General features: G+C 71.1%; 50 protein-coding genes (2 of these 50 cut by a window edge). 38 read left to right on the forward strand and 12 right to left on the reverse strand.

All coding sequences use genetic code 11. The features are described from left to right. The 5 genes from ACFYWS_RS32910 to ACFYWS_RS32930 all read left to right on the forward strand — a co-directional run. Positions 1–29, forward strand: the 3' end of a protein-coding gene (locus ACFYWS_RS32910) for an ABC transporter ATP-binding protein (protein ID WP_389282533.1). 1,069 nt of this gene lie to the left of the window's left edge; only the last 29 of its 1,098 coding nucleotides appear in the window; its start codon lies beyond the left edge, outside the window; it ends in the stop codon at positions 27–29. Positions 30–55: 26 nt separating this feature from the next. After that, positions 56–1,183: an ABC transporter ATP-binding protein gene (locus tag ACFYWS_RS32915; RefSeq protein WP_389282534.1), complete on the forward strand. Its 1,128-nt coding sequence runs from the start codon at positions 56–58 to the stop codon at positions 1,181–1,183. 258 nt (positions 1,184–1,441) lie between these two features. Then, the gene (locus tag ACFYWS_RS32920; protein ID WP_389282535.1) at positions 1,442–2,839 is read left to right on the forward strand and encodes a M1 family metallopeptidase; all 1,398 of its coding nucleotides are present in this window, start codon (positions 1,442–1,444) and stop codon (positions 2,837–2,839) included. A 33-nt stretch (positions 2,840–2,872) separates the two neighbouring features. Next, complete coding sequence (locus tag ACFYWS_RS32925; RefSeq protein WP_389282537.1) at positions 2,873–3,544, forward strand: trimeric intracellular cation channel family protein; 672 nt, start codon at positions 2,873–2,875, stop codon at positions 3,542–3,544. A 61-nt stretch (positions 3,545–3,605) separates the two neighbouring features. Continuing rightward, positions 3,606–4,481, forward strand: coding sequence for a thioesterase family protein (locus ACFYWS_RS32930; protein WP_389282539.1), 876 nt, complete (start codon positions 3,606–3,608; stop codon positions 4,479–4,481). 12 nt (positions 4,482–4,493) lie between these two features. On the opposite strand, the gene ACFYWS_RS32935 is transcribed toward ACFYWS_RS32930, so the two are convergent. Both ACFYWS_RS32935 and ACFYWS_RS32940 read right to left on the reverse strand, forming a co-directional pair. After that, positions 4,494–5,348 carry an alpha/beta fold hydrolase gene (locus ACFYWS_RS32935; RefSeq protein WP_389282541.1) on the reverse strand — a complete coding sequence of 285 codons (855 nt, stop codon included), beginning with the start codon at positions 5,346–5,348 and terminating at the stop codon, positions 4,494–4,496. 18 nt (positions 5,349–5,366) lie between these two features. After that, positions 5,367–5,990 (reverse strand): TetR family transcriptional regulator, encoded by a 624-nt coding sequence (locus tag ACFYWS_RS32940; RefSeq protein ID WP_389282542.1) that lies wholly within the window; start codon positions 5,988–5,990, stop codon positions 5,367–5,369. A 101-nt stretch (positions 5,991–6,091) separates the two neighbouring features. On the opposite strand from ACFYWS_RS32940, the gene ACFYWS_RS32945 reads away from it, so the two are divergent. The 3 genes from ACFYWS_RS32945 to ACFYWS_RS32955 are packed head-to-tail and all read left to right on the forward strand — an operon-like array spanning position 6,092 to position 7,843. Further along, positions 6,092–6,247 (forward strand): hypothetical protein, encoded by a 156-nt coding sequence (locus ACFYWS_RS32945; protein WP_389282543.1) that lies wholly within the window; start codon positions 6,092–6,094, stop codon positions 6,245–6,247. A gap of 28 nt (positions 6,248–6,275) precedes the next feature. Next, entirely contained in the window at positions 6,276–6,617 is a 342-nt protein-coding gene (locus ACFYWS_RS32950) for a hypothetical protein (protein WP_389282545.1), read from the forward strand. A 56-nt stretch (positions 6,618–6,673) separates the two neighbouring features. Continuing rightward, complete coding sequence (locus ACFYWS_RS32955) at positions 6,674–7,843, forward strand: cysteine desulfurase family protein (protein ID WP_389282547.1); 1,170 nt, start codon at positions 6,674–6,676, stop codon at positions 7,841–7,843. A 7-nt stretch (positions 7,844–7,850) separates the two neighbouring features. Here ACFYWS_RS32955 and ACFYWS_RS32960 read toward each other — a convergent pair whose 3' ends face one another. Further along, positions 7,851–8,546 carry an N-acetylmuramoyl-L-alanine amidase gene (locus tag ACFYWS_RS32960; RefSeq protein WP_389282549.1) on the reverse strand — a complete coding sequence of 232 codons (696 nt, stop codon included), beginning with the start codon at positions 8,544–8,546 and terminating at the stop codon, positions 7,851–7,853. Between the two features lie 84 nt (positions 8,547–8,630). On the opposite strand from ACFYWS_RS32960, the gene mnmA reads away from it, so the two are divergent. Further along, positions 8,631–9,773 (forward strand): tRNA 2-thiouridine(34) synthase MnmA, encoded by a 1,143-nt coding sequence (gene mnmA, locus ACFYWS_RS32965; RefSeq protein ID WP_389282550.1) that lies wholly within the window; start codon positions 8,631–8,633, stop codon positions 9,771–9,773. Positions 9,774–9,931: 158 nt separating this feature from the next. Here mnmA and ACFYWS_RS32970 read toward each other — a convergent pair whose 3' ends face one another. Beyond that, positions 9,932–10,360 carry a hypothetical protein gene (locus ACFYWS_RS32970; protein WP_389282551.1) on the reverse strand — a complete coding sequence of 143 codons (429 nt, stop codon included), beginning with the start codon at positions 10,358–10,360 and terminating at the stop codon, positions 9,932–9,934. 59 nt (positions 10,361–10,419) lie between these two features. Beyond that, positions 10,420–10,749, reverse strand: a complete 330-nt coding sequence (locus ACFYWS_RS32975) for a DUF427 domain-containing protein (protein ID WP_389282788.1) — start codon at positions 10,747–10,749, stop codon at positions 10,420–10,422. Positions 10,750–10,832: 83 nt separating this feature from the next. Here ACFYWS_RS32975 and ACFYWS_RS32980 point away from each other — a divergent pair, with 83 nt between their 5' ends. From ACFYWS_RS32980 to ACFYWS_RS33060, 17 genes are all read left to right on the forward strand, one after another. Next, positions 10,833–11,093 (forward strand): hypothetical protein, encoded by a 261-nt coding sequence (locus tag ACFYWS_RS32980; protein WP_389282552.1) that lies wholly within the window; start codon positions 10,833–10,835, stop codon positions 11,091–11,093. Positions 11,094–11,136: 43 nt separating this feature from the next. Further along, entirely contained in the window at positions 11,137–11,682 is a 546-nt protein-coding gene (locus tag ACFYWS_RS32985; protein ID WP_389282554.1) for a TIGR00730 family Rossman fold protein, read from the forward strand. A gap of 7 nt (positions 11,683–11,689) precedes the next feature. Next, positions 11,690–12,388, forward strand: coding sequence for an SDR family oxidoreductase (locus ACFYWS_RS32990; RefSeq protein ID WP_389282556.1), 699 nt, complete (start codon positions 11,690–11,692; stop codon positions 12,386–12,388). A 42-nt stretch (positions 12,389–12,430) separates the two neighbouring features. Then, entirely contained in the window at positions 12,431–13,450 is a 1,020-nt protein-coding gene (locus ACFYWS_RS32995) for a methionine synthase (protein WP_389282558.1), read from the forward strand. Positions 13,451–13,482: 32 nt separating this feature from the next. Beyond that, complete coding sequence (gene ligA, locus ACFYWS_RS33000) at positions 13,483–15,684, forward strand: NAD-dependent DNA ligase LigA (protein ID WP_389282790.1); 2,202 nt, start codon at positions 13,483–13,485, stop codon at positions 15,682–15,684. Positions 15,685–15,912: 228 nt separating this feature from the next. Continuing rightward, positions 15,913–18,465 (forward strand): EAL domain-containing protein, encoded by a 2,553-nt coding sequence (locus ACFYWS_RS33005; RefSeq protein WP_389282560.1) that lies wholly within the window; start codon positions 15,913–15,915, stop codon positions 18,463–18,465. 264 nt (positions 18,466–18,729) lie between these two features. After that, entirely contained in the window at positions 18,730–19,026 is a 297-nt protein-coding gene (gene gatC / locus ACFYWS_RS33010) for an Asp-tRNA(Asn)/Glu-tRNA(Gln) amidotransferase subunit GatC (protein WP_016432511.1), read from the forward strand. A gap of 6 nt (positions 19,027–19,032) precedes the next feature. Next, positions 19,033–20,538: an Asp-tRNA(Asn)/Glu-tRNA(Gln) amidotransferase subunit GatA gene (gene gatA, locus ACFYWS_RS33015; RefSeq protein ID WP_389282562.1), complete on the forward strand. Its 1,506-nt coding sequence runs from the start codon at positions 19,033–19,035 to the stop codon at positions 20,536–20,538. 5 nt (positions 20,539–20,543) lie between these two features. Further along, entirely contained in the window at positions 20,544–20,777 is a 234-nt protein-coding gene (locus tag ACFYWS_RS33020) for a hypothetical protein (RefSeq protein WP_389282792.1), read from the forward strand. A gap of 16 nt (positions 20,778–20,793) precedes the next feature. Beyond that, a complete protein-coding gene (gatB, locus tag ACFYWS_RS33025; protein ID WP_389282563.1) occupies positions 20,794–22,308 on the forward strand; it encodes an Asp-tRNA(Asn)/Glu-tRNA(Gln) amidotransferase subunit GatB in 1,515 nt (504 codons plus the stop codon). A 182-nt stretch (positions 22,309–22,490) separates the two neighbouring features. Next, positions 22,491–23,720 carry an arsenic transporter gene (locus ACFYWS_RS33030; protein WP_389282565.1) on the forward strand — a complete coding sequence of 410 codons (1,230 nt, stop codon included), beginning with the start codon at positions 22,491–22,493 and terminating at the stop codon, positions 23,718–23,720. 159 nt (positions 23,721–23,879) lie between these two features. Beyond that, complete coding sequence (locus ACFYWS_RS33035; RefSeq protein ID WP_389282566.1) at positions 23,880–26,126, forward strand: MMPL family transporter; 2,247 nt, start codon at positions 23,880–23,882, stop codon at positions 26,124–26,126. Then, positions 26,104–26,673: a GNAT family N-acetyltransferase gene (locus ACFYWS_RS33040; RefSeq protein WP_389282568.1), complete on the forward strand. Its 570-nt coding sequence runs from the start codon at positions 26,104–26,106 to the stop codon at positions 26,671–26,673. The genes ACFYWS_RS33035 and ACFYWS_RS33040 overlap by 23 nt, the downstream gene beginning before the upstream one ends. A 35-nt stretch (positions 26,674–26,708) precedes the next feature. Next, a complete protein-coding gene (locus ACFYWS_RS33045; RefSeq protein WP_389282570.1) occupies positions 26,709–27,314 on the forward strand; it encodes a hypothetical protein in 606 nt (201 codons plus the stop codon). Between the two features lie 178 nt (positions 27,315–27,492). After that, entirely contained in the window at positions 27,493–27,693 is a 201-nt protein-coding gene (locus ACFYWS_RS33050) for a hypothetical protein (protein WP_389282571.1), read from the forward strand. A 59-nt stretch (positions 27,694–27,752) separates the two neighbouring features. After that, complete coding sequence (locus ACFYWS_RS33055; protein ID WP_389282793.1) at positions 27,753–30,821, forward strand: AAA family ATPase; 3,069 nt, start codon at positions 27,753–27,755, stop codon at positions 30,819–30,821. Positions 30,822–30,860: 39 nt separating this feature from the next. Then, complete coding sequence (locus ACFYWS_RS33060; RefSeq protein ID WP_389282573.1) at positions 30,861–31,064, forward strand: DUF6191 domain-containing protein; 204 nt, start codon at positions 30,861–30,863, stop codon at positions 31,062–31,064. Here ACFYWS_RS33060 and ACFYWS_RS33065 read toward each other — a convergent pair. Then, positions 31,057–32,211 carry a PQQ-dependent sugar dehydrogenase gene (locus tag ACFYWS_RS33065; RefSeq protein ID WP_389282574.1) on the reverse strand — a complete coding sequence of 385 codons (1,155 nt, stop codon included), beginning with the start codon at positions 32,209–32,211 and terminating at the stop codon, positions 31,057–31,059. The two genes, ACFYWS_RS33060 and ACFYWS_RS33065, sit on opposite strands and share 8 nt — an antisense overlap. A gap of 123 nt (positions 32,212–32,334) precedes the next feature. Next, positions 32,335–33,348 carry an aldo/keto reductase gene (locus tag ACFYWS_RS33070; protein WP_389282576.1) on the reverse strand — a complete coding sequence of 338 codons (1,014 nt, stop codon included), beginning with the start codon at positions 33,346–33,348 and terminating at the stop codon, positions 32,335–32,337. Positions 33,349–33,460: 112 nt separating this feature from the next. On the opposite strand from ACFYWS_RS33070, the gene ACFYWS_RS33075 reads away from it, so the two are divergent. From ACFYWS_RS33075 to serA, 6 genes are all read left to right on the forward strand, one after another. Continuing rightward, entirely contained in the window at positions 33,461–34,411 is a 951-nt protein-coding gene (locus ACFYWS_RS33075; RefSeq protein ID WP_389282578.1) for a 2-hydroxyacid dehydrogenase, read from the forward strand. A 533-nt stretch (positions 34,412–34,944) separates the two neighbouring features. Beyond that, positions 34,945–37,758, forward strand: a complete 2,814-nt coding sequence (locus ACFYWS_RS33080; protein ID WP_389282794.1) for a putative bifunctional diguanylate cyclase/phosphodiesterase — start codon at positions 34,945–34,947, stop codon at positions 37,756–37,758. A gap of 265 nt (positions 37,759–38,023) precedes the next feature. Beyond that, a complete protein-coding gene (locus ACFYWS_RS33085; protein WP_389282579.1) occupies positions 38,024–39,874 on the forward strand; it encodes an acetolactate synthase large subunit in 1,851 nt (616 codons plus the stop codon). A gap of 31 nt (positions 39,875–39,905) precedes the next feature. Next, positions 39,906–40,430, forward strand: a complete 525-nt coding sequence (ilvN, locus tag ACFYWS_RS33090) for an acetolactate synthase small subunit (protein ID WP_389282581.1) — start codon at positions 39,906–39,908, stop codon at positions 40,428–40,430. Positions 40,431–40,534: 104 nt separating this feature from the next. Then, positions 40,535–41,536 (forward strand): ketol-acid reductoisomerase, encoded by a 1,002-nt coding sequence (gene ilvC, locus ACFYWS_RS33095; RefSeq protein ID WP_389282582.1) that lies wholly within the window; start codon positions 40,535–40,537, stop codon positions 41,534–41,536. 224 nt (positions 41,537–41,760) lie between these two features. Continuing rightward, positions 41,761–43,362 (forward strand): phosphoglycerate dehydrogenase, encoded by a 1,602-nt coding sequence (serA, locus tag ACFYWS_RS33100; RefSeq protein ID WP_389282584.1) that lies wholly within the window; start codon positions 41,761–41,763, stop codon positions 43,360–43,362. A 67-nt stretch (positions 43,363–43,429) separates the two neighbouring features. Here the strand turns inward: serA and ACFYWS_RS33105 are convergent, their stop codons facing one another. Further along, complete coding sequence (locus ACFYWS_RS33105; protein WP_389282585.1) at positions 43,430–46,417, reverse strand: ATP-binding protein; 2,988 nt, start codon at positions 46,415–46,417, stop codon at positions 43,430–43,432. 55 nt (positions 46,418–46,472) lie between these two features. Beyond that, a complete protein-coding gene (locus ACFYWS_RS33110) occupies positions 46,473–48,044 on the reverse strand; it encodes an MFS transporter (protein ID WP_389282586.1) in 1,572 nt (523 codons plus the stop codon). 109 nt (positions 48,045–48,153) lie between these two features. Here ACFYWS_RS33110 and ACFYWS_RS33115 point away from each other — a divergent pair, with 109 nt between their 5' ends. Continuing rightward, a complete protein-coding gene (locus ACFYWS_RS33115) occupies positions 48,154–48,726 on the forward strand; it encodes a TetR/AcrR family transcriptional regulator (RefSeq protein WP_389282588.1) in 573 nt (190 codons plus the stop codon). On the opposite strand, the gene ACFYWS_RS33120 is transcribed toward ACFYWS_RS33115, so the two are convergent. Next, the gene (locus tag ACFYWS_RS33120) at positions 48,715–49,878 is read right to left on the reverse strand and encodes a PucR family transcriptional regulator (protein ID WP_389282590.1); all 1,164 of its coding nucleotides are present in this window, start codon (positions 49,876–49,878) and stop codon (positions 48,715–48,717) included. The two genes, ACFYWS_RS33115 and ACFYWS_RS33120, sit on opposite strands and share 12 nt — an antisense overlap. A gap of 186 nt (positions 49,879–50,064) precedes the next feature. On the opposite strand from ACFYWS_RS33120, the gene ACFYWS_RS33125 reads away from it, so the two are divergent. Further along, a complete protein-coding gene (locus tag ACFYWS_RS33125; protein ID WP_389282591.1) occupies positions 50,065–50,991 on the forward strand; it encodes a proline dehydrogenase family protein in 927 nt (308 codons plus the stop codon). A gap of 56 nt (positions 50,992–51,047) precedes the next feature. After that, positions 51,048–52,685 (forward strand): L-glutamate gamma-semialdehyde dehydrogenase, encoded by a 1,638-nt coding sequence (gene pruA / locus ACFYWS_RS33130; protein WP_389282592.1) that lies wholly within the window; start codon positions 51,048–51,050, stop codon positions 52,683–52,685. 282 nt (positions 52,686–52,967) lie between these two features. Here pruA and ACFYWS_RS33135 read toward each other — a convergent pair whose 3' ends face one another. Then, positions 52,968–53,891: an NADP-dependent oxidoreductase gene (locus ACFYWS_RS33135; protein WP_389282593.1), complete on the reverse strand. Its 924-nt coding sequence runs from the start codon at positions 53,889–53,891 to the stop codon at positions 52,968–52,970. A gap of 399 nt (positions 53,892–54,290) precedes the next feature. Here ACFYWS_RS33135 and ACFYWS_RS33140 point away from each other — a divergent pair, with 399 nt between their 5' ends. After that, on the forward strand, positions 54,291–54,434 hold the full coding sequence (locus tag ACFYWS_RS33140; protein WP_389282594.1) for a hypothetical protein: 144 nt from the start codon (positions 54,291–54,293) through the stop codon (positions 54,432–54,434). 3 nt (positions 54,435–54,437) lie between these two features. Here ACFYWS_RS33140 and ACFYWS_RS33145 read toward each other — a convergent pair whose 3' ends face one another. Continuing rightward, positions 54,438–56,015: a purple acid phosphatase family protein gene (locus ACFYWS_RS33145; RefSeq protein WP_389282595.1), complete on the reverse strand. Its 1,578-nt coding sequence runs from the start codon at positions 56,013–56,015 to the stop codon at positions 54,438–54,440. 128 nt (positions 56,016–56,143) lie between these two features. Here ACFYWS_RS33145 and ACFYWS_RS33150 point away from each other — a divergent pair, with 128 nt between their 5' ends. Together ACFYWS_RS33150 and ACFYWS_RS33155 are read left to right on the forward strand one after the other, a co-directional pair. Beyond that, on the forward strand, positions 56,144–57,187 hold the full coding sequence (locus ACFYWS_RS33150; RefSeq protein WP_389282597.1) for a 3-isopropylmalate dehydrogenase: 1,044 nt from the start codon (positions 56,144–56,146) through the stop codon (positions 57,185–57,187). 263 nt (positions 57,188–57,450) lie between these two features. Further along, a protein-coding gene (locus ACFYWS_RS33155) for a branched-chain amino acid aminotransferase (protein ID WP_389282598.1) crosses the window boundary here: on the forward strand, positions 57,451–57,671 show its start. 868 nt of this gene lie beyond the right edge of the window; only the first 221 of its 1,089 coding nucleotides appear in the window; it begins with the start codon at positions 57,451–57,453; its stop codon lies off the right edge, out of view.

A 57,671-nucleotide genomic window follows, 5' to 3' on the forward strand; every position in this document is an offset into this window, starting at 1 on the left:
GGAACGAAGAGATTGCGCCGAAGCTGTGACGGACGCCAAAGGACCTGAAGCCGAGATGACGCCCCCTACGATCCCCCAGCAGGCGACGACCTCTCCGGACGCGGCGGCCGGTGAGCCGCTGCTCAAGGTCGACGGCCTGGTCAAGCACTTCCCCATCCGCAAGGGACTGCTCAAGCGGCAGGTCGCCGCGGTGCAGGCGGTCGACGGGCTCTCCTTCGACGTCCGCGCCGGTGAGACGCTCGGCGTCGTGGGCGAGTCCGGCTGCGGCAAGTCGACGATGGGCCGGCTGATCACGCGACTCCTCGAACCGACCGCCGGGCGCGTCGAGTTCGAGGGCACGGACATCACGCATCTGAGTACGAGCGGCATGCGGCCGCTGCGCCGCGACGTCCAGATGATCTTCCAGGACCCGTACTCCTCGCTGAACCCGCGCCACAACATCGGCGCGATCGTCGGCGCCCCGTTCCGGCTTCAGGGCGTCAAGCCCGAGGGCGGCGTGCGCAGATCGGTGCAGGAGCTCCTGGAGAAGGTCGGCCTCAACCCCGAGCACTACAACCGCTACCCGCACGAGTTCTCCGGCGGTCAGCGGCAACGCATCGGCATCGCACGAGCGTTGGCCCTGAATCCGAAGCTCGTGGTCGCGGACGAGCCGGTGTCGGCGCTCGACGTCTCGATCCAGGCCCAGGTGGTGAACCTCCTGGACGACCTCCAGGACGAGCTCGGCCTCACGTACGTGATCATCGCGCACGACCTCTCGGTCATCCGGCACGTCTCGGACCGGATCGCGGTCATGTACCTCGGCAAGATCGTCGAGTTGGCGGACCGCGACGACCTGTACGCGACGCCGATGCACCCGTACACCAAGGCGCTCCTGTCGGCCGTCCCGGTGCCCGACCCGAAGCGCCGCGGGGTCAAGAGCGAGCGCATCCTGCTGCGCGGCGACGTCCCCTCGCCGATCGACCCGCCCACCGGCTGCCGCTTCCACACGCGCTGCTGGAAGGCGACGGAGCTCTGCAAGACGACGGAGCCCCCGCTGATCCCGCTCGCCACGGCCCACCAGGTCGCCTGCCACCACCCGGAGAACGCCCCGGACCAGGCCCCGGAGGACACCAAGCTCCTCCAGGTGGCGAAGGAGGCAATCGACGTGATCACGGTCCCGAAGACGGTTCAGCCGGACAATTAAGCCCGCTCTGGGACGAGAGCCGACGGGGCATTTCAAGCCCCTGGGGCGCGAGCCGGCGGGGCATTTCAAGCCCCTGCGGCGATTGAGCAGCGGGGTCCGGGGCGGAGCCCCGTGGCGTGGGTGCGGCGCGCCCATGGTCTCGGGGGCCCGCCCCGCTCCGTAGGCATGTACATGGCCCGAAAGGGTCATGTACACGCGCACCGCCGAGCGGCAGCATTCCGCTGTCCGTTACACCGGAACCCGCTCGAAGGGACGCCCATGGCACTCTCCCGTTCGGCACGCCTGGCCGCGCTCACCGTAGCCGCCGCCTCCTTCTGCCTGATAGCCGCCGCCCCCGCCCCCACCCCCGGCTCCGACGGCATCGGCGACCCGTACTTCCCGCAGCTCGGCAACGGCGGCTTCGACGCCCGGCACTACGCCCTCGACGTCGCGTACAACCCGGACACCGACCGCCTCGACGGCCGCACGACCCTCACCGCGCGCGCCACCCAGAACCTCTCCGCCTTCGACCTCGACCTGCAGAAGCTGACCGTCACCAACGTCGAAGTGAACGGCAGACGCGCCGAGTTCACACGCAGCGGGGACGAACTGCGCATCACACCGCGCTCCTCGCTCCACAAGGGCAAGTCCTTCACCACGACCGTGACCTACGGCGGCGTCCCCGAACCCCTCAGCGGCCCCATCGTCTTCGGCTCCGACTACGGCTGGATGAAGACGGAGGACGGCGTTTTCGTCGCGTGCGAGCCGAACGCCGCGTCCACCTGGTTCCCCTCCAGCGACCACCCGTCCGACAAGGCCACGTACGACATCAGGATCAAGGCGCCGAAGGGTCTCACCGGCGTATCGAACGGCCGCCTCGTCGACACGTACGACACCGACAAGGGCAAGCGGACCGTCCACCACTGGCGCGAGTCGAAGCCCATGGCGACGTATCTCGCGACCGCCACCATCGGCAAGTTCGACGTGAAGAGCGGCAGGACGCCCGCCGGAACGCCCATCTACGTAGCCATCGACCCGGTCCTCGCCAACAGCAACAACGTCGACGTGTACGCGGTGACCGCCGAGGCCACCGACTACTGGGAGCAGGTCTTCGGCCCGTACCCCTTCGAGGAGACGGGCGCGATCGTCGACGACATGCCGCAGGCCGGCTTCTCCCTGGAGACCCAGTCCAAGCCGATCTACTCGGCCGTCCGCTCCGAGTCGACGATCGTGCACGAGCTGGCGCACCAGTGGTTCGGCGACTCCGTCTCGCCGAAGCAGTGGGACGACATCTGGCTCAACGAGGGCTTCGCCACGTACGCCCAGTGGCTGTGGACCGAGCACAAGGGCGGTGCCTCCGCCCACGACTCCTTCCTCGCGGGCTACAACTCCCGCCCCGCGAACTCCTCCTTCTGGCAGGTCAAGATCGGCGACCCGCGGCGCGACACGATGTTCGCCTCCGCCGTCTACCAGCGCGGCGCGATGACGCTCCAGATGCTGCGCGAGCGCGTCGGCGACAAGGCGTTCTTCAAGCTGCTGCCGCAGTGGACGAGGCTGCACAGCTACGGCAACGCCCAGACGTCCGACTTCATCGCCCTGGCCGAACGGGTCTCGGGTCAGCAGCTCGACGACCTCTTCGACACGTGGCTGTTCACGACGGGCAAGCCCAGCCTGTAGGGGGCCCGCGGGCACGGCAGGTAAGAATGTCGCGTGCTCCAGGAACTGTTCAGTCCCTCCGTCCAGCATTGGCTCGACCTCATCGGGATCTTCGTCTTCGCGATCTCCGGTGCCCTGATGGCCGTCCGCAAGAACTGGGACGTCTTCGGGATCGCCGCGCTCGCGGAGGTCACCGCGCTGGGCGGAGGAGTCTTCCGCGACCTGGTCATCGGCGCCGTGCCACCGGCCGCGTTCATCGATCTCGGCTATTTCGTCACGCCGCTGATCGCCGCCGCGCTCGTCTTCTTCCTGCACCCGGAGGTCGAGCGCACCCAGACGGCGGTGAACGTCTTCGACGCGGCGGGCCTCGGCCTGTTCTGCGTCACGGGCACGACGAAGGCGTACGACTACGGGCTCGGGCTCACCGCGTCCACCGCGCTCGGCCTCGCCACCGCGGTCGGCGGCGGCGTGCTGCGCGACATCATCGCCAACGAGGTCCCCTCCCTCGTGCGCTGGGACCGCGATCTCTACGCGGTGCCCGCCATGGTCGGCGCCGGGATCGTCGTCCTGTGCATCCACCTCGACGCCCTGGACGCCTTCACCAGCGGCCTCGCGGCCCTCACCGCTTTTGTTCTGCGACTGCTCGCGATGCGCTACCACTGGCGGGCGCCGCGCGCGTGGAACCGCAGGTCGGCGGGGGTGGAAGTGACGGAGGAGACACCGTAGCGGCGGAGTGGAGCGAGGGGAAAGCTACCGCTCAGTAATCTCCTGTTGTACGTTTCCGTGTATGGCAGACGCAGTATCCACGCAGAGTCGCCCGGCCGTCATCGGCGACAGTGAGTTCGACCGCGACACCGCCGTCACCCGGCGCGCGGGCGAACCCGGTGTCTACGACATCGACCTCTCCGCCGGCTGGACGATCATCAACGCCCTCAACGGCGGCTACCTCCTCGCCGTGCTCGGCCGCGCCCTCGCGGACGCCCTGCCGCACGACGACCCGTTCACGGTGTCGGCGCACTACCTGACCGCGTCCGCGCCGGGCCCCGCCGTGATCAGGACCGACGTGGCCCGCTCCGGGCGCACCCTCTCCACCGGCCAGGCCTCCCTCTTCCAGTTCGCGGAGGACGGCAGCGAGGTCGAGCGGATCCGGGTCATCGCCAGTTACGGCGACCTGGACACGCTCCCCGACGACGTACGCACGAGCGCCGAGCCGCCCGTCATGCCGCCCGCCGACCAGTGCTTCGGCGCGGGCGACGCCCCCGAGGGCGCGCCGCCCGTCCCCGGCAGCTCCGCGATCTCCGACCGGCTGGACCTGAAGCTCGACCCGGCCACGCTGGGCTGGGCGCTCGGCGCGCCGTCCGGCAAGGGCGAGATGCGTGCCTGGTTCGGCCTCGCCGACGGCCGCGACATGGACCCCCTGTCGCTGCTGCTCGCGGTGGACGCGCTGCCGCCGACCGCCTTCGAGATGGGCCTCAAGGGCTGGGTGCCGACGGTCGAGCTGACCGTCCACGTGCGCTGCCGCCCGGCCCCGGGACCCGTCCGCGTGTCGATCACGACGCGGAACCTGGCCGGCGGGTTCCTGGAGGAGGACGCCGAGATCTGGGACGCGAAGGACCGCCTGGTGGCCCAGTCGCGCCAGCTCGCGCGCGTACGCCTCGGCTGACGTTCACGATCTCTACGACCGCAGGAACTCGCCCAGTACGGCGGCGAGTTCCGCGGGCGCGTCCTCCTGGACGAGATGCCCGGCGCCTTCGATGATCCGCAGCTCGGCGCCGGGGATCAGCTTCGCCAGCTCGTGCGCCCGCGCGACCGGGATCCAGGTGTCCTCGGCGCCCCAGCAGACGAGCACGGGCAGGTCCAGCTCCCCGTAGCGGCCCTGGATGTCGTCCGTGCCGGCGTGCGGGGGGTTCTGCGCGATCTGACGGTAGAAGGAGTCCTTCCCGGCCTCGGTCAGCCAGGGCGCGACCACGCGCGCGTGCGTCTCGGGATGCAACCCGTGGTGGCTGCCGGAGGCGATGTAGCGGTGCACGAGCGCCTCGTGGAGATCGGGCGGCAACTGCCGGAACACGTCGGCGTGTTCGCCGAGCAGCCGGTACGTGGGGGAGCCCCACGGCCGGACGGCCACCGGGTCGACCAGGGCGAGGCGCGCGTACGCGGCGCCGTGCACCAGGTGTGCGCGCAGCGCGATGCAGCCGCCGAAATCGTGGCCCACGACGGCCGGCAGGTGCTCCGCTTGGCCGTCGGTGAGGCCCCAGTGGTCGAGGAGTTCGGTCAGTGCGCGGGCCTGGGCGTCGAGCGAGAGATCTTGCCCCGGGGTCGTCCCGGAGACTCCGTAGCCCGGCAGATCCCATGCGTAGACCCTGTGTTGACGTGCGAGCGCGCGGGCCGGCTGCCGCCACACGTACGAAGAGAACGGCGTGCCGTGGACGAGGACGACGGGCGGCGCGTCGGCCGGCCCGAGTGACGTCCAGCGGATCTCGCCGGACGAGCTGGAGAAGCTTCGGTCGAGGTTCCATTCGGCTGCTGTCATGACCGTAACGCTAGTTGCTCATGACAGGTCGAGCCAGTGCTTTCGGCCGATACTCACGAGCCGCAGCTGCCGCTCCGCCCGGTCCGCCACGTGCTCGAAGTCCTCGGCGTCCGTGCCGAGCAGCACCGATGCCGTCGCCAGCATGTGATCGACGTACAGGCCCGCCAGCATCTTCAGGTCCTCCTGGCTCCAGCCCGCCGCGTCCGGGTCGTGCTGAAGCGCCTCCCGCACCTCGTCGGCGAACTGTGCGAGCTGCTCGCCGATCGCCTCCCGCACCGGCTGTACGCCGCCGTGCCGCTCGCGCGCGATGAAGCGGACGTGTGCGGGATACGCGTGCACGTGACGGGCGATCAGCTCGATGGTGCGCGTGATGCGTTCGTCGCTGTCCCACGTCGCCGTCAGCGCGTCGCGGATCACCGCGTGCAGACTGCCGAGAGCCTCCTCGACCAGGGCCACTCCGAGGTCGGCCGTGCTGTCGAAGTGCCGGTAGAACGCGGTCGGCGTCACGCCCGCGGCGCGCGTCACCTCGCGCAGGCCGAGGCTGCTGAGGCTCTGGTCCTCCAACAGCCCCAACGCCGCGTCCAGGAGCGCCTGTCGGGTCTTCTGCTTCTGCGCCTGGCGGGCGCCGAGGGTGTGACTCATGTCATCCAGTTAACAACTGTTCTCTGTAATGGGAAAGTCGTGTGGCGGGCTAGACTCAGTAGTCAGTGAACAGTTGTAACCCAACTTTTCGAGAGGCTCCCATGCTGTTCCTCGTAGCGGCCCTCCTGCTGCTGGGCTTCGCGCTCGGCACCGTGGCCCACGCCCCGCTGCCCGTCACGCTCGTCGCGGCCGCCGTCATCGGTGTCTGGCTGGCCGTCTTCGCGGTCCGCGAGCGCCACGCGCGCCGCCACGGCTGACACCGACACCAACCAAGGGGGTACCACCATGCAACTCACCGCAGAACCGCGCACCACAGAGCCCCGCACCACGGAACCGGGCACCACGGAACCGGGCGCCGCGGAGCCGCAGGCGCAGGCGGGCACCGCCGGGCGGCGTGACGCCGACGGCATGGCCGTCGCCTCGTTCGTCCTCGGCCTGGTCGGGCTGCTCGTCATGAACGTCTTCCTCGGCCCCGTCTCGATCGTCCTCGCGTCCGTCGCCCTGCGGCGCGGCACCGAGCGGCGCGGCCGCGCCCTCCTCGGACTCGGTCTCGGTATCGCCGACCTCGTCGTGCTCGGCGCCCTGATCGCCGCCGACGGCACGATGTCGTGGAGCATCACGGGCTGATCTTCACGGGCTGACCGTCCGGGGCGCGCACGGGGGCTCGTAGAATCGAGCCCACCATGGCTTACCTCGACCACGCCGCGACCACTCCGATGCTTCCGGAGGCCGTCGAGGTGATGACCGCCCAGCTCGCCGTCACCGGCAACGCCTCGTCCCTGCACGCCGCGGGGCGCCGCGCCCGGCGCACCGTCGAGGAGTCCCGCGAGACCCTCGCCGAGTCGCTCGGTGCCCGGCCCAGCGAGGTCGTGTTCACCTCCGGCGGTACCGAGGCCGACAACCTCGCCGTCAAGGGCCTGTACTGGGCGCGCCGCGCCGCCGACCCGGCCCGCACCCGCGTCCTCGCCAGCCCCGTCGAGCACCATGCCGTGCTCGACGCCGTGCACTGGCTCGCCGAGCACGAGGGCGCGACCGTGGAGTACCTGCCGGTCGACGCGTACGGCCGGGTGCACGCGGAGGCGCTGCGGGAAGCGATCTCGCGCAACCCCGACGACGTCGCCCTCGCCACCGTCATGTGGGCCAACAACGAGATCGGCACGATCCAGCCGGTGCGTGAACTGGCCGACGCGGCAGGGGAGTTCGCCATCCCGCTGCACGCCGACGCGGTGCAGGCCTACGGGCAGATCCCGGTCGACTTCGCCGCCTCCGGACTCGCCGCGATGACCGTGTCCGCCCACAAGGTCGGCGGTCCCTACGGCATCGGCGCGCTCCTCCTCGGTCGTGAGTACACCCCCGTCCCCGTGCTGCACGGAGGCGGGCAGGAGCGGCACGTCCGCTCCGGCACGCTCGACGTTCCCGCGATCGCGGCCTTCGCCACGGCCGGCCGGATCGCGACCGAGCAGCGCGAGTGGTTCGCCCGCGAGATCGGCGCGCTCCGGGACGCCCTGGTCACGGCGGTCCGGTCGGCCGCCCCCGAGGCGATCCTCGGCGGCGACCCGGAGCCCGGCGGCCGGCTGCCCGCCAACGCCCACTTCACCTTCCCCGGCTGCGAGGGCGACTCGCTCCTCCTGCTCCTGGACGCCCAGGGCATCGAGTGCTCCACGGGCTCGGCCTGCACCGCGGGCGTGGCCCAGCCCAGCCACGTCCTCCTCGCGACCGGCACGGACCCGGACCTGGCGCGCGGCACGCTCCGCTTCTCCCTCGGCCACACCACCACGAAGGCCGATGTGGAAGCGGTGGCGACGGCGATCGGCCCGGTGGTGGAGCGGGCGCGCTCGGCGGGGCTTACGTAGGGCGCTGTTACGCCTTGGTGGAGCCGGCCCGCTCGTACGCCGCCTTCACCAGGCGTATGTACCGGTCCCAGTCCCAGTGCGGCCCCGGATCGGTGTGGTCGGTGCCCGGCACCTCGACGTGCCCGATGATGTGCTTCCGGTCGACCGGAATGTCGTAGCGCCTGCATATCCGGGCGGTGAGCCGCGCGGACGCCTCGTACATCTCGTCCGTGAGGTCCTCGGGCCGGTCCACGAAGCCCTCGTGCTCGATGCCGACACTGCGCTCGTTGTAGTCCTTGTTCCCGGCGTGGAACGCGACGTCCAACTCCCGGATCATCTGCGCGATGTGCCCGTCCTGCCGGACCACATAGTGCGCCGCCGCCCCGTGCCACGGATCCTTGAAGACCTTCAGGGTGCCCTGGTAGCTGCCCTGGGTGACATGGACGATGACCCGGTCGACGGAGAAGTCGGCAGGCCGGTCCGCCCGCCGCCAGTTCGCCGAGGCCGCGGCCACCCACTCCGCGCCCTTGAAGTCCACCGCGCCGGCCTTGCGCGGCTTGTCGACCCCCGGCATCTGCCACCACATGCGGGCGAGGTCACCGCGCGCGAGCAGCCCGACGCCCACGGCCGACGCCGCCCCGCCGATGATCAAGGTCCGGCGGCTGATCCCGCGATCCCGGTCCCCGCCGCGGCCCTTCCCGGACCCGGCTGCCTGCTTCCCCATATGACGCCCCCGTCAGTACCGTACGAGATCAACAACGCATACCCGAGCGATTCGGTTCCCGCGGGCCCGTACCCTGTTAGTGCTATGACTTCGCAGACCTCGATGCTCCCCGCCGACCGTCCTCTCCGCGTCCTCGCCGCCATGTCGGGCGGCGTGGATTCCGCCGTCGCCGCGGCCCGCGCCGCCGAAGCGGGCCACGACGTGACCGGCGTGCACCTCGCGCTCTCGGCGAACCCGCAATCGTTCCGCACGGGCGCCCGCGGCTGCTGCACCATCGAGGACTCCCGCGACGCACGCCGCGCGGCCGACGTCATCGGCATCCCGTTCTACGTCTGGGACCTCGCCGACCGCTTCCGCGAGGACGTGGTGGAGGACTTCGTCGCCGAGTACGAGGCGGGGCGCACGCCGAACCCGTGCCTGCGCTGCAACGAGAAGATCAAGTTCGCCGCGCTCCTCGACAAGGCGCTCGCCCTCGGATTCGACGCGGTCTGCACGGGCCACTACGCGCAGGTGATCGTCAACGGGAACGGCGACCGTGAGCTGCACCGCGCCGCCGACATGGCCAAGGACCAGAGCTACGTCCTCGGCGTCCTGGACGACCGCCAGCTCGCCCACGCGATGTTCCCGCTGGGCGACACGGACACGACCAAGGAAGAGATCCGCGCGGAGGCGGAGCGCCGCGACCTGGCGGTCGCCAAGAAGCCCGACTCCCACGACATCTGCTTCATCGCCGACGGCGACACCCAGGGCTTCCTCGCGAACCGCCTCGGCAAGGCGGAGGGCGACATCGTCGACGAGTCGGGCGACAAGCTCGGCACCCACGAAGGCGCCTTCGGCTACACGATCGGCCAGCGCAAGGGCCTGCGCATCGGACGGCCCGCCCCCGACGGCAAGCCGCGCTACGTCCTGGACATCTCCCCGGTGGACAACACGGTGACGGTGGGCCCCGTGGAGGCCCTCGACGTCACCGCCCTCACCGCCATCAAGCCCCGCTGGTGCGGCGCGGCGCCCTCCGGCCCCGGCACGTACACCGCCCAACTGCGCGCGCACGGCGGCGAGACGGCGGTCTCGGCGGAACTGGTGGGGGACGAGCTGCAGGTGCGCTTCACGGAGGCCGTCCGCGGCGTCGCCCCCGGCCAGGCGATCGTCCTGTACGACGGCACGCGCGTGGTGGGCTCGGCGACGATCGCGACGACGGAGCGGGCCGCGGCGGTCGCCAGGCCCTAGGGCCTGTCGTTTGGATCAGGCCGGGCTCGCCGGGGCTGGCACGCACGCTCGCGGCGTTGTCGTCGGTCGACGACGCTCCGCGTCGCCTCCCTCCTCCGCCTTGCGATCGCACGCCCCAGCCCCCGCTCCCTGATCCGGCCTGATCCAAACGCCAGGCCCTAGGCGCGGCCCTGCATGTAGTACTGCAACACGGCGCCCAGCCGGCCGCACCACTCGGACGCCTCGGCCTTGCGGCGGGCCTGTACCTGGCAGGTGTAGACGGCGCCGTCCGACATCGCGGCTGTGATGAACACCCCGGACGGCATCGGCTGGAAGTTCGCCGTGCGGACGTGCGGCCAGGGCAGGTCGATGGCGTGCGGCCCCTGCTCGAAGTGCAGGCCGTCCGCGTCCACGACCACACCGTTGTGCTTGTCGGCTGCCACGAACTCCGGTCCGGTGGGACCGGGCGGCGCGGGCGCGAACTGCGGCGGGTGAGCGGGCGGCGGCGGGGCCGCCGGTGGATGAGGCGGCGGCGTGGGTGCGAACGGCGGCGGGGGACCGCCGAACCCTCCCGTCGGAACGTCCTGCTGCCCGTCTTCGTGAGCCATGTCCGCCTCACCCTCCGTCTTGCTCTGCCGTACCTCCTCATTCGACCACGCGCGCGTGGCTATGCGGCGTCGGCCTGAGCCTCGTAGAAGCACAGGTGATCCTTGATGGCGGCCACCTCGGCCTTCGGCTCCGGATACGCCCACACCAGGTCCTGCGCACCAGGCACCGACCAGTAGGAGGCGTCGCCCTTGAAGGGGCAGTGCGTAGTCGTGTTCGAGGGCGTAAGCAGCTCGGTCCGTACGTCCTGTGGCGGGAGGTAGTACCGCACCGGACAGCCGGTCTCCTTCAACACCAGTGGGCGGGAGCTCTCGGCGAGCACTTGCCCTTCGTGGACGACCCGCACGCGCTGCGAGCCCTGCTCAACGGTGATCGTGTGTCCTTGAGTCATACGTGTGTCAGCGCTCACAGTGGGCGAGTTCTTCCCGGCGCGGCCGCGGTAAGGGAAGGATCAAGGTCTACGAGAGGACCTCCATGGCACTCGACCCCATCGAGGTCTACGACATCTCGGACTTCGGGCAGCCGCCCCTCCATGGCCCGGCCGCCATCAAGGACGCCGCGCTCGCCCTCGGCGCGGGAAACCCGGTCGCCCACCACATCACGAACGTCGTCCTGACCGAAGTCGACGCGGATCGCGTACACGCCCTGTCCAAGGGCATCGGCATCAAGGCGGACGGATGGCGGATCGCCCGTCGCAAGGTCATTGCGCGCCGGGTCCCGCTCGGCGGCCGGTGACGGGGCGGCCCGGCTGTCAGTGGCGGACCGTACGGTAGGTGGCATGAACATCTGTGTCTTCCTCTCCGCCGCCGACCTCGACGAGCGCTACACCCGCCCCGCCCGTGAATTCGCCGAACTGCTCGGCAAGGGCGGGCACACGCTCGTGTGGGGCGGTTCGGAGAGCGGGCTCATGAAGGTCGTCGCCGATGGCGTGGCGGAGGCCGGCGGGCGGCTCACCGGGGTGTCCGTGGACTTCCTCGCGGCCAAGGCGCGCGTCGTCACCGAGCCCGACCGGATGGTGATCGCCAAGGACCTCGCGGAGCGCAAGGCGCTGCTCCTGGAGAAGTCCGACGCCGTCGTGATCATGGTGGGTGGTACGGGGACGCTCGACGAGGCCACCGAGATCCTTGAGCTCAAGAAGCACGGCAAGACGGACAAGCCGATCGTGCTGCTCAACTCCGCGGGCTTCTACGACGGCCTGAAGGAGCAGTTCCGGCGCATGGAGGACGAGGGCTTCCTCCCGATCCCCCTCACTGACCTCGTGTTCTTCGCCGAGGAGCCGGTCGGCGCCCTGGCCTACCTGGAGGAGTCGCGCGGCGTCGAGTAGTGCGAGCATGGCGGGCATGGCTACACATGTGATCACCGGCGCCGGTTCCGGAATCGGCGCCGCCGTCGCCCGCCGCCTGCACGAGCGCGGCGACGAAATCTACCTCCACGCGCGCGACGCGGGCCGCGCCAAGGAGCTCGCCGCCGAGTTCCCCGGCGCCCGGACGCTCGTCGGCGACCTCGCGGACCCGGACAGGCTGTCCTGGGCCTTCTCGCACCAGACGCTGCCCGACCGGATCGACTCGCTGCTGCACATCGCCGGCGTCGTCGACCTGGGCAAGGTCGGTGAGCTCACCCCGAAGACGTGGCGCAACCAGCTCAACGTCAACCTCATCGCCCCGGCCGAGCTGACCCGCCACTTCCTGCCCCAACTCCGCCTCGCCGAGGGGCACGTGATCTTCGTGAACTCGGGCTCCGGCCTCAACGCCCACGCGGGCTGGTCCGCGTACGGCGCCTCCAAGCACGGCCTGAAGGGCCTCGCGGACGCGCTGCGCGAGGAGGAGCACGGCAACGGCGTGCGCGTGACCTCCGTCTACCCGGGCCGCACCGCGAGCGCCATGCAGGCCAAGGTGCACCACCAGGAGGGTAAGGAGTACGACCCGGAGCGCTGGATCGACCCCGAGTCGATCGCCACGACGATCCTCATGGCGCTCGACCTCCCGCGCGACGCCGAGGTCAACGATCTGACGGTGCGCCCCGGCCGCTGACGCGCCGCCCGCCCGACGGCCGGCGTTACGTACCCTTCCTGGGTGATGGAAAAGAGCGACTTCAGGTGGGGGCCGGCCACGGGCGTCGGGTCGATGCCCGGTGGCGATGCCCGCGAGGCCGCCAAGACCGTGACCGGCAGCTTCGACGGCCCGGAGCAGGGGATGCCGTTCCTCGCCGAACTGCCCGCGCGCGGCCCCGGCGCCGACATGATCGGCCGCACGGCAGGGATGCTGGTCGACCTGTACGCGCGCGTGGAGCCCAGTGGCTGGCGGCTCGGCGACCGGCCGGGCCGGGACACCAAGCGCGCCAGGTCGTGGCTCGGTGAGGACCTCGACGCGCTCGAGGAGTTCACGCAGGGATACGAGGGCCCGCTCAAGGTGCAGGCCGTCGGGCCGTGGACGCTCGCCGCCGCACTGGAGTTGAGGAACGGGGAGGCCGCGCTCTCCGACCCCGGCGCGTGCCGCGACCTCGCCGGGTCACTCGCCGAGGGGCTGCGCGAGCACCTCGCCGATGTCCGCCGCCGGGTGCCCGGCGCCCAATTGGTGCTGCAACTCGACGAGCCCTCCCTCATCGCCGTGCTGCGCGGACAGATCAAGACCGCCAGCGAGTACCGCACGCACCGCTCCGTCGACCGCCAGCTCGTCGAGAGCACGCTGCGGGACGTCTTCTCCGTGCTCGACGACGGGCCGCACCTCGTCCACTCCTGCGCCCCCGACGTGCCGTTCGCCCTCCTGCGCCGGGCCGGCGCGGACGCGGTCTCCTTCGACTTCTCGCTGCTCACCGAGCGTGACGACGAGGTGATCGGGGAGTCCGTCGAGGCCGGCCTGCGACTCGTCGCCGGTGTCGTGCCGGGCGTGGACGGCCCATTGTCAGACCCTGCCGGTAGCGTCATGGGTGTCAGGACGCTGTGGCGCAGGCTGGGGCTGAATCCGGGTTCTCTCGCGGACTCGGTGGTGCTCTCGCCGTCATGCGGACTCGCGGGTGCGTCGCCCGCGTACGCCCGCTCGGCACTCGCCCATTGCGTCCGGGCGGCGAGATCACTCGCGGACAACCCTGAGTGACCGTGGACGCAGGCGAACGGGAGGACGAGACGGTGGCTGACGAACTGCAGAGCGAGGGCACGGTGCCCGCCAAGGCGCGGGACGAGCACGCCCAGCTGGCGGAGCAGATCGAGGAGCACCGCTTCCGCTACTACGTGAACGACGCTCCGGTCGTCGACGACGCGGAGTTCGACAAGCTTCTGCGCTCCCTGGAGGCGCTGGAGGAGAAGCACCCCGAGCTGCGCACGCCGGACTCGCCGACCCAGAAGGTCGCGGGGCAGTACGAGACGGTGTTCACCTCCGTCGAGCACCGCGAGCGCATGCTCTCGCTCGACAACGCCTTCGACGACGCCGAGTTGGCGGCCTGGGCCGACCGCGTCGCCAAGGACGTCGGCGCGCCCGGCTATCACTTCCTGTGCGAGCTGAAGATCGACGGCCTGGCGGTGAACCTGACGTACGAGGACGGGCGGCTCACGCGCGCGGCCACGCGTGGAGACGGCCGGGTCGGCGAGGACATCACGTCCAACGTCCGCACGATCACGGAGATCCCGAACCGCCTGAAGGGCGACAACATCCCGCCGCTCGTCGAGGTCCGCGGCGAGGTCTTCTTCCCCATGGACAAGTTCGAGGAGCTGAACGCCCGGCTCGTCGAGGCGGGCGACAAGCCCTTCGCAAACCCCCGTAACGCGGCGGCGGGTTCACTGCGCCAGAAGGACCCGCGCGTCACGGCCACGCGCCCGCTGCACATGGTGGTGCACGGCATCGGCGCCCGCGAGGGTTTCGACATCGACCGTCTCTCGCAGGCCTACGACCTGCTGCGCGAGTGGGGCCTGCCGACCACCAAGTACAGCAAGGTGGTCGAAGACCTCGAAGGCGTACGGAAGTTCATCGCGTACTACGGAGAGAACCGCCACTCCGTGGACCACGAGATCGACGGCGCGGTCGTCAAGCTCGACGAGATCCGGCTTCAGGGCCGCCTCGGCTCCACGGCGCGCGCCCCGCGCTGGGCCATCGCCTGGAAGTTCCCGCCCGAAGAGGTCAACACCAAGCTGGTCAACATCCGCGTGGGCGTGGGCCGCACGGGCCGTGTGACGCCGTACGCGCAGGTGGAGCCGGTCACCGTGGCGGGCTCCGAGGTCGAGTTCGCGACGCTGCACAACCAGGAGATCGTCAAGAAGAAGGGCGTGTTCATCGGGGACACCGTCGTCATCCGCAAGGCCGGTGACGTCATCCCCGAGATCCTCGGCCCCGTCGCCGACCTGCGGGACGGCAGCGAGTACGAGTTCGTGATGCCCGCCGAGTGCCCCGAGTGCGGCACCCTGCTGCGGGCCATGAAGGAGGGCGACATCGACCTCCGGTGCCCCAACGCCCGCACGTGCCCGGCCCAGTTGCGTGAGCGCCTGTTCTACCTGGGCGGCCGTCAGAGCCTGGACATCGAGAACTTCGGGTACGTCGCCGCCGCCGCACTCACCGGGCCGCTCGAGCCCACGCAGCCGCCGCTCACGGACGAGGGCGACCTGTTCAGCCTCACGATGGACCAGCTCCTTCCCATCAGGGCGTACGTCCTCGACCAGGACAGCGGGCTGCCCAAGCGCGATCCGAAGACGGGCGAGGAGAAGATCGCGGACATCTTCGCCACGAAGGCGGGAGAGCCGCGCAAGAACGCGGTCTCGATGCTGGAGCACATCGAGGCGGCCAAGAGCCGCCCGCTGGCCCGGGTCATCAACGGCCTTTCGATCCGTCACGTCGGCCCGGTCGCCGCCGAGGCGCTCGCCCGCGAGTTCCGCTCCATCGACCGCATCGACCAGGCCACCGAGGAGGAGCTCGCCGCCACGGACGGCGTGGGCGGGATCATCGCCACCTCCGTGAAGCAGTGGTTCGCCGAGGACTGGCATCGGGAGATTCTGCGGAAATGGCGTGAGGCCGGTGTGAGGATGGAGGAGGAAGGGGCCGGTGAGGACGAGGGGCCGAGGCCCCTCGAAGGACTCACCGTGGTGGTCACCGGGACGCTGCAGAACTTCACGCGGGATGGCGCAAAAGAGGCCCTGCAGACCAGAGGGGCCAAGGTCACGGGTTCCGTTTCCAAGAAGACGTCCTTCGTGGTCGTGGGGGACAACCCCGGTTCCAAGTACGACAAGGCCATGCAGGTCAAGGTTCCGGTTCTGGACGAGGACGGGTTCGTCGTCCTGCTGGAACAGGGGCCGGAGGCCGCCGCCGACGTGGCGCTTCCCGCGGAGCAGGAGACCGCCGAGTAGCGGCCGCAGGTCACTCGATCGGCGCATACCAGACGCAGGCGGAACGCCGGGTTCATTCGGGCAACCGTGCCCGGGCGCGTCCGTCTGGTGCCCGTGGAAGCCTTCTGCGGCCTACTGTTGAGGTGTGCGCCTGCCGAGTCCTGCTGCGGATGGGGCGAATCCTCGCCCACTGGAAGCGAGGAGAGCGGGCAGCGGACGCAGGCACCGCCGGCAGTGAGAGGGACGGGAATGGAACCGACCGAGAGCGCCGCCCCGGACTCACGCCTGCGCCCGCGTCGCGGTGGCGTGGTGAACTGGCGCACATGGTGGAGTGCGGCCGGATTCGGCACCGGCCGGACGGCAGGGGCCTCGGCCCCTGCCGCGTCCGGGGCCGAAGCGGCGGGCCACGAAGGGCTGTTGAAGCGCAGGGCGAAGGATCGCCCTGCGGGCAGCGGCACTTCGATCGACACCCACACCCCCTCCGGCCCGGAGGAGCTCGCTCCGGCCCGGCCCCGCGTCACCGACGAGCAGCCCCCGCGCGGCCTGCCGGCCCGCACCCGGAACGCGGCGGGCACGCCCGGCGGCCGCATATCCGGCGACCGTACGCGCGACAGCCGAGCCGCGCCCGGGCGCACCGCGGGTCCCACCAGGGCCCCGGGCCCGCTCCCCGGAACCGTCCCCGCGGGCGGCTGGGTCGGGGTGGCGACACCCGCGCGCAATCAGCTCGCGGGGCCGGGGGAGACCTCGCGGGCCGCGCTCGTGCCGCTGCTGCCAGGTGTGGTGGTGGCGCTCGCCGCCGTGGTGCTCGGCGGCGGTTTCTACTGGTCGCTCCGGGAGGGGCACGCGCTCTTCCCGTCCGGCACGGTCGGCTGGTGTCTCGCGATCCTGACCGGCGTCATCGTCGGCCACCTCGTCGCGCTCGGCCGCGACCGCTGGTGGGGCGGCACCGGATCCGGCGCGGCCCTCACCCTCGCCGTGCTGCTCCTGTACGGCTGGGTGCCCGCGGGCATGGTCAGCCTCACCGTGGTCGTCCTCGTCGGCATCGCCCGCAGACACAGCTGGCGCCAGGGCCTGTTGCACGGGGCGATCGACATCCTCGGCATCGGGGCGGGCGCCCTCGTCCTCGCCGCGTTCGGCCGCGTACCGTCCGTCGAGGCGCCGTGGAAGCCGGAGAGCTGGAGCCCGTCGACCGTGCCCGAGGTGGCTCTCGCGGCGCTTGCGTATCTGCTGATCAGCCGCACCCTGCTCTGGTACGTGCACGCACCACCGAACTCGGGGCTTCCGACCGTCGCCCGTACCGCGCTCGTCCGGCACGGCCTGATCGCCGTCGCGCTGCTCGGGATCGCGCCGCTGATCTGCGTCGTCGCGATCGCCCTGCCGGTGCTGCTGCCGCTGTTCGCGATCCCGCTGATCGCGCTCGACTCCACGCTGTGGATCGCGCGGGCCCGCGCCGAGGAGCAACTGCGCGACCCGCTCACCGGGTTGCCGAACCGGCAGTGGCTGCTGGAGCGCACCTGGACCGCGCTCGACGACGCCGAGCGCATCGGGGTGCGCAGCGCGCTGATGCTGATCGACCTCGACCGGTTCCGTTCGGTGAACGACACGCTCGGCCACCTCGCCGGTGACCGGCTTCTGTTGCAGATCGCGGATCGGTTGAGAGCGGCCCTGCCGCGCGGTGCGGAGGCCGCGCGCCTCGGCGGTGACGAGTTCGCCGTGCTGCTGCCCGTCGCCGACTCCACGACGTCCGCGACGCGCGTGGCCCGCAATCTCGTGGCGGCCCTCGGATCGCCCCTCGACCTGGACGGTCTGACCCTCGTACTGGAGGCGAGCGCGGGACTCGCCGTCTTCCCCGACCACGCGCTGGACGCCGAGGGCCTGCTGCGCCGGGCCGACGTCGCGATGTACCAGGCCAAGCGGGACCGCACCGGCGTGGAGGTCTACGAGTCGAAGCGGGACTCCAACACGCCCGACAGGCTCGGCCTGTTGGGCGACCTGCGCCGCGCGCTCGACGCGGGCGAGGTGGAGCTGCACTACCAGCCGAAGGTCCGGTTCGACGGGCACGTCGCGGGCCTGGAGGCGCTCGTACGGTGGGTGCATCCGGAGCGCGGGAGGGTGCCGCCGGACGAGTTCATCGCCATCGCCGAGTCGTCCGGGCTGATGCCGCACCTGACCGAGTACGTCCTGGACACGGCGCTCGGACAGGTCGCGCGCTGGCGTGCGCAGGGGCTGTACGTGCCGGTCGCGGTGAACGTGTCGCCGCGTGATGTGCACACGCCCGGCTTCGCCGGAGCGGTCGCCGCGCGGCTCGCTCGGCACGGTGTCCCGGCCGGGTCCCTGCAACTGGAGATCACGGAACACGTACTCCTGGAGGACCCGCAGCGGGCGGCCGACACCTTGGCGGCGCTCACCGGGCACGGCGTGAAGATGTCGCTCGACGACTTCGGCACCGGGTACTCGTCGCTCGTGCACCTGCGGCGGCTCCCGGTGAGCGAGCTGAAGATCGACCGGTCGTTCGTGGCCCGGCTCGCCGTGGACAACGAGGACGCGGAGATCGTCCGCTGCACCGTCGACCTGGCGCATTCGCTGGGCCTGCTGGTCGTCGCCGAGGGCGTCGAGGACGACGAGACGTGGGAGCGGCTGCGGGACCTCGGCTGCGACGCGGTGCAGGGCTGGCTGGTCGCCGCCGCGATGCCGCCCGACGAGACGACGGCGTGGCTGCGGGCTCGCGGGGACCGGGGCTGGCAACGGTTGCCTGCGGCGCTTCCGGCGGCCCCTGCCGACGACCACGGCCAACTGGGCTGACGGCTGCGTTTTCGGTACGCCCACCCGTGCCTGGGGTCGCGCAGTTCCCCGCGCCCCTGGAAGGCGCACTGCGTGCGCCGTCAGGGGCCGCGATCTGCGGGCTCGCTCGGCCACGGGTGGGCATCTTGGGGGCGCGGGGAACTGCGCGACCGCAACCACGGGTGACGCGCACCAGGGGGCGGCCGGGAAACCCGTTCCTCGGCACGGTGCCGCGCCCCATAGGATTGGGGTCAAACCGAGAACACGCACCCCGTGAGGATCCGCATGCCTGGCATCACGCGCGAGGAGGTCGCCCACCTCGCCCGGCTGGCGCGTCTGGAGCTGAAGCCCGAAGAGCTCGACCACTTCGCAGGCCAGCTCGACGACATCATCGGCGCGGTCGCCCGCGTCAGCGAAGTCGCCGACCAAGACGTACCGCCGACTTCGCACCCGCTGCCGCTGACGAACGTCATGCGCAAGGACGAGGTCCGTCCGTCGCTCACCCCCGAGCAGGCGCTCTCCGGCGCCCCGGCCCAGGAGCAGCAGCGTTTCAAGGTGCCGCAGATCCTGGGGGAGGACTAAACAGTCATGACGGACATCAACGTCAACATCATCAAGCTCACCGCCGCCGAGATCGCGGCGAAGATCGCTTCCGGCGAGCTCACCGCCGTCGAGGTCACCGAGGCCCACCTGGCCCGCATCGGTGCCGTCGACGAGAAGGTGCACGCCTTCCTGCACGTCGACCGTGAGGGCGCCCTGAAGCAGGCCGCCGCCGTCGACGCGAAGGTCAAGAACGGCGAGAAGCTCGGCCCGCTGGCCGGCGTCCCGCTCGCGCTGAAGGACATCTTCACCACGGAGGGGATCCCGACCACGGTCGGCTCGAAGATCCTCGAAGGGTGGATCCCGCCGTACGACGCGACGCTGGTCAAGAAGCTGAAGGCCGCCGACGTCGTCATCCTCGGCAAGACCAACATGGACGAGTTCGCCATGGGGTCCTCCACCGAGAACAGCGCGTACGGCCCGACCGGCAACCCGTGGGACCTCACCCGCATCCCGGGCGGTTCCGGCGGCGGTTCCTCCGCCTCCCTCGCCGCGTACGAGGCCCCGCTCGCCATCGGCACGGACACCGGCGGCTCGATCCGCCAGCCCGCGGCCGTCACCGGCACCGTCGGCGTCAAGCCGACCTACGGCGGCGTCTCCCGCTTCGGCATGGTCGCGTTCTCGTCCTCCCTGGACCAGGGCGGGCCCTGCGCCCGCACGGTCCTGGACGCGGCGCTCCTGCACGAGGCCATCGCGGGCCACGACCCGCTCGACTCCACGTCCATCGACGCCCCGGTCCCGGCGGTCGTCGAGGCCGCGAAGAACGGCAGCGTGCAGGGCATGCGCGTCGGCGTCGTCAAGCAGTTCGCGGGCGAGGGCTACCAGGCCGGTGTCGTCCAGCGCTTCCAGGAGTCGGTCGCCCTGCTCAAGGAGCTCGGCGCCGAGATCGTCGAGCTGGACTGCCCGTCCTTCGACCTGGCGCTCTCCGCGTACTACCTGATCGCGCCCTCCGAGTGCTCGTCCAACCTCGCGCGCTTCGACGCCATGCGCTACGGCCTGCGCGTCGGCGACGACGGTTCGCACTCCGCCGAGGACGTCACCGCGCTGACCCGCGAGGCCGGCTTCGGCGACGAGGTCAAGCGCCGCATCATCCTGGGCACGTACGCGCTGAGCTCCGGCTACTACGACGCGTACTACGGAAGCGCCCAGAAGGTCCGCACCCTGATCACGAAGGACTTCGAGAAGGCCTTCGAGCAGGTGGACGTGATCGTCTCGCCCGCGACGCCGACCACCGCCTTCCCGATCGGCGAGCGCGCCGACGACCCGATGGCGATGTACCTCGCGGACGTGTGCACCATCCCGTCGAACATGGCGGGCAACGCCGCCATGTCGCTGCCCTGCGGCCTCGCGCCGGAGGACGGCCTGCCGGTCGGCCTGCAGATCATCGCCCCCGCCATGAAGGACGACCGCCTGTACAAGGTGGGATCCGCCGTCGAGGCCGCTTTCGTGGAAAAGTGGGGGCACCCGCTGCTTGAGGAGGCTCCGTCGCTGTGAGTGCCATGGCAAAGAAGGCCAAGAACTTCAAGAAGTCCAAGACCGGCGTCTACGTATCGCTGGCCAGCACCGCCTTCGGCGCGCTCAGCGTCGCGAAGCAGGCGAAGCTGGCCCGCAACGAGAACGACACGCTGCGGCTGATCGACGCCGCCGTGTCCGCCGCCGCCATCGCTACCGGCCTGGCGATCCTCTACCGGGAGCTCAAGCGCCTGGGCGACGACGACGTCCTGCTGGGCTGAGAGGGAAAGTTTCACCGTGACTGTCACGACTGACCTGGTGTCGTACGAGGATGCCCTCGCGACGTACGACCCCGTCATGGGCCTGGAGGTCCATGTCGAACTCGGCACCAGGACCAAGATGTTCTGCGGCTGCTCCACCGAGCTGAAGCAGGACGCCAACAGCCAGACCTGCCCGACCTGCCTCGGCCTGCCCGGCGCGCTGCCGGTCGTGAACGAGATCGGCGTCGAGTCGGCCATCAAGATCGGCCTCGCGCTCAACTGCTCGATCGCCGAGTGGTGCCGTTTCGCCCGGAAGAACTACTTCTATCCGGACATGCCGAAGAACTTCCAGACCTCCCAGTACGACGAGCCGATCGCCTTCGACGGCTACCTCGACGTACAGCTGGAGGACGGCGAGGTCTTCCGCGTGGAGATCGAGCGCGCCCACATGGAGGAGGACACCGGCAAGTCGACGCACGTCGGCGGTGCCACCGGCCGAATCCAGGGCGCCTCGCACTCGCTGCTCGACTACAACCGCGCGGGCATCCCGCTCATCGAGATCGTCACCAAGCCGATCGAGGGCGCGGGCGAGCGGGCCCCCGAGGTCGCGAAGGCGTACGTCGCCGAGCTGCGCGAGGTCATCAAGGCGCTCGACGTGTCCGAGGCCCGCATGGACAAGGGCCAGATGCGCTGCGACGTGAACCTCTCGCTGCGTCCGCACGGGCGCGAGAAGTTCGGCACGCGCTCCGAGACGAAGAACGTGAACTCGCTGCGTTCCGTCGAGCGGGCGGCGCGGTTCGAGATCCAGCGCCACGCCGCCGTCCTGAACGACGGCGGCACGATCGTGCAGGAGACCCGTCACTTCCACGAGGAGGACGGCTCCACCACGTCGGGCCGCATCAAGGACAACGCCGAGGACTACCGGTACTTCCCGGAGCCCGACCTGGTGCCCGTCGCCCCGTCCCGCGAGTGGGTCGAGGCGCTGCGCGCCGAGCTCCCGGAGATGCCGCTCACGCAGCGCAACCGGCTGATCGAGGAGTGGGCCGTCAGCGCCCACGACATGCAGTCGATCCGTAACGCCGGCGCCATCGGGCCCATCGTCGCCACCATCGCGGCCGGCGCCGACTCGGCGTCCGCCCGCAAGTGGTGGATGGGCGAGCTGGCCCGCTCCGCGAACGACCAGGGCGTCGAGCTCGGCGCCCTGCCGATCACGCCGGAGCAGGTGGCCCGCGTGTCCGAGCTGGTCGCCTCCGGTGACCTCAACGACAAGCTGGCCCGCCAGGTCATCGACGGCGTCCTCAAGGGTGAGGGCACGCCGGACGAGGTCGTCGAGAAGCGCGGCCTGAAGGTCGTCTCGGACGAGGGTGCGCTCACCACTGCCGTGGAGGAGGCGATCGCGGGCAACGCGGCGATCGCCGACAAGATCCGCGGCGGCAAGGTGGCGGCCGTGGGTGCGCTTGTGGGTGCGGTCATGAAGGCGACCCGGGGTCAGGCCGACGCGGCGCGCGTCAAGGAGCTGATTCTGGAGAAGCTGGGCGTCTCCGACGGCTGAGCGGATGTGGCGGCGGTGCATCGGGCTACCGGTGCTCGCCGCCTTTCCGTGCCCGACGTCGCGGGGCTCCGCCCCGGACCCCGCTGCTCAATCGCCGCAGGGGCTTGCATGGGCCGAGCGGCTTGTGCGCCCGCAGGGGCTTGCATGGGCCGAGTGGCTTGTGCGCCCGGAAGGGCTTGAACGTGGTTGTCTCCCTCGCCCTTCTCGCTGTCACGCTCGTCTTCGCGGTCCTACGCCCCCGTAAATGGCCGGAGGCCGTGGTTGCCGTGCCCGCGGCGGTCGTGGCCGTGGTCGCGGGAGACGTGACGCCCGCTCATGCCTGGGCCGAGACCCAGGAGCTGCTTCCGGTCGTCGGGTTTCTTGCCGGGATTCTGCTTCTGGCTCAACTCTGCGCCGACGAGGGGTTGTTCAGGGCCGCCGGAGAAGCGGTCGCCCGGGTCTGTCACGGCAGTCCGAAGCGGATGCTCGGCGGCGTCTTCGCGGTGGCCGCCGGGATCACCGCCGTACTGAGCCTCGACGCCACCGTCGTCCTGCTCACCCCGGTCGTCTTCGCGACAGCGGCCCGCATCGGCGCACGCCCGCGCCCGCACGTCTACGCGAGCGCCCACCTCGCCAACTCGGCGTCCCTCCTGCTGCCCGTATCGAACCTCACGAACCTGCTGGCCTTCGCGGCGAGCGGGCTCACGTTCACGCACTTCGCCGGGCTCATGGCGCTCCCGTGGCTGGTGGCGATCGGTATCGAATACGTGGTGTTCCGCCGCTACTTCGCCGACGACCTGGCGGCGCCCGCGCACGATCCGGACCCCGAAGAGCCGCCAGGTGTCCCGCTGTTCACCCTGACGGTGCTCGCGCTCACGCTCGCCGGATTCGTCGTCACGTCCTTCGCGGGCATCGAGCCGCTGTGGGCCGCCTTCGCGGGGGCGGCCGTGCTCGGCACCCGGGCCCTCGCCCGCCGCCACAGCACCCCGGTGGAACTGCTCAAGGCCGCCAACCTGCCGTTCTGCCTCTTCGTCCTCGCGCTCGGCGTCGTGGTCAAGGCCGTGGTCGACAACGGGCTCGGCGACGCCATCGCCCGCCTCCTGCCGGACGGTTCGTCGCTGCCCACACTGCTCGCGATCGCCGGGGTGGCGGCGCTGCTCTCCAACGTCATCAACAACGTGCCGGCGATCCTCGCCCTGCTCCCGGTCGTCACCCCGATGGGCCCAGGTCCTGTGCTCGCCGCCCTGATCGGCGTCAACCTCGGCCCCAATCTCACGTACGTCGGCTCCCTGGCGACCCTGCTGTGGCGCCGCATCGTGCACGACCACGGCACCGAGCCCGAGTTGGGTGAGTTCACGCGGCTCGGGCTGCTCACGGTCCCCGCGACGCTGGCGGCGTCGACGGTGGCGCTGTGGGCCGGGCTCTCCATGTGAGGGCTCCGCGCCCCTTGTGAGTAAGGACACGAAAGCGACAAAAGATCACTTCCTGCTGTAAGAGTGTCTCGTCATTGCTCATGTGTTCTTTGCGGGCGGTTCACGCACCAAGCGGATGTTCCCGGTCAAAGATCAATAAATGACTCAGGGAGCGCGTCCATGGCCGCACTTGCCCGCTGGTGTGTCAGGCACCGGCTCGTGGTCGTACTTCTGTGGTTGACCGCTCTCGTGGGCACGAGCGCCGCCGCGGCCGTCGCGGGATCCGCGTACTCGAACGACTACGACGCGCCCGGTACGGAGTCGGGGCGCGCCACGCAGCTCCTGACCGAGAACTTCTCCGGGCTCGGCGGCGACAGCGACACCGTCGTCTGGCACGTCGAGGGCTCCACCGTGCGCGCAGCCGACGTCGAGAAGACGATGAGCAACACCTTGGGCGAGCTCGCCGACCTCCCCGGCGTCGCCTCCGTCGGATCGCCGTACGAGGCCGGTGGCACGGGACGGATCAGCGCCGACGGGCACACCGCGTACGCCACGGTCACCTTCGACAAGCAGGCCGACGACATCCCGGAGGGCCAGGCGCGGGCCGTCGTCGACACCGCGCAGGCCGCCGAGGACGACGGGCCCGACGGGCTCCAGGTGGAGCTCGGCGGCAGCGCCGTCGCGCTCACCGAGTCGACCTCGGCCCACACCTCCGAGATCATCGGCGTCGTCGTCGCGGCCGTCGTGCTCTTCCTCGCCTTCGGCTCGCTCGCCGCGGCCGCGCTGCCCATCGCCACCGCGCTGGTGAGCGTCGGCACCGCGTACGCGGGCATCGTGCTGCTCGGGCACTTCATGACGGTCGCGGACTTCGCGCCGATGCTCGGCATGCTCGTCGGGCTGGGCGTCGGGATCGACTACGCGCTGTTCATCGTGACCCGGCACAGGAGAGGGCTGAAGCGGGGGCTTCCGGTGGCCGAGGCCGCCGAGCGGGCCGTCGCCACCACCGGGCGGGCCGTGGTGTTCGCCGGGGCCACCGTGTGCATCGCCCTGCTCGGCATGCTGATGCTGGGCCTGAGCTTCCTCAACGGCGTCGCCATCGCCGCCTCCGTGACCGTGCTGCTCACCGTCGCCGCGTCCGTGACGCTGCTGCCGGGGCTGCTCTCGTACATCGGGATGCGTGCGCTGTCGCGGCGCGAGCGGCGGCGGCTCCTCGAACACGGGCCCGAGCCCGAGCTTCCCACCGGGTTCGCCGCCCGCTGGGCCGCCTTCGTGGAGCGCCGCCCGAAGCTGCTCGGCGCGCTCGCCATCGCGGTGATCGCGGTGCTCTCGCTGCCCACCTTCTTCCTCCACCTGGGCACGTCCGACCAGGGCAACAGTCCGGCGAACAGCACCACCCGGCAGGCGTACGACCTCCTTGCCGACGGTTTCGGGCCCGGTGTGAACGGGCCGCTGACCCTGGTCACCGAGGTCGACGGCGCCAAGGGCAAAGCCGCGCTCGCGGAGCTGACGAGCGAGCTGCGGGCCACCGACGGGGTCGCCTCCGTCTCACGTGTTACGTATAACGCGGACGACAGTGCCGCCCATGTCACCGTCGTGCCGACCTCGTCGCCGCAGTCCGAGCGGACCAGCGAGCTCGTCGACCGGCTGCGTACGGATGTGGTCCCCGATGTGGGCCTGGACGTGCAGGTCGGGGGCGTCACCGCGAGCTACGACGACTTCGCGGAGGTCATCGTCGGCAAGCTGCCCCTGTTCGTCGGGGTCGTGGTCGGGCTCGGGTGCGTGCTGCTCCTGCTCGCCTTCCGGTCCGTGGGGATCCCGCTCAAGGCCGCCGCGATGAACGTCGCCGCCGTGGCCGCGGCCTTCGGGGTCGTCGTCGCGATCTTCCAGTGGGGCTGGGGGAGCGAACTCCTCGGGCTCGGGGCGGCCGGGCCGATCGAGCCCTTCCTCCCCGTGATCATGGTGTCGGTGCTCTTCGGGCTCTCCATGGACTACCAGGTGTTCCTCGTGAGCCGGATGTACGAGGAGTGGCTGGAGACCGGAGACAACCGGCGGGCCGTCCGGGTCGGGCTCGCCGAGACCAGCCGCGTGATCAACTCGGCTGCCGTGATCATGATTTCGGTGTTCCTGGCGTTCGTGCTCAGCGGGGACCGGGTGATCGCCATGTTCGGCATCGCGCTCGCCGTGGCCGTCGCCGTCGATGCCTTCATCCTCCGTACGCTCCTCGTGCCCGCCCTGATGCACATGCTCGGCGGCGCCAACTGGTGGCTGCCCAAGTGGCTCGACCGGCGCCTGCCGCGCCTGAGCATCGAGCCTCCCGAGTGCCGCGTCGCGGGGGGTGCGAGGATCCCGGTGCGGCGCACGGTGACCGACGGCGCGCTGGACGAGTTGCTGACGAAGGAGACCGATGTACGCGATCCCGCTGGGTGAGGACGGCGCCGAACTGCGGCCCCTGGAGCCCTGGCACGCCGAGGAGTTCCTGGCCCACATGGAGCGGGGCCGGGAGTTCATCGGCCAGTTCATCCCGTTCGGCGCCACGGCGACGGACCTCGCCTCCACGCGGGAGCTGCTCCAGAAGCACGCCGACGCGACGGCCACCGGCACGCGCGCGTACCACGGCATCTGGCTGGACGGAACGCTCGTCGGCGGCGTGCTGGCGCTCAACTTCGACGCGGAGAACGGCAACGGTGAGGTCGGCTGCTGGCTGGAGCCGGCGGCCGCAGGGCGCGGTCTCGTCACGCGCGCGATGCGGCACCTCATCGACTGGGCCGTGGAGGAGCGCGGAATCCACCGGGTGGAATGGATCGCCGCGTCGGAGAACACTCCCAGTGTGAACGTGGCCCGGCGCCTCGGATTCACGAAAGAAGGAGTGCTCCGGGAGAGTTTTCCCTGGCGCGGAAAGCGCCATGACATGGAGATTTGGTCCGTGCTCGCGCCCGAGTGGCGTGGTGCGCGGAGCGGGCACAGGGAACGTTAAGAAACTTCTCAGACTCCGTCCGTACGGTGCGCAGCATGACTACGAAGACTGAAGCGCAGCGCGACGCCGAGACGCGGGAGGAGGGCGCGGAGGCCCAGGACGCCAAGGCCACCGAGGCGACCGAGACGGCTGAGGCGACCAAGGCGGCCGAGGAGGCCCCCGAGGACGTGCAGGAAGACGACACGGCTGCCGAGGCCGCCGCCGAGGCCGAGCTCGCGGCCCTCGCCAAGGCCGAGGCCGACAAGCCGGCCGGCGTCGGCCAGGGCGCGGGCGCGATCGTCTCCGTCGCCCTCGGCATCGTCGGGCTCAGCGGCGGCTGGCTCGGCACCATCGCGTCGGCCCGCGCGCAGCTGGAGGGCCAGCTCACCACCGCGCAGAGCGCGGGCATCGCCAAGCAGATCTCCGCGATGTACGGCGAGGCCTGGCACTCCGCCGCCCTGGTCGGCGGGATCTTCTCGCTCGTCGCCCTGCTGGTCGCCGCGGCCGTCCTCGCCCGGCCCGCGTTCGGCGCCCCCGGCAAGCCGCAGGCGCCGTGGATCAAGTCGACCGCGTGGGCCGGTTTCGTGGTCGGCGCGATCGGCCTGGTGCTCGCCGTCGCCAAGTACACCGACCTCATCCTCGGAATGCCCGGCACCAGCTGAGGCATCCGTATAGGGCGGCCAGAGCCGCCTAAGGCACATCGTGGGCCGCGCCTAAGGAGGCGCGGCCCACGAACATGCGGCACTCTCCCGATGTGCCGCACCCCCCTGGGAGACGAGAGTCGAGGCATCGCGGAGAACGCTCCGCGAGAGCCGCACAGCTCGTCACCAGGGAGACGACATGTTCGAGTACGAACTGCACCAGCTCCGCTCCGCCGAACTCATCAAGGAGGCCGAGCGGTTCCGCCTCGCACGCTCCGCCCGTACGCAGGCCAAGGCCCGCCGTGCGGAGCGCCGGGGCCGCCAGGAAGACAGCCAGGACGCCGAGAGGCCGGTGAGTGCCGGCCGAATCCGCCGCCGCCGCGCCGCGCGCACGGCGTGAGCGCGCCCGCCGCGGTCGGCGGCACCGGAACCGCGGCCCCGCTGTCAGACCCGTGTGCGATCCTCAGCGATGTGGAGACCAGGTCCGTCAGCCCGGTGTTCGTCGGTCGCGCCGATGAACTGGGCGTACTGAGCAAGGCCCTTGAGCGGGCCGGGGCCGCCGAGCCGCAGGCACTGCTGCTCGGCGGCGAGGCCGGCGTGGGCAAGACGCGCCTTGTGGAGGAGTTCGGCGCGGCCGCCCGCGAGCGGGGCGCCGTCGTCGTCACCGGCGGCTGCGTCGAGATCGGCGCCGACGGACTGCCGTTCGCGCCGTTCTCCACCGCCCTGCGCGCCCTGCGCCGCACACTGCCCGACGACGTGGACGCGGCGGTCGCGGGCCGCGAGGACGAACTCGCGCGCCTGCTGCCGGAGTTGGGCGAGCACGAAGGGCGAGGCTTCGACGGGCGAGGGGACGAGAGCGCCACGGCCCGCCTCTTCGAACTCACCGCCCGGCTCCTGGAGCGCGTCGCCGCCGAGCGCACCGTCGTCGTCATCCTCGAAGACCTGCACTGGGCGGACGCCTCCACCCGCCACCTGCTCACGTACCTGTTCCGTACGCTGCGCAGCGGCCGCCTCGCCGTCATCGCCAGCTACCGCGCGGACGACGTGCACCGCCGCCACCCCCTGCGCCCCCTGCTCGCCGAACTCGACCGGCTGCGCACCGTCACCCGCATCGAACTGGGCCGCCTCAGCCGCGACGAGGTCGCCCGCCAGATCGCCGGAATCATGGCCGCGGAACCCGAGCCCGCCGACGTGGACAACATCTTCCGGCGCTCCGACGGCAACGCGTTCTTCGTGGAGGAGCTCGCCGTGTCCGCCGCCGAGGGCTGCGTCACAGGGCTTACCGACTCGCTGCGCGACGTCCTCCTCGTCCGCGTCGAATCGCTGCCCGAGTCCGCCCAGCGCGTCGCCCGGATCTGCGCGGAGGGCGGCTCCACGGTCGAGTACCCGCTGCTCGCGGCCGTCGCCGGGCTCGGCGAGGACGAGCTCATCGAGGCGCTGCGCGCGGCCGTCGGCGCGAACATCCTGCTCGCCTCTCCGGACGGCGACGGATACCGGTTCCGCCACTCCCTGGTCCGCGAGGCCGTCAGCGACGATCTGCTGCCCGGCGAGCGCTCCCGGCTCAACCGCCGCTACGCCGAGGCACTGGAGGCCGAGCCGACGCTGGTGCCCGCCGACGCGCGCGTGACCCGCCTCGCCAGCTACTGGTACCACGCCCACGACGCGGCGAAGGCCCTGCCCGCCGTCCTCGACGCCTCCGTGGCGGCCCGCCGCAGGCACGCGTACTCCGAGCAACTGCGCCTCCTTGAGCGGGCGATGGAGCTGTGGGACGGCGCGCCGCGGGAGATCCGCGCCGCGCTGCTCATGGCCGACTACGCCATCGCCTTCAACTCCTGTGACGGCGACCCCGCCGAGACCCCGCTCGACTACCTCGACCTGCTGTCCGAGGCCGCGGTGGCGGGGCGGCTGTGCGGTGAGCGGGAGCGTGCGCTGAAGACCGGCAAGCGGGCGATCCGGATCCTGGAGGAGGCCGAGGGGAGCGGGAAGGCGGATCCCTTGCGGGCCGCGTGGTTCCACATCCAGAACTCCAAGATCGTCTCCCATATCGGTCGTGGTGACGGGTGGGACGAGCTCGCCACGGCTCAGGAGCTCGTCCGGGGCCTCCCGCCGTCCGCCGTGCACGCCGAGGTCCTGGCGAACGTGGCGGCCTGGGGCATGCTGCACAGCCCCGGTGCCGAGACCCTCGCCGCCGCCGAGCGAGCCGTCGAGTACGCGCGCATGGTCGACGATGCCGAGGAGATCGAACTCCACGCGCGTCTCGTCCGCGGCGGACTCCTCGTGGACGCGGGCGCCATCGAGGAGGGCTTCGCCGAGATGTACGCGGTCCGCGAGCGCTCCTTGGCACTGGGCATGACCGCCCGCCTCATCAACGTCAATGTCAACCTGCCCTCCCACCTGGAGGGCGTCGGGCGTTCCGCCGAAGCCGCGCGCATCTGCGAAGAGGCCATCGTCCTGTGCCGCCGCTACGGCCTCACCGACAACAAGGGCTGGGTCCGCTCCAATCTGGCCGAGTCCCTCGTCTCCCTCGGCCGCTGGGACGAGGCAGTCGAGGTGGCCGACTGGGTGAGCCGGCGCTTCGGACTCAGCGACAAGCCTCGCGGCACCGCGTGCGCGCACCTCGCGGTGATCGCACTCGGCCGCGGCGCCCTCCAGGAAGCGGCCGACCACCTCGCCGCGGCCAACGGGTACTACGGCGCGCACGACCCGCAGCCCCAGTACACGCTGCCCCGCACCCACCTCACCGTCGCGCTCGCCGCCGCCCAGGGCCGCCTCCTGGACGCCCGCGCCGCGCTCGACGAGCTGGTCACAGCGGGGCTCCCGCCCTCCATGCACCGCTACGTCTGGCCCCTGCTGTGCGCCGCGGCCACGGCCGAGGCGGACGCCCGGGGCCTGCCCGCGGCCGACGCCGGGCGGGCCGAGGCGGTCGCCCGTATCCGGGACGCCGCCAAGCGTCAGGCCACCCCCGTCCCCGTCTGGCAGGCCCATGAGCAGTGGGTGCGCGCCGAGCTCCTGCGCGCGGAGGGCCGCGACACCCCCGGCGACTGGTCCGCCACGGCCACCGCGTTCGAACCCCTCGACCGACCCCACGACCTGGCCCGCATCAGGCTCCGCCTCGCGGAATCCCTGGTCGCGCGGGGCGCGGAGGACGACCGGGACCGAGCCACCGAGCTCCTCCGGCTCGTCGGCGCCGTCGCCGAGCACCTGGGCGCGCGCCCGCTCGCCGAATCCGTCGCCCTGCTCGCGCAGCGCGCCCGGCTGCCCCTGGCCCCCGCCGCTCCGCGACAGAGCGCGCCGGCCGACCCCGCGCAGGAGTTCGGCCTCACGAGCCGCGAGCGGGATGTGCTGCGCCTGGTCGCGGCGGGCCGCAGCAACCGTCAGATAGCCGAGGAACTGTTCATCTCGCCGAAGACGGCCAGCGTCCACGTCTCCAACATCCTGGCGAAGCTGGGCGTCGCGGGCCGCGGCGAGGCGGCGGCCCTGGCCCACCGCCTGCACCTCTTCCCGGCGGGCAGGGCTCCCGTACGCTGAGAGGGAGGGCCCGGTCGGACCCCACCTCCGGGAGGCGCCGTGTTCAACATGTTCGAGGAACTGTTCTCGCCCGGCCGCAAGCACACCAACGACGAGCGCAAGCGCCTTGAGCTGACCCGGACCGACACGAGCGACGGAGACCCGGGCCGCGGCCCGATAGACCTCACGTCGGGCAAGGTCGTCGTCCGCCCGCCGCGGCCCACGGACGCGGAGCAGCCGGAGCCGGGCGAGGACGTCAGCTGACCTTCAGCTCCAGGATCCGGTCGTCCCCCTTCTCCGGCGTCCCGCGCGTGTCCGTCTCGCTCGTCACGAGCCACAGCTTGTCGCCGCCCGCCGCGACCACGGTGCGCAGCCGCCCGTACTTCCCTTCCAGGAACGCCTGCGGATCATGGGCTGCCTTCGCCCCGTCGAGCGGAATCCGCCAGAGCCGCTCGCCGCGCAGCCCCGCCATCCAGATCGACCCCTTCGCGTACGCGATGCCGCTCGGCGAGGCGTCCGCGGTGCGCCACTGGGCGACCGGGTCGTGGTACTTCTCGTCGCCGCTCTTGCCCTCGGCGTCGGGCCAGCCGTAGTTGTCACCCGCCACGATGTGGTTCAGCTCGTCCCAGGTGTCCTGCCCGAACTCCGAGGCCCAGAGCCGCTTGTCCTCGTCCCAGGCCAGACCCTGCACATTGCGGTGCCCGTACGAGTACACGGGGGAGTCGCCGAAGGGATTGCCCGGCGCCGGCTCGCCCTCCGCGGTCAGCCGGAGGATCTTGCCGCCCGTCGACTTCTTGTCCTGCGCCAGCGGCTCGTCGTACGTCTCGCCGGTCCCCACGTACAGCAGCTTGTCCGGGCCGAACGCGATCCGCCCGCCGTTGTGGTTCGTGCCCTTGGGGATGCCACGGAACACGGTGTCCGGGGCGCCCAGCTGCTCACCGGAGGGCTTCTTCTCGTCGTGGATCATCCGCACGACGCGGTTGTCCGACTCCGTCGTGAAGTACGCGTAGACCATGTGGTCGGAGGCGTACGAGGGGGAGATCGCGAGGCCGAGGAGCCCGCCCTCGCCCTCGGGCGCGACCCCGGGCACCTCGCCGAGCACGGTCTTCTTCCCCGTCTTCGTGTCCACGCGCGTGATCGTCCCCTCGTCGCGGGACGAGACGAGCAGGTCGCCACCGGGCAGCTCGGCGAGCCCCCACGGCGATTTGAGGCCGTCCGTGACGGTCCGCTCGACGCTCACCGAGCCCTTCGCCGCAGGTACGTCCCCCTTGGGGGACGAGGAGCCCTCCGAACCACTCGCACTCGGCGCGGACGTCGAGTCCTTGCTCGGAGTGGGGGAATCGTCACCGGAGGAGCACCCGGCCGCGAACAGGAGCGCTGCACAGGCGGTGAGGGCCAACGCGGGCCTCACTGCTGGACGTTGCACGATCAGGATCCCTTCGACGCGAAGCTCTGTCGTTCACACACCGCTCTACCGTTCAAACACCTCGCGCGCCGCTCAGGTTCCCGAACCCGGCTCCCAGCGCCCGGTCGCTCAGTCCCAGGACCCCTGCGCCGCCGGAAGCCCGGCGATCTCCGTGAAGTCCTCGGCGGTGAGCCGCAGTTCCGCGGACGCCGCGTTCTCCAGCGCCCAGTGCTCCTGCTTGGTGCCCGGTACCGGCACCACGCCCTCACCTTGCGCCGCCACCCAGGCGAGCGCCACCTGGGCCGGTGTCACGTGCTCGCCGTGGCGCCCGGCGATGCGGCGCAGGCCCGCCACGATCGGCTGGTTCGCCGCCATCATCTCGGCGGTGAATCGGGGGTGGCGGGCGCGCGGATCGTCCCGCTCGAAGCCCCCTCCGGGAGTGAGCGTGCCGGTCAGGAACCCGCTGCCGAGCGGCATCGCGGCGAGGAACCCGACGCCGCGTGCCGCGCACCACGGCAGCAGCGCCCCGAGGGCCTCCGGCGACCACACCGACAGCTCGGCCATGACCGCGCTGACCGGGAACACCTGCTGCACCCGCTCCAACTGGCGGATCGTTCCGGCATGCCGCGCGGCCCGGCCACCGCGCCGCGAGCCCCGCGCGCCCACGGCGCAGAACCCCAGCGAGCGCACCTTGCCCGCGCTCACGAGCTCCGCCATCGCGCCCCACGTCTCCTCGACGGGCACCTCGGGGTCCTCGCGGTGCAGCTGGTACAGGTCGATGACATCGGTCTGCAGGCGGCGCAGCGACGCGTCGCAGGCCCGCTTCACATAGCCGGGCCTGCCGTTGGCGACGATGTGCTGCTCGCCGACGAGCAGCCCCACCTTCGTCGACACGAAGGCGTCGGCCCGCCGCTCCTTGAGCACGCGGCCGAGCAGCAGCTCATTGGTGAAGGGCCCGTACATGTCCGCGGTGTCGACCAGACTGCAACCCCGGTCCAGGGCGGTGTGCAGGGTGCGCAGGGACTCCTCGCCGCGCTGCCGTGAGCGCGTGTACGCCCAGCTCATCGGCATGCAGCCGATTCCGACGGCACCCACGTCGAGGCCCGTCGCGCCGATCGCCTTGCGCGCGCCACCTTGCTTCACGTGCCCGTGACCCTCCCTGGACCTCCGGCCTTCATGCGGCCCTCCGGCCCCTCCTGCCGAGGTCCCCAACCTAACCTCTGTACCTTCACTCGGTTGACATAGCCTCCTGGCCATGACTGGTGATGTGTGGCTGCCTTTTCGCGCCGATGAGATCCCGGGCCTCCCGCAGGGGCTCAACTACCGCTACTGGAACGGCGAACCCGATTTCCCGGCGGACCCCGCCGACTGCGCTTACTACGTCGTCCCCTACATGAAGCCGCCTGGCCTCGGTGTCCGCCCGATGCCCGAGATGACGTCCCTGCGCGCCGTGCAGACGCTCTCCGCGGGCGTCGACCACGTACAGGGCGGGCTGAAGTACCTGCGGCCCGGCGTCCAGTTGTGCAATGCGCGCGGTGTGCACGACGCCAGCACCGCCGAGCTCGCGCTCACCCTGATCCTCGCCTCCCTGCGCGGCATCCCCGACTTCGTCCGCGGGCAGGACCGCGGCGAGTGGCGCGGCGGATTCCGCCCCGCGCTCGCCGACAAGCACGTCCTCATCGTGGGGTACGGCGCCATCGGCGGTGCCATCGAGGACCGGCTCACGCCGTTCGAGGTCGCGCGGGTGACACGCGTCGCGCGCTCCGCCCGTACAACGGAGCGCGGGCCCGTGCGCCCGCTCACCGAACTGCCGGAGCTGCTGCCGGAGGCCGACGTCGTCATCATGGTGACTCCGCTCACCGAGGACACCCGCGGCCTCGTGAACGCCGAGTTCCTCGCGCGCCTCAAGGACGGCGCGCTGCTCGTGAACGTCGGCCGCGGCCCGGTCGTCGACACCAAGGCCCTCCTCGCGGAACTGGAGACGGGCCGCATCACAGCGGCCCTCGACGTCACCGACCCCGAACCGCTGCCCCAGGAGCACCCGTTGTGGCAGGCTCCAGGGGTGCTCATCTCGCCACATGTGGGCGGCCCCACATCCGCCTTCCTGCCGCGTGCCAAGCGTCTCCTCGCCGCTCAGCTCACGCGTTTCGCGGCGGGGGAGCCGCTCGAGAACGTCGTGCTCACCATCGACGGGCACAGCGACTGACAGACGGCCACCTCGCGGCTCTGCACACCCCGTGGACCTCGCGAACCACACCGGCCCCACGGGCAACTCCCGTATGGCCGCCTGCCCTTCGTCGGGCACGCTGTGCGCCCGCTCGGATGCACCCCGTGCCCGCCCCGCGCCCGCATCGTGCCTGGTCGTCACGGAGAGTAGAGGAACTATGTCCCTGAGTGACGAGACTGGTGTATCGTCCCGACTGGGGCAGCGCCGTGTCAGCACACGGCGCCGGGGAAGAGTGACGGACTGCGAGGGGGGCGACGGGCGATGCACGGCCTATGGGCGAACGATCCGACGCGGCGGGGCCGGCGACGGCGGTCCTGTGTGGTGACCCGTGCAGCGATGCGGGGCCGAAGTCCGGGCTGTCGCAGGACACATGCGCATCGGACCGGCTCGCGCGGCGGCCGCAGGAGGCATCAGCAGGCGGGGCAGGAGAGGGCGGACACGGGGGCCGCCCGACAGACCGAGGCGGCCAGGTGAGTACGCACCCCACGCCGACGACAGCACTGGGCGCCTCGATGTACACCGGCGGCCAGACTCCCGCCCGCGCGCCACAGCGGGGCAGTTCGGGAGCCCAGTTGCTCCTCGCCCTGCTGTGCACCGGCTTCATGGTGGGGTCCGCGCTCGGCTGGGGATCCGACCGACTCGCCCTGATCATGGGCGACTTCGGCCTGAGCGTCGCGGCGGCGATCGCCGCCGTGTCGAATTTCGTGTACGCGCGCAGCAGCCGCAGCCGCTTTCGACCCGCCTGGCTCCTGTTCGCGTTCTCCTCGCTCATGGCCAGCCTCGGCAACGGGGTGTGGGGCTGGTACGAGGTCGTCCTGCGCCAGCCGGTGCCCTCGCCGAGCCTCGCCGACCTGTTCTTCCTCTGCTTCGCGCCCCCCGCCATCATCGGCCTGCTCGTCCTCGCCCGGCGGCCCGTCACCAAGGCCGGCTGGATATGCCTCGCGCTCGACGCCTGGCTGATCGCCGGCTCCCTGGCCACGCTCTCCTGGAGCCTCGCCCTCGCGCACACCGCCGAGTTCGAGGGCCAGAGCGTGACCCGCACCGCGCTCTCCCTCGCGTACCCACTGCTCGACATCGCCCTGGTCAGCATGGTGCTCGCGCTGCACTTCCGGCGCACTCCCGGGAACCGCAAGGCGGTGAACACCGCGATCGGCGCGCTCGCCCTCACCGTGATGTGCGACGCCCTGTTCACCTCGCCACTGCTGCACGCCAGTTACCGCTCGGGCGAGATCCTGGACGCCGGCTGGTTCGCCGGGTCGCTGTTGCTCGCGTACGCGCCGTGGGTGGGCGCGCGGCGCGGTGTGCGCGAGGAGGACGGCTCGCCCGGGTCCGGCGGCCGCTACCAGGTCAGCCACACCCGGCCGATCTCCGGCTCGCTCGCCGCGCTCACCCCGTATCTGGCCGCCGCCGTCTGCACGTTGGGCATTCTCTACAACGTGCTGAACGGGCATCGGGTGGACCGCGTCGTGCTCTTCACGGCCTGCACCGTCGTCCTCGCGCTCGTCATGCGCCAGGGCATCATGCTGCTCGACAACATCACGCTCACCCAGGAACTGGCGCAGAAGGAGAACCACTTCCGCTCGCTGGTCCAGGGCTCGAGCGACGTCATCATGATCGCGGCGCCGAACGGGACGCTGAGATACGTCAGCCCGGCCGCCGCGGGTGTCTACGGGCGGGACGCCGAGGATCTCGTCGGCTCCGAGCTCGCGTCGATCATCCACCCCGAGGACCTCGGGCGTGTGATGCACGAGGTGCGCAGATTCCTCGCCGCGAGCCAGGTCGAGGAGCCCACTACGCGCATCGAATGCCGCTTCCGGTCCGGCACGGGCACCTGGCTGAACGTGGAGTCGACGGTCAACCGCCACCACGGCGGCCTGATCCTCAACAGCAGGGACGTGACCGAAAGGGTGCGCCTCCAGGCCCAGTTGCAGCACAACGCCGAGCACGACCCGCTGACCGACCTGCCCAACAGGTCGCTGTTCACCAAGCGGGTCGGACAGGCCCTCGCCGGGCGGCGGGCCGGCGACCTGGGCACCGCCGTGCTCTTCATCGACCTCGACGGCTTCAAGCAGGTCAACGACACGATCGGCCACCAGGCGGGCGACGAGCTGCTCGTCCAGGCGGCGAGAAGGCTCGCCGAATCCGTGCGCGCCTCGGACACCGCGGCCCGGCTGGGCGGTGACGAGTTCGCGGCGCTGATCGTCGGCGACGGGGGGCGCGACCACACCGCGAGAGAGCAGCAGATCTACGAGCTGGCCGACCGGCTCAGAATCACCCTGTCCCAGCCCTACACGATCGAGGGGCACGACGGGGTGCGGGTCGCCGCCTCCATCGGTGTCGCCTTCGCCGAGCCGGACATCGGGGCGGGCGAGCTGCTGCGCAACGCCGACCTCGCGATGTACCGGGCGAAGGCGGCGGGCAAGGGCCGCGTCGAGCTGTACGCGCCGCAGATGCAGGCCGATGTCGTACGCAAGGCGGAGCTGGCGACGCGGCTGCGATCGGCGCTGCACGAGGGCGAGTTCGCGCTGCTCCATCAGCCGATCGTCTCGCTCGACGACGGGCGGATCACCGCGGTCGCCGCACAGGCCAGGTGGCGCAGCGCCCAGGGCATCCTGTTCACACCCGCCGAGTTCCTGCGGGTGGCCGACGACAGCGAGCGCACCGCGGAGCTGGGCCGCTGGATGCTGGAGGAGGCCGTCGAGCAGGCCGCCGAGCGCGGGCACAGCGGGCATGCGACGCCGGTCGCCGTGCGGATCAGCGCCCGCAGACTCCTCGACCGTGCCATGCCGCTCGGCTCGATAGAAGCGCTCCTCACGCGGCACGGGGTGCCCTCGGGCGCGCTCGTGATCGAGCTGGCGGACAGCGACCCCAGAGTCCCGCTGGACGAGCTGGAGCGGCGGCTGACGGCGCTGCGCCGCCTCGGCGTCCGGATCGCGCTGGACGGCTTCGGCAGCGGTTACGCGGCCATCACGGCACTGCGCCGCCTCCCCGTCGACGTACTGAAGCTGGACCGCTCGCTGATCGAGGGCGTCGTCGAGTCCGCGCGGCTGCACAAGATCACCAGTGGGCTGCTGCGGATCGCGGGCGACCTCGGACTCAACTCCGTGGCGGACGGAGTGGACCTGCCCGAGCAGGTCGCGGCGCTGCGCTCGATGGGGTGCACACACGGGCAGGGCATGGCGTTCTCCGGGCCGCTCGACGAGTACAGGCTGCGCCGCGCGCTCACCTCGGGGGAGTACCCGGTCCCCAGGGGCGCCGCCGAACCGGTGTTCGCGGGCTTCACCACCCTGCGCTCACATAATGAGACTCCCGTCCCACCTACTTGACACGCCCTACGCGCCGGGGGGAGGGTCAGTGCCATGCGCACCCGAATTCTCGTACTTGGAAAGCGCGTCGGCTGAAGCTGGGACCACCGGTCCGGAGACCGGAAACCCAGCGACCGCACCCGGCGCGCTCCCCTCGCTTGCCTCACGGCACGAGGGGTTTTTTGTTGCACTGGTGCCGGTTCAGATCCGCCGCCAACCGCCCGACACACACGTAAGACCCTGCAGAACCCTCGCAAAAACCCTCAGCATCGAGAAGAGAATGCCGATGACCGAGCAGGCCACCGGGGCCAGCCAGCCGCAGCCGCGGCCCCGTTCCGGAGGACAGCAGTCCGCCCCCGTCGAGCGCGTCACGGGTGCGAAGTCCCTCATTCGCTCGCTTGAGGAGGTCGGGGTCGACACCGTATTCGGTATCCCCGGCGGCACGATCCTTCCCGCGTACGACCCGATGATGGACTCGAGCCGGGTGCGCCACGTGCTCGTCCGTCACGAGCAGGGCGCGGGCCACGCGGCCACCGGTTACGCGCAGGCCACCGGCAAGGTCGGTGTCTGCATGGCCACTTCGGGCCCGGGTGCCACCAACCTGGTGACGCCGATCGCCGACGCGATGATGGACTCGGTGCCGCTCGTCGCGATCACCGGCCAGGTCGTCTCCAAGGCGATCGGCACGGACGCCTTCCAGGAGGCGGACATCGTCGGCATCACCATGCCGATCACCAAGCACAGCTTCCTGGTCACCAAGGCCGAGGACATCCCGAAGGCGATCGCCGAGGCGTTCCACATCGCGGCCACCGGCCGCCCCGGCCCCGTCCTCGTGGACATCCCGAAGGACATCCTCCAGGCGCAGACGACGTTCACCTGGCCGCCGCAGCAGGACCTGCCCGGCTACCGCCCGGTGATGAAGCCGCACGCCAAGCAGATCCGCGAGGCCGCGAAGCTGATCACGAATGCGAAGCGGCCCGTCCTCTACGTCGGTGGCGGCGTCATCAAGGCAGGGGCCACCGCCGAGCTCAAGATGCTCGCCGAGCTCACCGGAGCGCCCGTCACCACCACCCTGATGGCGCTCGGCGCATTCCCCGACAGCCACCCGCTGCACGTGGGAATGCCGGGCATGCACGGTGCGGTCACCGCCGTCACCGCGCTGCAGAAGTCCGACCTGATCGTCGCCCTCGGAACCCGCTTCGACGACCGCGTCACCGGCAACCTGGACAGCTTCGCCCCCTTCGCGAAGATCGTGCACGCGGACATCGACCCGGCGGAGATCGGCAAGAACCGCGCCGCCGACGTGCCGATCGTCGGGGACGCCCGCGAGGTCATCGCCGACCTGATCCAGGCGGTCCAGAAGGAGCACAGCGACGGTCACGCCGGCGACTACAGCGCCTGGTGGAACGACCTCAACCGCTGGCGCGACACGTACCCGCTCGGCTACGACCAGCCCGCGGACGGCTCGCTCTCCCCGCAGCAGGTCATCGAGCGCATCGGCCAACTCGCCCCCGAGGACACGATCTTCGCGGCGGGCGTCGGCCAGCACCAGATGTGGGCCGCGCACTACATCCAGTACGAGAAGCCGGCCACCTGGCTGAACTCGGGCGGCGCCGGGACCATGGGCTACTCGGTGCCCGCCGCGATGGGCGCCAAGGCCGGCGCGCCGGACCGGCCGGTCTGGGCGATCGACGGCGACGGCTGCTTCCAGATGACCAATCAGGAGCTGACCACCTGCGCCCTGAACAACATCCCGATCAAGGTCGCCATCATCAACAACGGCGCCCTCGGGATGGTCCGCCAGTGGCAGACGCTGTTCTACAACCAGCGCTACTCGAACACCGTGCTGCACGCGGGCCCGGACGGCGAGACCCCGCCCAACAAGGGCACCCGCGTCCCGGACTTCGTGAAGCTGAGCGAGGCCATGGGCTGCTACGCCATCCGCTGTGAGCGCCCCGAGGACCTCGACAAGTGCATCGAGGAGGCGAACTCGATCAACGACCGCCCGGTCGTGGTCGACTTCATCGTCCACGAGGACGCCATGGTGTGGCCGATGGTCGCCGCCGGCACCTCCAACGACGAGATCATGGCCGCTCGGGACGTCCGTCCCGACTTCGGCGACAGCGAAGACGACTGAGACGCCGAGACGTAGAGAGAGACCAAGAGATATGTCCAAGCACACGCTCTCCGTCCTGGTCGAGAACAAGCCCGGTGTCCTGGCCCGGATCACCGCCCTCTTCTCGCGCCGCGGCTTCAACATCGACTCGCTCGCCGTCGGCGTCACCGAGCACCCCGACATCTCGCGCATCACCATTGTCGTGAATGTCGAATCGCTCCCGCTCGAACAGGTCACGAAGCAGCTCAACAAGCTGGTCAACGTCCTGAAGATCGTGGAGCTGGAGCCGGAGGCGGCCGTGGCCCGCGAGCTCGTCCTCGCCAAGGTCCGCGCCGACAACGAGACGCGCTCGCAGATCGTCGAGATCGTCCAGCTGTTCCGCGCCAAGACCGTGGACGTCTCCCCGGAGGCCGTCACCATCGAGGCCACCGGCTCAAGCGACAAGCTCGAGGCGATGCTCAAGATGCTGGAACCCTTCGGCATCAAGGAGCTCGTCCAGTCCGGCACCATCGCGGTCGGCCGCGGCTCGCGCTCCATCACCGACCGGAGCCTGCGGGCGCTCGACCGCACTGCCTGACACCTCGCGCGAGACCCGGTGCTCGCATAGCGAGACCCCAACACTTTTCTTCCGCACCCCGCCGTACGGTGGGACGCACCACCAGCACACCAAGGAGAACCCCAGTGGCCGAGCTGTTCTACGACGACGATGCCGACCTGTCCATCATCCAGAACCGCAAGGTCGCGGTGATCGGTTACGGCTCCCAGGGCCACGCCCACGCGCTCTCGCTGCGCGACTCGGGTGTCGACGTGCGTGTCGGTCTGCACGAGGGCTCCAAGTCCAAGGCGAAGGCCGAGGAGCAGGGCCTGCGCGTGGTCACGCCGTCCGAGGCCGCGGCCGAGGCCGACGTCATCATGATCCTCGTCCCGGACCCGATCCAGGGCCAGGTCTACGAGGAGACCATCGCCCCGAACCTGAAGGACGGCGACGCGCTGTTCTTCGGCCACGGCCTGAACATCCGCTACGGCTTCATCAAGCCCCCGGCCGGCGTGGACGTCTGCATGGTCGCCCCGAAGGGCCCGGGCCACCTCGTGCGCCGTCAGTACGAGGAGGGCCGCGGCGTTCCGTGCATCGCGGCCGTCGAGCAGGACGCCACCGGCAAGGGTTTCGAGCTGGCCCTCTCCTACGCGAAGGGCATCGGCGGCACGCGCGCCGGCGTCATCAAGACGACCTTCACCGAGGAGACCGAGACCGACCTGTTCGGTGAGCAGGCCGTCCTCTGCGGTGGCACGGCCGCGCTGGTCAAGGCCGGCTTCGAGACGCTGACCGAGGCCGGTTACCAGCCGGAGATCGCGTACTTCGAGTGCCTGCACGAGCTGAAGCTCATCGTCGACCTCATGTACGAGGGTGGCCTGGAGAAGATGCGCTGGTCGGTCTCCGAGACCGCCGAGTGGGGCGACTACGTCACCGGCCCGCGGATCATCACGGACGCCACCAAGGCCGAGATGAAGAAGGTCCTCGCCGAGATCCAGGACGGCACGTTCGCCAAGAACTGGATGGACGAGTACCACGGCGGTCTGAAGAAGTACAACGAGTACAAGACCCAGGACGAGAACAGCCTCCTGGCGACCACCGGCAAGGAGCTCCGCAAGCTCATGAGCTGGGTGAACGACGAAGAGGCCTAGGCCTCACGACGACGGGCCGCGGCCGATGCCGCGGCCCGTTGTCCATTCCGTCCAGCCTCGGACGGGTGATCCTTCCGAGGAGGCGTAAGACGTCCTCCTCAGCGCCACTACACTGCTGACTACATTCGCGTTGGGCCCACAGCGTCGTGCGTCTTAATCGCGGCAACCCTCCACCGCCTGCGGCCGTCGGGACGGCCGTCCGCACTGGACCTGTGAGGACTCACGTGAGCACTGCTGCCAACGGCAAACCCGTCGTACTCATCGCCGAAGAGCTGTCGCCCGCGACGGTCGACGCCCTGGGCCCGGACTTCGAGATCCGCCAGTGCAACGGCGCGGACCGGGCGGCGCTGCTGCCCGCCATCGCCGACGTCGACGCGATCCTGGTCCGCTCGGCCACCAAGGTCGACGCCGAGGCGATCGCCGCCGCGAAGAAGCTGAAGGTCGTCGCACGAGCCGGCGTCGGCCTCGACAACGTCGACGTGTCCGCCGCCACCAAGGCAGGCGTGATGGTCGTCAACGCGCCGACCTCGAACATCGTGACCGCCGCCGAGCTCGCCTGCGGTCTGCTCATCGCCACCGCGCGCAACATCCCGCAGGGCTCGCAGGCCCTCAAGGGCGGCGAGTGGAAGCGCAGCAAGTACACGGGCGTCGAGCTCGCGGAGAAGACCCTCGGCGTCGTCGGCCTCGGCCGCATCGGCGCGCTGGTCGCCCAGCGCATGTCCGCCTTCGGCATGAAGGTCGTCGCGTACGACCCGTACGTGCAGCCCGCGCGCGCCGCGCAGATGGGCGTGAAGGTCCTCTCCCTCGACGAGCTGCTCGAGGTCTCGGACTTCATCACCGTGCACCTGCCGAAGACCCCCGAGACCGTCGGTCTCATCGGCGACGAGGCGCTGCACAAGGTCAAGCCGAGCGTGCGCATCGTCAACGCCGCGCGTGGCGGGATCGTCGACGAGGAGGCGCTGTACTCGGCGATCAAGGAGGGCCGCGTCGCGGGCGCCGGGCTCGACGTGTACGCGAAGGAGCCCTGCACGGACTCCCCGCTGTTCCAGTTCGACCAGGTCGTCTGCACCCCGCACCTCGGCGCCTCCACGGACGAGGCGCAGGAGAAGGCGGGCGTCGCCGTCGCCAGGTCGGTGCGCCTCGCGCTCTCCGGTGAGCTCGTGCCGGACGCGGTGAACGTCCAGGGCGGCGTCATCGCCGAGGACGTCAAGCCGGGCCTGCCGCTCGCCGAGCGCCTCGGCCGGATCTTCACCGCGCTCGCGGGCGAGGTCGCGGCCCGCCTCGACGTCGAGGTGTACGGCGAGATCACCCAGCACGACGTGAAGGTGCTCGAACTCTCCGCGCTCAAGGGCGTGTTCGAGGACGTCGTCGACGAGACGGTGTCGTACGTGAACGCGCCGCTGTTCGCGCAGGAGCGCGGCGTCGAGGTCCGGCTGACGACCTCGTCCGAGTCGCCCGACCACCGCAACGTCGTCACGGTGCGCGGCACCCTCGGCAGCGGCCAGGAGGTCTCGGTCTCCGGCACGCTCGCGGGCCCGAAGCACCTGCAGAAGATCGTCGCGGTCGGCGAGTACGACGTGGACCTGGCGCTCGCCGAGCACATGGTCGTCCTGCGCTACGAGGACCGTCCGGGCGTCGTCGGCACCGTGGGCCGTGTCCTTGGTGAGGCGGGCGTCAACATCGGCGGCATGCAGGTCTCGCGCGCCGACGTCGGCGGCGAGGCCCTCGCGGTCCTGACCGTGGACGACACGGTGCCGCAGTCGGTCCTCAACGAGCTGGCCACCGAGATCGGCGCGACCTTGTCGCGGTCCGTCAACCTGGTCTGAGGTTTCTGGTCTGAACGTGTGAGGGCCGGGTCACCTGCGGGTGACCCGGCCCTCACACGTTCTGCGTTCAGCCGGAGGCGCTGGTCTCCGGTTCGATCAGGCCCTCGCGGTAGGCGATGCCCACGGCCTCGGTGCGGCTCGCGGCGCCCAGCTTGGCGAGGATGTTCGAGACGTGGACGCTCGCGGTCTTGCCGCTGATGAACAGCTCCTCGCCGATCTGACGGTTGGTACGTCCCCGGCCGAGCAGCCGCAGCACGTCGCTCTCCCGCGAGGTCAGGGCGGCGATCCGGTCCCCCGCGGCCGCCGCGTCGGAGAGGCGGCCCCGCCGGATCAGGGCGTCCAGGGCCTCGCGCAGCGGCTCGGCGCCGAGCCGGACGGCCGTGTCGCGGGCCGCGCAGGCCTGCTCGGCGGCCTCCTCGCGGCGGTCGTCGGTGAGCAGGGCCTCGGCCAACCGCCGTCGGCAGCGGGCCAGTTCGTACGGCTCGCCGTAGTCGAACGCCGTCACGGCCATCTCCCAGGCCGCGACGTCGGGGCCGGTCGCGGCGCGCACCCGCTCGGCCTCGGCGCGGGCCAGCCAGGCCAGGCCCTCGGGGCCCTGCTCCGTGCCGTCCTCACCGTGGGCCGCCGCTTCGCGGGCCAGCTCCAGCAGCTCGGTGGCGGTCCCCGCCCAGCGGTCCGCGCCCGCGGTGTCGCCGGACCGGCGGGCCTCCTCCGCCGCGTCCGCGACGGCCGCGAGGGCCAGCGCGGCGAGCCGCACCACGGCGTCGGGACGTACGCCGCCCAGGACGTCGGTGAGCGATTCGACCGACGCGCGCATCTGCTGTACGCAGTCCTCGGCGGCGCCGCGCAGCGCCGTCGCGTCGGTCAGCACGATCGAGGCGACGAGTGCCGCCATCCAGTCGAAGTGATGGGCGAGCAGCCCCCGGGCCCCGGTGACGGCCGCGTCGTACTCGCCGCGGGCCAGGGCCACGTACAGTGCGGGCGCGATCGCGAACCCGCCCGCGGGCGGCAGCAGTTCGGTGTCGGCGGCCGCCGCACGCGCGCACTCGTCCCAGCGGCCCAGTGTGTAGAGCAGCAGGGACTGGAGGTAGCGCAGTTCCAGGGCGTACGGCGAGGTGAGGAGGCCGGCGCGGCGGGCGAGGTCGAGGCCGTCGGCGAGCCAGGGCAGGCAGGCGTCCAGGTCACCGGACTCGTAACAGCCGACGGCGAGGTTGTACAGCGCCCGCATCTCCACCGGGAGGTTCCCGCCGGCGCCGGCCAGCTCGCGGGCCCGCAGCAGCCGGTCCCGGCCCTGCGGTGTACGCCGGTTGTGTGTCGACAGGCCGACCAGTGAGATAGTCAAGTCGGCCTGGGCGTCGGTCAGTTCGAGCCGCTCGGCGACATCGAGTGCCTGTCGGGCGACGCGCTCGGCGTCCTGGTTCCGGCCCACGTGCCGCGCGGCCAGGACGTGGGTCGCGGCGGCCCAGACCCAGGTGCCCGAGGGGGGCTCGGCCGGGATCAGTGCCAGCGCCTCGCTGCTGTACGTGAACGCGGCCTCCAGGTGGTCGATCCGGATCAGGTTGTCCGCGAGGGTGTAGCGCACGCGCGCCGCGAGTTCGGAGTCGGCGTCGGAGCCCGCCCGGGCGAGCGCGGATCGAGTGAGCTGGACCGCGCGATGGGGGTCGCCCGCGCGGGCGGCGGCGGCCGAGGCGCGCAGCGTGAGGGTGGCCGGGTCGCCGGCCTCGGGGCGTGCGGAGGCGTCCACCACGGCCCAGAGTTCGAGCGCGGTCTCCAGGTGCCGCAGCTCCTCGGCGGGCGCCCCGACGCGCTGGGCGTGGTCGGCGGCTTCGAGGGAGGCCGCGAGGGCGTCGGGCAGGTCGTGGCTCTCGCGGGAGTGATGGGCACGCTCCGCCGCGCTCTGCGGCGAACGGCTCTCGCCCGCGAGGAGGGCGGCGAACCGCCCGTGCAGCCTGACCCGTTCACCGGGCAGCAGATCCGCGTACACGGCCTCACGGGTGAGGGCGTGCCGGAACGAGTACGTCGTGTCGTCGTCCGGTACGAGGAGTCGGCGTTCGACGGCCTCGCGCAGCGCCGACTCCAGTACCTCCTCGGGCAGTTGTACGGCGGCCCGCAGCAGCTCGTGCCCGACGCGGCGGCCCGCGACGGCCGCCGTGCGCAGGACCTGCTGGGCGGTCTCGGTGAGTTGCTCGACGCGGATGAGCAACACGTCGGCCAGGCCGCCCAGGCTGCTGGACGTGGCGGGGGAGTCGGCCGCCTCGCCGTCGCCGGGCAGCGCGGCGAGCAACTCCTCGGCGTAGAAGGCGTTTCCCTCGGCGCGGTCGACGATGCCGCGGACCGTGCTGTCGGGTACGGGGCCTGTGCGGCGCGCGCGGACGAGCCGGGTCATGTCCGCGTCGGCCATCGGGCGCAGGTCGAGGCGGTCGACGGCGGGCAGCCTGATCAGCTCGGCGAGCAGCGGCCGCAGGGGGTGGCGGCGGTGCAGGTCGTCCGCGCGGTACGAGGCGAAGACGGCGATGCGGCGGGGCGGGCCGCCCGGCGCGGGCCGCTGGAGGGCGCCGCGGCTGAGCAGGAAGCGGAGCAGGTCGCGGGAGGACTGGTCGGCCCAGTGGAGGTCTTCGACGACCAGGAGCAGCGGGGCCAGATCGGCCAGGTCGGCGAGGAGCCCGGCGACGCCCTCGAAGAGCTGGAGGCGGCTGCCGGCCTCCGCGGCGGTGCCTGCCCCCGAGGCCGCGCCGATGAGCCGGTCCACCGCGGGATACGCGGCGAAGGCCGGGGCGAGCCTGTCGTCGGCGGCCGCCGCGCCGAGGATCTCCGTGAACGGGAGGTACGGCAGGCCCACGTCCCCGAGGTCCACGCAGTGGCCGGTCAGGACGGTCAGGCCGGTGGCGGCGGCGTGCGCCGCGGCCTCCGTCAGCGCCCGGGTCTTGCCGACGCCGGCGTCCCCCGCCACCAGGACGGCGCGCGGGTCGCCGGCCGCGGCCCGCTCCAGGACGCCGGTGAGCCGGGCGAGTTCGTCCGCCCGGCCGATGAACGGCGTATCGAATGTCTGAGCCACGGGCCCATCCTGGCACGGTCCGTCCAGGCCGGCGGGTGGCTGTCGGGGAGGCCTGTCAGACCGTCGTCTTCTCGCTCGGCGCCGCGTCGGGTGCCTCGTCCTCGGGGGCCTCGGCCGTGCGCACCACCACCTTGCGCAGGTTCGCCACGGAGAGGAGCGCGGCCGCCAGCAGCACCACCGCCCCGGCGATCGCCGATGCCTGCATGCCGTCGGTGAACGCCTCCCGCACGGCGGCCGTCAGGGCCCGGCCCGCCTCGCCCGGCAGCTCCCCGGCGACCGCGAGGGCGCCACCCAGCGTTTCGTGGGCCGCGGCCGGGGCGTCGGCGGGGACGCCGTGGCGGTAGACGGCCGTGCCGATGGAGCCCAGGACGGCCATGCCGAGGGCGCCGCCGAACTCGGCTCCCGTCTCCAACAGGGAAGCGGCGGAGCCGGAGTTGGCGGCCGGGACCGTGCCGAGCGCCAGGTCCATCATCTGGGACATCACGGTCACGATTCCGGAGGCGAGGACACCCGCGCCGGCCAGGACCAGCCACAGCGAGTCGGTGCCGGCCAGGGCAAGGAGCGCGTATCCGCAGGCCGCGACGGTGAAACCGCCGGCGACGACATGCGCGCGGTGCACACCCTTCGCGACGAGCTGCGCGGAGACGGGCGCCGCCACACCGACCAGGACGGTGGGAAGCAGCGACCAGAGGGCGGCCGACATGGAGCTCTTGCCGAGCACGGACTGGAGGTACTGCGTGGTGAAGTACGCCGAGCCCATCATGCCGAAGGAGGCGACGAGGTTCAGGACGACTCCGGAGCCGAATCCCCGGCCGCGGAACAGGGCGGGGGAGACCAGCGGCGACTTCGTGGTGCGCTGGCGGTGCACGAACAGGGCGGCGAACAGCAGTCCCACGGTGATCGAGACGACGTACCGCACGTTCCAGCCCTCGGACGGGATCTCCTTGATGCCGTAGATGACGGGCAGTACGGCGGCCATCGACAGCGGCACGCTGAGCAGGTCGAAGCGGCCGGGCTCCGGGTTCCTCGACTCCGGGAGCAGGACCGGGCCGAGGGCCAGGAGCAGCGCCATCGCGGGCAGGTTGACCAGGAAGACCGAGCCCCACCAGAAGTGCTCGACGAGGACGCCGCTCATCACCGATCCGAGGGCGATGCCGCCGGTCATGACGCCGGACCACATGCCGATCGCCTTCGCGCGCTGGCCGGGGTCGGTGAACATCGTGCGGACGATCCCCATGGTGGACGGCATGAGGGTCGCGCCGCCGACCCCGAGGAGCGCGCGGGCGGCGATGAGCGTCTCGGCGCTGTTCGCGTACGCGGCCAGGAGTGAGGCGGCGCCGAAGGCGGCGGCGCCGATGAGGAGCAGCTTGCGGCGCCCGATGCGGTCGCCGAGCGAGCCCATCGTCATCAGCAGGCCGGCGAGCACGAACGCGTAGATGTCGAAGATCCACAGCTGCTGGGTGCCGCTCGGCTCCAGGTCGGCGCTGATCTGGGGGATCGCGAAGTACAGGACGGAGACGTCCATGGAGACGAGGAGCAGCGGAAGCATCAGCACGCCGAGGGCGGTCCACTCGCGGCGCCCCGCGAGGGGTGCGGCGGGTGGGGTGGTGCTCGTCGGGTTCGTCATGCCAGGAACTGTACGAGCGTCTTAAACGCTTGTCTAGTACGAGCGTTTAAGACGCCCGTGTGACACGTACGTATAAGACGTCCGTCTGGATTCTGGCTAGGGTGGGCCCATGGGACATCGCGAGGATCTGCTCGAAGGCGCCAAGCGCTGCCTGCTGGAGAAGGGGTTCGTGCGCACGACGGCGCGCGACATCGTCAAGGAATCGGGGGCGAACCTGGCGTCGATCGGCTACCACTACGGGTCGAAGGACGCGCTGCTGGCGCAGGCCTATCTGGCCCTGGTCGAGGGGGCCTCGCAGGACTGGGGCGAGCCGGACGAGCTGGCGGGCGCGCCGGGCTCGATGGAGCGCTTCCGCGCCCTGATGGAGAACGTCATCGCCAGCCTCGGGAAGCCGGACTCCGTCTGGCACCTGAGCATCGAGTTGTTGACGCTGGGCGACAGGCTTCCGGCCCTGCGTGAGTATCTGGCGCAGGCCCAGTCGGAGGCGGGGCGCGGCTTCATCGGCATGATGATGGGGGAGGAGCCACCGGCCGACGACCCGAGCGTGCCCACGCTCGGATCATTCCTGTCCGTGGTGTTCCTGGGGCTCGTCGCCCAGCACACCTTCGACCGGGAGACCTCTCCGTCCGCGGATCAACTCACCGAGGGGCTGCGCAGGTTGACGCAACTCTCACAGCCGTGACGCCTTGAGGCCCATGTGGAGGAGCAGCCGGTCCTCGCCCTCGTCCAGGTCGAGCCCGGTGAGCTGCTCCACCCGCGACAGGCGGTAGTACAGCGTCTGGCGGTGGATGCCGAGGGCCGCGGCCGTGCGGCCCGCCTGGCCCGCGCAGTCGAGGAACACCTCGGCGGTGCGCGCCAGTTGATGGTGGGCGGGGGAGAGCAGGGGCGCGAGCGCGGGGTCGTGCGCGGCCTCCGCGGGGAGCGCGGTCAGCAGCCGGTACGGGCCGATCGACGACCACTGCGCGTCCGGGCCGAGGCGCGGGTCGGCCAGCGCCGCGCGTGCCGCGGCCGTCGCCTCCTGCCAGGCCGTGGCCAGTTCGGCGAGGTCGTCGCGCGCCGCGCCGACGCCCGCCGCCACCGGGGAGCCCGCGCGGGAGCGCAGCTTCGCCGCCGCCGTCAGCGCGGGCGCCAGAGCCTCGCGCGAACGCAGCCGCACCAGCAGGGCGAGACACTGCCCCGTCACCCCCCACGGCACCGTGCACACCGCGTCCGCCGCCGGGATCGTACGGACGGACGGAGCGTCGTCGGGGTCCGCCGAGGGCCACGGCGCGACGCAGACCACCGTGTGCAGCCCCGGCGCCCTGCTGCCGAGCGCCGTGCGCAGCGCCGCCACCGCCATGTCCCGCTGCCAGCCCCGCTCCGCCGTGAGCACGGAGTGGAACTCGCGGGTCAGGTCCGCGCCCGCCTGCGCCTCGTCGGCGAGCTGCGCGCCGATGCGGCCCGCCACCTCCATCGCCGCGTCGAGCTGCTCCTCCGTGGGCCCCGGATCGTCGTCGAGCAGCCATACGTAGCCGAGGACGAAGCCGTGATGGCGTACGGGCAGGCAGATACGGCCGCGGTAGACGCCGGCCTCCGGGGTCGCCGGGATCCGGACCGGATCCTTGGCGCTCGCGATGCCGAAGCCCTCGAACCAGGAGCGGACCGCCGAGGTCGAGCCGCGCGTCAGGATCGAGCGCGTGCGCACGGGGTCGAGCGCGGCCTCGTCGAACTCCGTGTCGCTGTCGGTGACCTGCGCTCCGAACGCGATGAGTCGGAAGTCCCGGTTCTCCAGGGTCGCCGGAGCGCCGAGCAGGGCCGAGATCTCGTCGACCAGTTCCTGGTAGTCGCCTTTCACCCCGCCATTCTCGCCTACCGCACGCCTCCCTTCATACAGATGTCTGAGGCGGCGGCCACAGATGCGTGACACCTGTCGATGGCACAGGATCGGAGGGATCCTTAGATTTCACGGTGGTTCCACGTGCCGTTCCCGCTTTGCGGTGATACGGCACCCGTCTCAACCAGTGCTCTGTGGAGGTGCCCCGTGCTGGCTCCCTTGATCCTCGCCGCGTCGCGCAGCGACAAGATGCGCGCTTTCGTGTCGGCGGCGCCGGGCACCAAGCAGGTCGTCGACCGCTTCATCGCCGGTGAGTCGGTCGACCAGGTCGTGCCGATCATCGAGGACGCCGCAGCCAAGGGCCTGGAGGTCACGCTCGACGTCGTCGGTGAGGACATCACCACCGTCGAGCAGTCGCAGGCCGCGCGGGACGCCTACCTGGAGCTCGTCGCGCGGCTCAAGGACCTGGGCCTCGGCGCGAAGGCCGAGATGTCCATCAAGCTCTCGATGTTCGGCCAGGCCCTGGAGGGCGGCCACGAGCTGGCCCTCGCCAACGTCCGCCCGGTCGTCATCGCCGCCGCCCAGATCGGCACCACGGTCACCCTCGACGCCGAGGACCACACCACCCTCGACTCGATGTTCGCCATCCACGAGGAGCTGCGGAAGGACTTCCCGCAGACCGGCTGCGTCATCCAGGCCTACCTGTTCCGCACCGAGGACGACGCCCGCCGCCTCGCCGCCGCCGGCAGCCGCGTGCGCATCGTGAAGGGCGCCTACAAGGAGCCCGCCGAGGTCGCGTTCCAGGACAAGGCCGAGATCGACAAGGCGTACGTGCGGATCATGCGCATCCTCATGGAGGGCGCCGGGTACCCGATGATCGGCTCCCACGACCCGCGGCTCGTCTCCATCGCGCAGGAGCTCGCCCGGCAGGCCGGACGCAAGCTGGACGAGTACGAGTTCCAGATGCTGTACGGGATCCGCAGCGACGAGCAGCTGCGGCTCGCCGCGGAGGGCCACCGGATGCGTGTCTACACCGCGTACGGCACCGACTGGTACGGATACTTCATGCGCCGCCTCGCGGAGAAGCCGGCCAACCTCCTCTTCTTCGCCCGCTCGGTCCTCACCAAGGGCTGACCCCTCCCGCTTGCTCAACCGATAACTCCCCGACCCCCCGAAGGAGATACGGACCCATGACCCTCGACGCCGTGACCCAGGTCCCCGCCCCGGTCAACGAGCCGGTGCACGGCTACGCCCCCGGTTCCCCGGAGCGCGCCCGCCTGGAGATCAAGCTCAAGGAGCTGGCCGAGAACCCGATCGAGCTGCCCTGCACCATCGGCGGCGTACGTCGCCTGGGTGGCGGCGAGCGCTTCGACGTCGTGCAGCCGCACAACCACAAGGCCGTCATCGGTACGTACGCCAACGCCACCGAGCAGGACGCCCAGGACGCGGTCGACGCCGCCCTGGCCGCCGCCCCCGCCTGGCGCGCGACGTCCTTCGACGACCGCGCCGCGATCATCCTGCGCGCCGCCGAGCTGCTGTCCACGAAGTGGCGCGAGACGCTGGCCGCCTCGACGATGCTCGGCCAGTCGAAGACCGCGCAGCAGGCCGAGATCGACACTCCCTGTGAGCTCATCGACTTCTGGCGCTTCAACGTCCACTACGCCCGCAACCTGCTCGCCGAGCAGCCGCCGGCGAACTCCACCGGCGTGTGGAACCGCATGGACCACCGCCCGCTGGAGGGCTTCGTCTACGCGATCACGCCGTTCAACTTCACGGCCATCGCGGGCAACCTGCCGACCGCCCCCGCCCTCATGGGCAACGTCGTCGTGTGGAAGCCGTCCCCGACGCAGACCCACGCCGCCGTGCTGCTGCTCCAGCTCCTGGAGGAGGCCGGTCTTCCCAATGGCGTCATCAACCTGGTGACCGGTGACGGCCTGGCCGTCTCCGAGGTCGCGCTCAACCACCGTGACCTGGCCGGTATCCACTTCACCGGCTCGACCAAGACCTTCCAGCACCTGTGGAAGACGGTCGGCAACAACATCGACAAGTACCGCACCTACCCGCGTCTCGTCGGCGAGACCGGCGGCAAGGACTTCGTCGTCGCCCACCCGAGCGCTGACCGCGCCGTCCTCAAGACGGCCCTGACCCGCGGCTCCTTCGAGTTCCAGGGCCAGAAGTGCTCGGCGTCCTCGCGCGCGTACATCCCCGCCTCGATCTGGAACTCCGGTTTCAAGGAGGAGTTCGCGGCCGAGGTCGACGGCATCAAGATGGGTGACGTCACCGACCTGACGAACTTCATCGGCGCCGTCATCGACGAGCGTTCCTTCGCCAAGAACAAGGCCGCGATCGACCGGGCCAAGGACGACGCCTCCTGCACGATCGTCGCGGGCGGCACGTACGACGACTCCGTCGGCTACTTCGTGCGCCCGACCGTCGTCGAGTGCTCGGACCCGGCCAGCGAGGTGTTCTCCACCGAGTACTTCGGCCCGTTCCTCGCCGTCCACGTCTACGAGGACGACCAGTACGACGCCATGCTGGAGCAGATGGAGTCGGCCTCGGACTACGCGCTGACCGGCTCGGTCATCGCCAACGACCGTGCCGCCGCGGCCCACACGATGGAGAAGCTCCGCTACGCCGCGGGCAACTTCTACATCAACGACAAGTCGACCGGTGCGGTCGTCGGGCAGCAGCCGTTCGGTGGCGGGCGGGCGTCCGGTACGTGTGACAAGGCCGGTGCGCCGCAGAACCTTCAGCGGTGGACGTTGACGCGGGCCATCAAGGAGACGATGGTGCCGCCGACGGACTACGTGTACCCGCACATGGGCTGATCGCCCCTGCAGCGTGTGTCGCCCCCGGTCGAGGTTCCGCCTCGGCCGGGGGCGACGTCGCGTGGTCCGGTCCTACGGCTCGGGGCTCCGCCCCGGACCCCGCGGGCTCTCGTCCAAAAGCGGGGCTTGATTTGTCGGCGCTACGATCCCGTGCCGCCGCCCATCTCCCACCCACCCGCCCCCTCCGGGGGCGTCGGCCTCGCGGGGTGCCGGGCGCCGCAACCGCCTTGGGCGATCTGCCGCCTTGGGCGGCGGGGTGGGCAAGGCGGCCCACGGTTCTGGTCAGGGGGCCGTCAGGACGATTTTGCCCTGCGTGCGGCCGGACGCTCCCAGTTCGTGGGCCTTGGCCGCCTCCTCCAGGGGGAGGGTCGCTGAGACGTGGGGGCGGAGGCGGCCCGCTGCCAGGAGGGATGCGACCTTGCGGAGGGTGGTGCCGGAGGGCTGGACCGAGATGGGGGCGAAGCGGACGCCGCGGGCCTCGGCGTCCTCCTGGGTGACGCCGGGGTCCCAGAGCAGCGCCGAGGCCAGCAGGCCGCCGGGGCGCAGGGTGACGAGGGTGCGAGGGCCGTAGTCCCCGCCGATCAGGTCGAAGGCCACGTCCACGTCGCGCAGGGAGTGGGCGAAGTCCGTGGTCGTGTAGTCGATGGGCTCGTCGACGCCGAGTTCGCGCAGGAAGTCGTGCTTGTCGGCGCGCGCGGTGGCGATCACGTACGCGCCCTCGGCCTTGGCGATCTGCACCGCCACGTGCCCGACGCCGCCGGCCGCCGCGTGGATCAGCACCCGGCGCCCTGGACCGATCTGCCCGTTGTCGACGAGCGCGAGCCACGAGGTGAGCGCCGCCGCGGGCACCGCCGCCGCGTGGACGTGGTCGACGTTGCCCGGCTTCGGCGCCAGGTGCTCGGTGCGGATCAGGACGTACTCGGCGTAGCCGCCGCCCCGGATCATGGCGAACACCTCGTCGCCCGGCCGGAATTCGGTGACGTCCTGGCCCGCCGACTCGACGACGCCCGAGACGTCCCAGCCGAGCGTGAACGGCGGGTCGCCGAAGAGCGGCGCGTCGCCGGAGCGCGCCAGCCGGTCCACCGGGTTCACCCCCACGGCCCGGACCCGGACCAGTACCTCGCCCGCCCGTGGCTCGGGCCGCTCCACCTCCACCACTTCGAGCACCTCGGGTCCGCCGAGCCGGCGCTGACTGATGACGCGCATGGTGGGACTCCTCCCCAGGGCCCGCCGGGCCACCGCGGCCCGGCCGGTAAGGGCCCATCGTGGTGCGTGGGCGGCGGCCACGCCATGGCCCGGTCCGGCCGCGCGACCGGACTCGGCCACCGCTGTGACCACTGTGGCCGGAGGTGCTGGTGGGGCCTGAGACGTGGGTCCCGTCTCAGATAGTAGGAAGCCCGAGTAATTGTGGAGACAGAAGCAGAGACCTGTCCTAGCTTTGTAGAAGCCGAACGACTCGCCCGATCCGGCGAATGGCGGCCGCGAGCCGGAGCACCTGGCAGGCAACCCCTGCAGCTCCTGCTTCCCGCCCTTCCGGCGCCTCGAAATCCCCTTGCGCACATGACGCGTGAGGATTCCCACGGATTCTCAAGGAGTCGATCCCTCATGGCCACAGCGACGCCCGTCCGCCGCCGAGTCCGTCACGTCTCCCCGTCGAGCGAAGCCGACCGCCAGGCCGCCAGGACCGCGGCCGCCGCCCTCCAGCGCTCGCTGGACCGCAGGGACAACGGCGGCGAGACCGGTCACTGAGACCTACGCGCCTCTTCGTACCTCGAAGTGGTCGATGCGCTCGCCGGTCTCGGCGAGTGCCGACACCTTCATCCGGCCCTTCGCCACCTCCACCGCGAGGAACGAGAAGCCGGTGTACCGCACCCGGGACCACTCCACGGTGTCCGGGTCGGGCAGGCGTGACTTCGTCCAGTGGAAGGTGACGATCGACTCGCGATCGTGCACGTTGCCTTCGTAGCTGTCCTTCACGCCCGGCCCGAAGCCATACAGGTCCTTGCCGGCGCCGCCCGCGGTGACGTACACGATGCCGTCGCGCGTCGGATCGGTCGACGCGCCGACCGGCACCGGCTTGCCGACCTCCCCGTTCCCCGTGCCCCGGATCGCGTCCGTGCGCTCGTAGACGTGGTTGTGCCCGTTGATCACCAGGTCCACCTGGTGCTTGGCGAACAGCGGCACCCACGCGTCGCGCACCCCGCCGTCCGAGGCGTGCGTCGACGTCGAGTACGTGCAGTGGTGGAAGAAGACGACCACGAACTCGATGTCGTCCCGCGCCCGCAGCTCACCGAGCCGCTTGTCGAGCCAGGCGGTCTGCTTCCCGTCCGTGTAGCCCTTGTTGGCGGGGATCTCGTACGAGACGTCGTTCGCGTCGAGCGCGATCACGCCGACACTGCCGTACGTGAAGGAGTAGACGCCGGGCGCGCTCGATGGGTCAGGGCCGTTGTCGGGCAGTGACCAGCGGGCGCTCTGCCCTCCGTAGCCGTTGGGGGAGTACCAGGCCTCCATGTCGTGGTTCCCGGTCGTCACCATCCACGGCACCGACTTCGCGACCGTCTCCGTCTGCGCGAGGAACTGGTCCCACACGCGCGCGTCGTACGTGTCCGACTCCTTGCCCTGGCCGCTGCTGTCGGCGTAGCAGATGTCGCCCGCGTGGAGGTGGAAGGACGGGTTCTGGCCGAGGATCACCTGGTCGTTGGCGAGCGCGTCGTAGCTGACGCCCTGGTCGCCGAAGGCCGTGAAGACGAACGACTCCGGGGCGGCAGGCGCCGTACGGAAGGTGCCGAGCGTGCCCAGGCGCTCCGCGTCGGCCGGGTCGAAGCCGTCGTGGCCGACGCCGTAGTAGTACGTCGTGCCGGGCTGGAGGTTGTCGAGCGCGGCGTGGAGGTAGAGCTGCTCGACCTCCGGGAGCTTCTTCGACAGGGACGGGGTGTGCAGGGCGCGCGCCTCCGCCGGGATCTTCCGGCTCAGTTCCCAGGGCTTCGACCCCACCCGCAGATACGGGTTCTTGACCGCGAACGGCACCTGCCACGAGATCCGCATCTGCGTCTTCGGGTCGGCGCCGAAGGCGAGGTGCCGGCCGAAGGGGGCCACGAGGGAGCCGTCCACCTGCGCGGCGGATCGCGTCGGAAGGAGCGGCGCCGCGTACGCGCCCGTCGCCGAGCCGCCGCCGAGCAGCGCGGCCCCGCCCACCGAGGCCGCGGCCCCCGTCAGGGCACGGCGCCTGCTGAACCTCCTCCGCAGGTACTCGTGTTGCTCGGGCATGCTCAGGCGCCGGGCGAGCTGTTCGCGGATGCCGACATTGGGGGTGTCAGGAGCGGTGGTCATGGAAGGGAACTTCCCAGTAACTTCCAACTACCGCCATACATACGGGTGAACAAAAAGCGGCGATCGCGCGGACGTCCACATCATGGACAGCGCGTGTCATCCCATGGGACGAGGAGTACGGTGCTGGCATGTCTCGCAGCATCAATCTCGCAGTGATCCCCGGTGACGGTATCGGCCAGGAGGTCGTGGCCCAGGGTCTCAAGGTCCTCTCCGCCGTTCTTCCGCAGGATGTGAAGCTGGAGACCGAGGAGTACGACTTCGGCGCCAAGCGGTACCACGCGTCCGGTGAGACCCTCACCGACGCCGACCTCGACTCGCTCAAGAAGCACGACGCCATCCTGCTCGGCGCCATCGGCGACCCGTCGGTGCCGTCCGGCGTCCTGGAGCGCGGCTTCCTGCTCAAGCTCCGCTTCGCGTTCGACCACCACGTCAACCTGCGCCCGTCGAAGCTCCTTCCGGGCGTCTCGACCCCGCTCGCGGGTGAGCCGGACATCGACTTCGTCGTCGTCCGCGAGGGCACCGAGGGCCCGTACACGGGCAACGGCGGCACGATCCGCAAGGGCACGCCGCACGAGGTGGCCACCGAGGTCTCCGTCAACACCGCCTTCGGTGTGGAGCGCGTGGTCCGTGACGCCTTCGCCCGCGCCCAGGCCCGCCCCCGCAAGAAGCTCACGCTGGTCCACAAGAACAACGTGCTGACCTTCGCGGGCCACCTGTGGACGAACATCTTCAACAAGGTGGCGGAGGAGTTCCCCGACGTCACCACCGACTACATCCACGTCGACGCGGCGACGATCTACCTCGTCACCGACCCGGCGCGGTTCGACGTGATCGTCACCGACAACCTCTTCGGCGACATCATCACCGACCTCGCCGCGGCCGTCTCCGGCGGCATCGGCGTCGCGGCCTCCGGGAACATCAACCCGAGCCGCGAGTTCCCGTCCATGTTCGAGCCCGTGCACGGCTCGGCCCCGGACATCGCGGGCCAGGGCAAGGCCGACCCGAGCGCCACGATCCTCTCGGTCGCCCTCCTCCTGCGCCACCTCGGCTACGAGGCCGAAGCGGCCCGCATCGAGAGCGCGGTCTCCGCGGACCTCGGCGAGCGCGGCGACGCCGTGCGCTCCACCGACGAGATCGGTGACGCCCTCGTCGCCCGAGTAGTAGCCGGCTGACCCGGCGCTCACCATCACGACAGCAGCCGCCGGGTCGCACACCGCGCCCGGCGGCTGTTCCTGTGCGGCCCCTGGGTGCGACCATCAACCCATGGGCCGCCGTTTCACGCACCCGTACCCACCAGGTCCGTTTCGAGCACACCCTGTCCCGCGCGATAATCGAACGTGGGGCCGCGATGTACGGCGAAACTCGGACTTTCCTCGTACCGGGAGTGCAGGCGTGAACGCGGTCCGTCACAACCAACGGTGAAGGACACGCAACCATGACGACGCCCACGATCGAGCTCAAGCCCACCGCCACCCCGCTGTCCGCCGCACAGCGCGAGGAGATCCTGGCCAGTCCGGGATTCGGCCGCCACTTCACCGATCACATGGTGACGGTCAAGTGGACCGAGGGGCGGGGCTGGCACGACGGGCAGCTGGTGCCCTACGGACCGCTCTCCCTCGACCCGGCCACGAACGTCCTGCACTACGCGCAGGAGAT

The sequence above is a fragment of the Streptomyces sp. NPDC002795 genome, assembly GCF_042888725.1.
GTDB lineage: Bacteria > Actinomycetota > Actinomycetes > Streptomycetales > Streptomycetaceae > Streptomyces.

What these genes read in the sequence shown, in the direction of transcription:
- ACFYWS_RS32915 (WP_389282534.1), top strand. Translation starts at nt 56, where the DNA reads ATGACGCCCCCTACGATCCCCCAGCAGGCGACGACCTCTCCGGACGCG.
- ACFYWS_RS32920 (WP_389282535.1), top strand. Translation starts at nt 1,442, where the DNA reads ATGGCACTCTCCCGTTCGGCACGCCTGGCCGCGCTCACCGTAGCCGCC.
- ACFYWS_RS32930 (WP_389282539.1), top strand. Translation starts at nt 3,606, where the DNA reads ATGGCAGACGCAGTATCCACGCAGAGTCGCCCGGCCGTCATCGGCGAC.
- ACFYWS_RS32935 (WP_389282541.1), bottom strand. Translation starts at nt 5,348, where the DNA reads ATGACAGCAGCCGAATGGAACCTCGACCGAAGCTTCTCCAGCTCGTCC.
- ACFYWS_RS32940 (WP_389282542.1), bottom strand. Translation starts at nt 5,990, where the DNA reads ATGAGTCACACCCTCGGCGCCCGCCAGGCGCAGAAGCAGAAGACCCGA.
- ACFYWS_RS32945 (WP_389282543.1), top strand. Translation starts at nt 6,092, where the DNA reads ATGCTGTTCCTCGTAGCGGCCCTCCTGCTGCTGGGCTTCGCGCTCGGC.
- ACFYWS_RS32950 (WP_389282545.1), top strand. Translation starts at nt 6,276, where the DNA reads ATGCAACTCACCGCAGAACCGCGCACCACAGAGCCCCGCACCACGGAA.
- ACFYWS_RS32955 (WP_389282547.1), top strand. Translation starts at nt 6,674, where the DNA reads ATGGCTTACCTCGACCACGCCGCGACCACTCCGATGCTTCCGGAGGCC.
- ACFYWS_RS32960 (WP_389282549.1), bottom strand. Translation starts at nt 8,546, where the DNA reads ATGGGGAAGCAGGCAGCCGGGTCCGGGAAGGGCCGCGGCGGGGACCGG.
- mnmA (WP_389282550.1), top strand. Translation starts at nt 8,631, where the DNA reads ATGACTTCGCAGACCTCGATGCTCCCCGCCGACCGTCCTCTCCGCGTC.
- ACFYWS_RS32970 (WP_389282551.1), bottom strand. Translation starts at nt 10,360, where the DNA reads ATGGCTCACGAAGACGGGCAGCAGGACGTTCCGACGGGAGGGTTCGGC.
- ACFYWS_RS32975 (WP_389282788.1), bottom strand. Translation starts at nt 10,749, where the DNA reads ATGACTCAAGGACACACGATCACCGTTGAGCAGGGCTCGCAGCGCGTG.
- ACFYWS_RS32980 (WP_389282552.1), top strand. Translation starts at nt 10,833, where the DNA reads ATGGCACTCGACCCCATCGAGGTCTACGACATCTCGGACTTCGGGCAG.
- ACFYWS_RS32985 (WP_389282554.1), top strand. Translation starts at nt 11,137, where the DNA reads ATGAACATCTGTGTCTTCCTCTCCGCCGCCGACCTCGACGAGCGCTAC.
- ACFYWS_RS32990 (WP_389282556.1), top strand. Translation starts at nt 11,690, where the DNA reads ATGGCGGGCATGGCTACACATGTGATCACCGGCGCCGGTTCCGGAATC.
- ACFYWS_RS33005 (WP_389282560.1), top strand. Translation starts at nt 15,913, where the DNA reads ATGGAACCGACCGAGAGCGCCGCCCCGGACTCACGCCTGCGCCCGCGT.
- gatC (WP_016432511.1), top strand. Translation starts at nt 18,730, where the DNA reads ATGCCTGGCATCACGCGCGAGGAGGTCGCCCACCTCGCCCGGCTGGCG.
- gatA (WP_389282562.1), top strand. Translation starts at nt 19,033, where the DNA reads ATGACGGACATCAACGTCAACATCATCAAGCTCACCGCCGCCGAGATC.
- ACFYWS_RS33020 (WP_389282792.1), top strand. Translation starts at nt 20,544, where the DNA reads ATGGCAAAGAAGGCCAAGAACTTCAAGAAGTCCAAGACCGGCGTCTAC.
- ACFYWS_RS33035 (WP_389282566.1), top strand. Translation starts at nt 23,880, where the DNA reads ATGGCCGCACTTGCCCGCTGGTGTGTCAGGCACCGGCTCGTGGTCGTA.
- ACFYWS_RS33040 (WP_389282568.1), top strand. Translation starts at nt 26,104, where the DNA reads ATGTACGCGATCCCGCTGGGTGAGGACGGCGCCGAACTGCGGCCCCTG.
- ACFYWS_RS33045 (WP_389282570.1), top strand. Translation starts at nt 26,709, where the DNA reads ATGACTACGAAGACTGAAGCGCAGCGCGACGCCGAGACGCGGGAGGAG.
- ACFYWS_RS33050 (WP_389282571.1), top strand. Translation starts at nt 27,493, where the DNA reads ATGTTCGAGTACGAACTGCACCAGCTCCGCTCCGCCGAACTCATCAAG.
- ACFYWS_RS33075 (WP_389282578.1), top strand. Translation starts at nt 33,461, where the DNA reads ATGACTGGTGATGTGTGGCTGCCTTTTCGCGCCGATGAGATCCCGGGC.
- ACFYWS_RS33080 (WP_389282794.1), top strand. Translation starts at nt 34,945, where the DNA reads ATGTACACCGGCGGCCAGACTCCCGCCCGCGCGCCACAGCGGGGCAGT.
- ACFYWS_RS33085 (WP_389282579.1), top strand. Translation starts at nt 38,024, where the DNA reads ATGACCGAGCAGGCCACCGGGGCCAGCCAGCCGCAGCCGCGGCCCCGT.
- ilvN (WP_389282581.1), top strand. Translation starts at nt 39,906, where the DNA reads ATGTCCAAGCACACGCTCTCCGTCCTGGTCGAGAACAAGCCCGGTGTC.
- ACFYWS_RS33110 (WP_389282586.1), bottom strand. Translation starts at nt 48,044, where the DNA reads ATGACGAACCCGACGAGCACCACCCCACCCGCCGCACCCCTCGCGGGG.
- ACFYWS_RS33115 (WP_389282588.1), top strand. Translation starts at nt 48,154, where the DNA reads ATGGGACATCGCGAGGATCTGCTCGAAGGCGCCAAGCGCTGCCTGCTG.
- pruA (WP_389282592.1), top strand. Translation starts at nt 51,048, where the DNA reads ATGACCCTCGACGCCGTGACCCAGGTCCCCGCCCCGGTCAACGAGCCG.
- ACFYWS_RS33135 (WP_389282593.1), bottom strand. Translation starts at nt 53,891, where the DNA reads ATGCGCGTCATCAGTCAGCGCCGGCTCGGCGGACCCGAGGTGCTCGAA.
- ACFYWS_RS33140 (WP_389282594.1), top strand. Translation starts at nt 54,291, where the DNA reads ATGGCCACAGCGACGCCCGTCCGCCGCCGAGTCCGTCACGTCTCCCCG.
- ACFYWS_RS33145 (WP_389282595.1), bottom strand. Translation starts at nt 56,015, where the DNA reads ATGACCACCGCTCCTGACACCCCCAATGTCGGCATCCGCGAACAGCTC.
- ACFYWS_RS33150 (WP_389282597.1), top strand. Translation starts at nt 56,144, where the DNA reads ATGTCTCGCAGCATCAATCTCGCAGTGATCCCCGGTGACGGTATCGGC.